The organism is Streptomyces sp. NPDC004629 (assembly GCF_042873595.1).
Classification (GTDB): domain Bacteria; phylum Actinomycetota; class Actinomycetes; order Streptomycetales; family Streptomycetaceae; genus Streptomyces.
The window spans coordinates 1-56,039 of the sequence record NZ_JBIALO010000018.1 but is presented as its reverse complement, the minus strand read 5'-3'; the positions used below and the strand labels follow the sequence as shown (position 1 = coordinate 56,039).

Annotated in this window: 46 protein-coding genes, 1 other RNA gene, 4 pseudogenes and 1 riboswitch (1 of these 52 running past the window's edge); of the genes and pseudogenes, 24 read left to right on the top strand and 27 right to left on the bottom strand. The window is 72.7% G+C overall.

What is annotated here, in order from left to right; translation table 11 throughout:
• Window positions 1-98, bottom strand: the 5' portion of a protein-coding gene (locus ACFYTE_RS26150; protein ID WP_388715021.1) for a BTAD domain-containing putative transcriptional regulator. Its footprint begins 3,271 nt before the window's first position; only the first 98 of its 3,369 coding nucleotides appear in the window; its start codon is at window positions 96-98; its stop codon lies off the left edge, out of view.
• A gap of 427 nt (window positions 99-525) precedes the next feature.
• On the opposite strand from ACFYTE_RS26150, the gene ACFYTE_RS26145 reads away from it, so the two are divergent.
• A complete protein-coding gene (locus tag ACFYTE_RS26145; protein ID WP_388715018.1) occupies window positions 526-1,326 on the top strand; it encodes a site-2 protease family protein in 801 nt (266 codons plus the stop codon).
• On the opposite strand, the gene ACFYTE_RS26140 is transcribed toward ACFYTE_RS26145, so the two are convergent.
• The 3 genes from ACFYTE_RS26140 to ACFYTE_RS26130 form a co-directional block, all read right to left on the bottom strand.
• A complete protein-coding gene (locus ACFYTE_RS26140) occupies window positions 1,316-1,528 on the bottom strand; it encodes a hypothetical protein (RefSeq protein WP_388715015.1) in 213 nt (70 codons plus the stop codon). The genes ACFYTE_RS26145 and ACFYTE_RS26140 overlap by 11 nt on opposite strands.
• 101 nt (window positions 1,529-1,629) lie before the next feature.
• Entirely contained in the window at window positions 1,630-2,355 is a 726-nt protein-coding gene (gene npdG, locus ACFYTE_RS26135; RefSeq protein ID WP_388715012.1) for an NADPH-dependent F420 reductase, read from the bottom strand.
• Window positions 2,356-2,394: 39 nt separating this feature from the next.
• A complete protein-coding gene (locus ACFYTE_RS26130) occupies window positions 2,395-3,468 on the bottom strand; it encodes an exo-alpha-sialidase (protein ID WP_388715009.1) in 1,074 nt (357 codons plus the stop codon).
• Window positions 3,469-3,574: 106 nt separating this feature from the next.
• Here ACFYTE_RS26130 and ACFYTE_RS26125 point away from each other — a divergent pair, with 106 nt between their 5' ends.
• Complete coding sequence (locus ACFYTE_RS26125; RefSeq protein WP_388715006.1) at window positions 3,575-4,174, top strand: hypothetical protein; 600 nt, start codon at window positions 3,575-3,577, stop codon at window positions 4,172-4,174.
• A 185-nt stretch (window positions 4,175-4,359) separates the two neighbouring features.
• Here the strand turns inward: ACFYTE_RS26125 and ACFYTE_RS26120 are convergent, their stop codons facing one another.
• A complete protein-coding gene (locus tag ACFYTE_RS26120; RefSeq protein ID WP_388715003.1) occupies window positions 4,360-4,590 on the bottom strand; it encodes a hypothetical protein in 231 nt (76 codons plus the stop codon).
• Between the two features lie 58 nt (window positions 4,591-4,648).
• On the opposite strand from ACFYTE_RS26120, the gene map reads away from it, so the two are divergent.
• Window positions 4,649-5,506, top strand: a complete 858-nt coding sequence (map, locus tag ACFYTE_RS26115; protein WP_388715000.1) for a type I methionyl aminopeptidase — start codon at window positions 4,649-4,651, stop codon at window positions 5,504-5,506.
• A gap of 126 nt (window positions 5,507-5,632) precedes the next feature.
• Window positions 5,633-6,280 (top strand): heme oxygenase (biliverdin-producing), encoded by a 648-nt coding sequence (locus tag ACFYTE_RS26110; RefSeq protein WP_388714998.1) that lies wholly within the window; start codon window positions 5,633-5,635, stop codon window positions 6,278-6,280.
• Between the two features lie 319 nt (window positions 6,281-6,599).
• Here the strand turns inward: ACFYTE_RS26110 and ACFYTE_RS26105 are convergent, their stop codons facing one another.
• From ACFYTE_RS26105 to ACFYTE_RS26095, 3 genes are all read right to left on the bottom strand, one after another.
• On the bottom strand, window positions 6,600-7,244 hold the full coding sequence (locus ACFYTE_RS26105; protein WP_388714995.1) for a PhzF family phenazine biosynthesis protein: 645 nt from the start codon (window positions 7,242-7,244) through the stop codon (window positions 6,600-6,602).
• An 18-nt stretch (window positions 7,245-7,262) separates the two neighbouring features.
• Window positions 7,263-8,786, bottom strand: a complete 1,524-nt coding sequence (locus ACFYTE_RS26100; RefSeq protein ID WP_388714992.1) for an HtaA domain-containing protein — start codon at window positions 8,784-8,786, stop codon at window positions 7,263-7,265.
• A 68-nt stretch (window positions 8,787-8,854) separates the two neighbouring features.
• Complete coding sequence (locus tag ACFYTE_RS26095) at window positions 8,855-10,258, bottom strand: HtaA domain-containing protein (RefSeq protein ID WP_388714989.1); 1,404 nt, start codon at window positions 10,256-10,258, stop codon at window positions 8,855-8,857.
• A 112-nt stretch (window positions 10,259-10,370) separates the two neighbouring features.
• Here ACFYTE_RS26095 and ACFYTE_RS26090 point away from each other — a divergent pair, with 112 nt between their 5' ends.
• The 7 genes from ACFYTE_RS26090 (at window position 10,371) to ACFYTE_RS26060 (ending at window position 17,896) form a co-directional block, all read left to right on the top strand.
• Window positions 10,371-11,393: a hemin ABC transporter substrate-binding protein gene (locus ACFYTE_RS26090; protein ID WP_388714986.1), complete on the top strand. Its 1,023-nt coding sequence runs from the start codon at window positions 10,371-10,373 to the stop codon at window positions 11,391-11,393.
• On the top strand, window positions 11,390-12,472 hold the full coding sequence (locus tag ACFYTE_RS26085; RefSeq protein WP_388714984.1) for a FecCD family ABC transporter permease: 1,083 nt from the start codon (window positions 11,390-11,392) through the stop codon (window positions 12,470-12,472). The genes ACFYTE_RS26090 and ACFYTE_RS26085 overlap by 4 nt, the downstream gene beginning before the upstream one ends.
• A 58-nt stretch (window positions 12,473-12,530) precedes the next feature.
• Entirely contained in the window at window positions 12,531-13,349 is an 819-nt protein-coding gene (locus tag ACFYTE_RS26080) for a heme ABC transporter ATP-binding protein (protein ID WP_388714982.1), read from the top strand.
• A gap of 163 nt (window positions 13,350-13,512) precedes the next feature.
• A complete protein-coding gene (gene efeO, locus ACFYTE_RS26075) occupies window positions 13,513-14,655 on the top strand; it encodes an iron uptake system protein EfeO (RefSeq protein ID WP_388714979.1) in 1,143 nt (380 codons plus the stop codon).
• A gap of 12 nt (window positions 14,656-14,667) precedes the next feature.
• Complete coding sequence (gene efeB / locus ACFYTE_RS26070) at window positions 14,668-15,921, top strand: iron uptake transporter deferrochelatase/peroxidase subunit (RefSeq protein ID WP_388714976.1); 1,254 nt, start codon at window positions 14,668-14,670, stop codon at window positions 15,919-15,921.
• 3 nt (window positions 15,922-15,924) lie between these two features.
• Window positions 15,925-16,782 (top strand): iron uptake transporter permease EfeU, encoded by an 858-nt coding sequence (gene efeU, locus ACFYTE_RS26065; protein WP_388714973.1) that lies wholly within the window; start codon window positions 15,925-15,927, stop codon window positions 16,780-16,782.
• Between the two features lie 106 nt (window positions 16,783-16,888).
• Window positions 16,889-17,896 carry a hypothetical protein gene (locus tag ACFYTE_RS26060; RefSeq protein WP_388714970.1) on the top strand — a complete coding sequence of 336 codons (1,008 nt, stop codon included), beginning with the start codon at window positions 16,889-16,891 and terminating at the stop codon, window positions 17,894-17,896.
• Between the two features lie 209 nt (window positions 17,897-18,105).
• Here the strand turns inward: ACFYTE_RS26060 and ACFYTE_RS26055 are convergent, their stop codons facing one another.
• The 4 genes from ACFYTE_RS26055 to ACFYTE_RS26040 all read right to left on the bottom strand — a co-directional run bounded on the left by ACFYTE_RS26055 (window position 18,106) and on the right by ACFYTE_RS26040 (window position 23,113).
• Window positions 18,106-18,843 (bottom strand): bifunctional DNA primase/polymerase, encoded by a 738-nt coding sequence (locus tag ACFYTE_RS26055; protein WP_388714967.1) that lies wholly within the window; start codon window positions 18,841-18,843, stop codon window positions 18,106-18,108.
• A gap of 94 nt (window positions 18,844-18,937) precedes the next feature.
• The gene (locus ACFYTE_RS26050; RefSeq protein WP_388714964.1) at window positions 18,938-19,552 is read right to left on the bottom strand and encodes a TetR/AcrR family transcriptional regulator; all 615 of its coding nucleotides are present in this window, start codon (window positions 19,550-19,552) and stop codon (window positions 18,938-18,940) included.
• Window positions 19,553-19,561: 9 nt separating this feature from the next.
• Window positions 19,562-20,557: a small ribosomal subunit Rsm22 family protein gene (locus tag ACFYTE_RS26045; protein WP_388714961.1), complete on the bottom strand. Its 996-nt coding sequence runs from the start codon at window positions 20,555-20,557 to the stop codon at window positions 19,562-19,564.
• Between the two features lie 318 nt (window positions 20,558-20,875).
• Window positions 20,876-23,113, bottom strand: coding sequence for a GDSL-type esterase/lipase family protein (locus ACFYTE_RS26040; RefSeq protein WP_388714958.1), 2,238 nt, complete (start codon window positions 23,111-23,113; stop codon window positions 20,876-20,878).
• 513 nt (window positions 23,114-23,626) lie between these two features.
• Here ACFYTE_RS26040 and ACFYTE_RS26035 point away from each other — a divergent pair.
• Together ACFYTE_RS26035 and ACFYTE_RS26030 are read left to right on the top strand one after the other, a co-directional pair.
• Window positions 23,627-24,646 carry a Gfo/Idh/MocA family protein gene (locus ACFYTE_RS26035; RefSeq protein WP_388715293.1) on the top strand — a complete coding sequence of 340 codons (1,020 nt, stop codon included), beginning with the start codon at window positions 23,627-23,629 and terminating at the stop codon, window positions 24,644-24,646.
• Window positions 24,647-24,780: 134 nt separating this feature from the next.
• A complete protein-coding gene (locus tag ACFYTE_RS26030; protein WP_388714956.1) occupies window positions 24,781-25,539 on the top strand; it encodes an SDR family oxidoreductase in 759 nt (252 codons plus the stop codon).
• A 362-nt stretch (window positions 25,540-25,901) separates the two neighbouring features.
• On the opposite strand, the gene ACFYTE_RS26025 is transcribed toward ACFYTE_RS26030, so the two are convergent.
• Both ACFYTE_RS26025 and ACFYTE_RS26020 read right to left on the bottom strand, forming a co-directional pair.
• A complete protein-coding gene (locus ACFYTE_RS26025) occupies window positions 25,902-27,116 on the bottom strand; it encodes a D-alanyl-D-alanine carboxypeptidase family protein (RefSeq protein ID WP_388714953.1) in 1,215 nt (404 codons plus the stop codon).
• Between the two features lie 578 nt (window positions 27,117-27,694).
• The gene (locus ACFYTE_RS26020; RefSeq protein ID WP_388714950.1) at window positions 27,695-28,021 is read right to left on the bottom strand and encodes a nuclear transport factor 2 family protein; all 327 of its coding nucleotides are present in this window, start codon (window positions 28,019-28,021) and stop codon (window positions 27,695-27,697) included.
• 142 nt (window positions 28,022-28,163) lie between these two features.
• Here ACFYTE_RS26020 and ACFYTE_RS26015 point away from each other — a divergent pair, with 142 nt between their 5' ends.
• The 6 genes and pseudogenes from ACFYTE_RS26015 (at window position 28,164) to metE (ending at window position 33,829) form a co-directional block, all read left to right on the top strand.
• A complete protein-coding gene (locus ACFYTE_RS26015) occupies window positions 28,164-28,718 on the top strand; it encodes a DoxX family membrane protein (protein WP_388714947.1) in 555 nt (184 codons plus the stop codon).
• Between the two features lie 24 nt (window positions 28,719-28,742).
• The gene (locus ACFYTE_RS26010; RefSeq protein WP_388714944.1) at window positions 28,743-29,123 is read left to right on the top strand and encodes a MazG-like family protein; all 381 of its coding nucleotides are present in this window, start codon (window positions 28,743-28,745) and stop codon (window positions 29,121-29,123) included.
• A gap of 279 nt (window positions 29,124-29,402) precedes the next feature.
• Window positions 29,403-30,341: an ATP-binding cassette domain-containing protein gene (locus tag ACFYTE_RS26005; RefSeq protein ID WP_388714941.1), complete on the top strand. Its 939-nt coding sequence runs from the start codon at window positions 29,403-29,405 to the stop codon at window positions 30,339-30,341.
• A pseudogene (locus ACFYTE_RS26000) lies at window positions 30,338-30,739 on the top strand (ABC transporter permease); the annotation flags it as partial. The gene ACFYTE_RS26005 and the pseudogene ACFYTE_RS26000, both read left to right, overlap by 4 nt.
• A pseudogene (locus ACFYTE_RS25995) lies at window positions 30,730-31,107 on the top strand (response regulator transcription factor); the annotation flags it as partial. The pseudogenes ACFYTE_RS26000 and ACFYTE_RS25995, both read left to right, overlap by 10 nt.
• A gap of 41 nt (window positions 31,108-31,148) precedes the next feature.
• Window positions 31,149-31,340: riboswitch (cobalamin riboswitch) on the top strand.
• A 170-nt stretch (window positions 31,341-31,510) separates the two neighbouring features.
• Complete coding sequence (gene metE, locus ACFYTE_RS25990) at window positions 31,511-33,829, top strand: 5-methyltetrahydropteroyltriglutamate--homocysteine S-methyltransferase (protein WP_388714937.1); 2,319 nt, start codon at window positions 31,511-31,513, stop codon at window positions 33,827-33,829.
• Between the two features lie 154 nt (window positions 33,830-33,983).
• Here the strand turns inward: metE and ACFYTE_RS25985 are convergent, their stop codons facing one another.
• Window positions 33,984-34,625 (bottom strand): superoxide dismutase, encoded by a 642-nt coding sequence (locus ACFYTE_RS25985; RefSeq protein ID WP_388714934.1) that lies wholly within the window; start codon window positions 34,623-34,625, stop codon window positions 33,984-33,986.
• 410 nt (window positions 34,626-35,035) lie between these two features.
• On the opposite strand from ACFYTE_RS25985, the gene ACFYTE_RS25980 reads away from it, so the two are divergent.
• Window positions 35,036-36,439, top strand: coding sequence for a lipase family protein (locus ACFYTE_RS25980; RefSeq protein ID WP_388714931.1), 1,404 nt, complete (start codon window positions 35,036-35,038; stop codon window positions 36,437-36,439).
• A 433-nt stretch (window positions 36,440-36,872) separates the two neighbouring features.
• Here the strand turns inward: ACFYTE_RS25980 and rnpB are convergent.
• From rnpB to ACFYTE_RS25965, 3 genes and pseudogenes are all read right to left on the bottom strand, one after another.
• An RNA gene (rnpB, locus tag ACFYTE_RS25975) (RNase P RNA component class A) lies at window positions 36,873-37,274 on the bottom strand.
• 115 nt (window positions 37,275-37,389) lie between these two features.
• Window positions 37,390-38,106, bottom strand: a pseudogene (locus ACFYTE_RS25970) (DMT family transporter); the annotation flags it as partial.
• Window positions 38,107-38,188: 82 nt separating this feature from the next.
• The gene (locus ACFYTE_RS25965; protein WP_388715290.1) at window positions 38,189-39,052 is read right to left on the bottom strand and encodes an AraC family ligand binding domain-containing protein; all 864 of its coding nucleotides are present in this window, start codon (window positions 39,050-39,052) and stop codon (window positions 38,189-38,191) included.
• Window positions 39,053-39,178: 126 nt separating this feature from the next.
• Here ACFYTE_RS25965 and yaaA point away from each other — a divergent pair, with 126 nt between their 5' ends.
• A complete protein-coding gene (yaaA, locus tag ACFYTE_RS25960) occupies window positions 39,179-39,961 on the top strand; it encodes a peroxide stress protein YaaA (RefSeq protein ID WP_388715287.1) in 783 nt (260 codons plus the stop codon).
• Window positions 39,962-40,033: 72 nt separating this feature from the next.
• Window positions 40,034-40,660, top strand: coding sequence for a bifunctional 4-hydroxy-2-oxoglutarate aldolase/2-dehydro-3-deoxy-phosphogluconate aldolase (eda, locus tag ACFYTE_RS25955; RefSeq protein WP_388714928.1), 627 nt, complete (start codon window positions 40,034-40,036; stop codon window positions 40,658-40,660).
• A 322-nt stretch (window positions 40,661-40,982) separates the two neighbouring features.
• Here the strand turns inward: eda and ACFYTE_RS25950 are convergent, their stop codons facing one another.
• The 3 genes from ACFYTE_RS25950 to ACFYTE_RS25940 are packed head-to-tail and all read right to left on the bottom strand — an operon-like array spanning window position 40,983 to window position 44,185.
• Window positions 40,983-42,503, bottom strand: a complete 1,521-nt coding sequence (locus ACFYTE_RS25950) for a bifunctional RNase H/acid phosphatase (RefSeq protein ID WP_388714925.1) — start codon at window positions 42,501-42,503, stop codon at window positions 40,983-40,985.
• 12 nt (window positions 42,504-42,515) lie between these two features.
• The gene (locus ACFYTE_RS25945) at window positions 42,516-43,259 is read right to left on the bottom strand and encodes a zinc ribbon domain-containing protein (RefSeq protein WP_388715284.1); all 744 of its coding nucleotides are present in this window, start codon (window positions 43,257-43,259) and stop codon (window positions 42,516-42,518) included.
• Entirely contained in the window at window positions 43,256-44,185 is a 930-nt protein-coding gene (locus tag ACFYTE_RS25940) for a Nif3-like dinuclear metal center hexameric protein (RefSeq protein WP_388714922.1), read from the bottom strand. The genes ACFYTE_RS25945 and ACFYTE_RS25940 overlap by 4 nt, the downstream gene beginning before the upstream one ends.
• A gap of 188 nt (window positions 44,186-44,373) precedes the next feature.
• On the opposite strand from ACFYTE_RS25940, the pseudogene ACFYTE_RS25935 reads away from it, so the two are divergent.
• A pseudogene (locus tag ACFYTE_RS25935) lies at window positions 44,374-45,382 on the top strand (hypothetical protein); the annotation flags it as partial.
• 1,606 nt (window positions 45,383-46,988) lie between these two features.
• Here the strand turns inward: ACFYTE_RS25935 and ACFYTE_RS25930 are convergent.
• From ACFYTE_RS25930 to ACFYTE_RS25905, 6 genes are all read right to left on the bottom strand, one after another.
• Window positions 46,989-47,966 (bottom strand): 3-oxoacyl-ACP reductase, encoded by a 978-nt coding sequence (locus ACFYTE_RS25930; protein ID WP_388714919.1) that lies wholly within the window; start codon window positions 47,964-47,966, stop codon window positions 46,989-46,991.
• An 11-nt stretch (window positions 47,967-47,977) separates the two neighbouring features.
• A complete protein-coding gene (locus tag ACFYTE_RS25925; protein ID WP_388714916.1) occupies window positions 47,978-49,054 on the bottom strand; it encodes a Zn-dependent alcohol dehydrogenase in 1,077 nt (358 codons plus the stop codon).
• A gap of 29 nt (window positions 49,055-49,083) precedes the next feature.
• Window positions 49,084-49,944 (bottom strand): MaoC/PaaZ C-terminal domain-containing protein, encoded by an 861-nt coding sequence (locus ACFYTE_RS25920; RefSeq protein WP_388714913.1) that lies wholly within the window; start codon window positions 49,942-49,944, stop codon window positions 49,084-49,086.
• 693 nt (window positions 49,945-50,637) lie between these two features.
• Window positions 50,638-51,105, bottom strand: coding sequence for a DUF1348 family protein (locus ACFYTE_RS25915; protein WP_388714910.1), 468 nt, complete (start codon window positions 51,103-51,105; stop codon window positions 50,638-50,640).
• Window positions 51,106-51,251: 146 nt separating this feature from the next.
• Window positions 51,252-52,688, bottom strand: a complete 1,437-nt coding sequence (locus ACFYTE_RS25910) for an MFS transporter (protein WP_388714907.1) — start codon at window positions 52,686-52,688, stop codon at window positions 51,252-51,254.
• Between the two features lie 93 nt (window positions 52,689-52,781).
• A complete protein-coding gene (locus ACFYTE_RS25905; RefSeq protein ID WP_388714904.1) occupies window positions 52,782-53,969 on the bottom strand; it encodes a lipid-transfer protein in 1,188 nt (395 codons plus the stop codon).
• 215 nt (window positions 53,970-54,184) lie between these two features.
• On the opposite strand from ACFYTE_RS25905, the gene ACFYTE_RS25900 reads away from it, so the two are divergent.
• Window positions 54,185-55,915, top strand: a complete 1,731-nt coding sequence (locus ACFYTE_RS25900; protein WP_388714901.1) for an MFS transporter — start codon at window positions 54,185-54,187, stop codon at window positions 55,913-55,915.
• The last annotated feature ends 124 nt before the right edge of the window (window positions 55,916-56,039 follow it).

Here is a 56,039-nt window from a genome sequence, read left to right as displayed (position 1 = left end):
AGCAGGGCACGCAGACGCGCCCCGCCGACCGGGACGGGGGTTCCGTCGGTGCGGAGCGCCTGAGTGGTGCCGAGAATGCGATAGCGCACGGAGCCCATTGTCCCCGGAGACGCCGACACCCCGCCCACGGGTTCCAGACCCGCCAATCGCCGGCCGCGGGCCGAACGCCTCGCCGATGTCCTTCGAAACCCCCAGCACCCCACCCACGAGTTTCCGACCCGCCGGTCGCCGGCCGCTCGCAGAACACCTCGCCGGTGTCCCCCGAAACGGCCAGGACCACGCCCGCGGGACGAGCGTTCGGGTCGGTGGGTGGTGTCTACCGGTGCCCGGGGTCCGGCCCGGCAGCCGGTCCTCGGGCTGGTTGGCGATCCGCCGAGCCCGGCGAGCGTCATGGCCGCCTCCTCGATCGGCTCGGTCGCCGCGTGACGGCTGTCAGGAACCCGTGACGGGCCGTGGGGCGTTCGTCTGGCATCACCGGTACGGTCGACCCCGGCCCGTCCGACACGCCTGCCAGGAGCCCGCCGTATGACCACCGCCACCACCCGCCGCAGCGACCGGAGGATCAGCCCCGTCTTCCTCGGGCTGCTGGCCGTCACCGCGGTCACCGGCTGGGCCACCTGGACCGGGTTCGCCCACCAGCCGGGCGTCGCCGTGTTCCTGTTCGTGACGGCGGCCTGGATCGTCTCCCTGTGCCTGCACGAGTACGCGCACGCGCGCACCGCGCTGCACAGCGGCGACATCACGGTGGGCGCCAAGGGCTATCTGACGCTGAACCCGCTGAAGTACACGCATGCGCTGCTGAGCATCGTGCTGCCGGTGGTCTTCCTGATCATGGGCGGGATCGGGCTGCCGGGCGGTGCCGTGTTCATCGAACGCGGCCGGATCCGGGGCCGCTGGCGGCACAGCCTGGTCTCGGCGGCGGGCCCGCTGACGAACGTGCTGTTCGCGGCGGTGTGCACGGCGCCGTTCTGGCTGGACGCGCTGGACGGGGTGCCCCGGGACTTCCGGTACGCGCTGGCCTTCCTTGCGCTGCTCCAGGTCACGGCCGCGATCCTGAACTTCCTGCCGGTGCCGGGACTGGACGGCTACGGCGTGATCGAGCCGTGGCTGTCGTCCGGCGTCAAGCGCCAGGTGGAGCCGTTCGCGCCGTTCGGGCTGCTGTTCGTGTTCGCGCTGCTGTGGATCCCGTCGCTCAACGGCGCGTTCTTCGACCTGGTCGACGCGATCCTGCGCGGCCTCGGGATCGACGACGTCGATCAGTACTGCGGCCACGAGCTGTACCGGTTCTGGCGGGAGGGCAACCCGTACTGCGCCGTCAGCCCGTGACGGACGGCCGACGACCGGCCCTGCCCCGCTTCATGTAGTACCAGCACATGTTGCTGGACAGCCCGGCCAGCAGCACCCAGACGATGCCCAGCCAGCTGCCCTGGACGAACGAGACGACGGCCGCGGCCACGGCGAGGACGCAGACGACGAGGGTGTAGAGGGCGAGGCGCCGGGTCGGGCCGGGCGGGAGCAGGGCGGGCATCGGATCGGCTCCTGTCGGGGGACACTGCTGGACCGGGTCGGACCTGCCGGACCCGGTGGACCTGTCGGACGCCACCAGTGTCCCCCATGGGCCGGCATGTCTCACACGTCGGTGACGCGGAGCCCCGCGTGCGCCTTGTACCGGCGGTTGACGGAGATCAGGTTCGCGACCAGGGACTCCACCTGGTGGGCGTTGCGCAGCCGGCCCGCGAAGATGCCGCGCATGCCCGGGATCCGCCCGGCCAGCGCCTGCACGATCTCCACGTCGGCCCGCTCCTCGCCGAGGACCATCACATCGGTGTCGATCTCGGCGATCTCCGGGTCCTGGAGCAGCACGGCGGACAGGTGGTGGAAGGCGGCGGCGACCCTGGAGTCCGGCAGCAGGGCGGCGGCCTGCTCGGCGGCGCTGCCCTCCTCGGGCCTGATCGCGTAGGCGCCCTTCTTGTCGAAGCCGAGCGGGTTGACGCAGTCCACGACCAGCTTGCCGGCCAGTTCCGCGCGCAGTGCCTCCAGTGTCTTGCCGTGGCCGTCCCAGGGCACGGCGACGATCACCACATCGCTGCGGCGGGCGGCCTCGGCGTTGTCGAAGCCCTCGACGCCGTGCCCGAGTTCGGCGGCGGCGGCCTGTGCGCGTTCGGCGGCCCGGGAACCGATGATCACCTTCTGGCCGGCCCGGGCGAGCCGGTAGGCGAGGCCCTTGCCCTGCGGTCCGGTGCCGCCGAGCACGCCGACGACGAGACCGGAGACGTCCGGCAGGTCCCAGGGGTCCTTGGCGGGCTTTGCGGCGGGGGTTCCGGTGGGCTGCTGTGCACTGTCGGTAGAGGTCATGCGGCCGACTCTACGTCCGCGGCCCGCCGCCCGGCCCGGTCAGGTGAGCGCCGTGATGGGCACCCGGCGGAAGGTGATCGTCTCGTAGGCGCCGCGGTCGCCGGTCTCGTAGAGGAGTCCGACGGTCGCGGTGTCGATCCGGGCCAGGTCGGAGTAGGCGGCGGGCAGCCCGTCGACCGTGTGCGCGGGGCGCCAGGTGGTGCCGCCGTCGGTCGAGACGCGCAGGGTCATCAGGGCGCGGGCGCCGGGGGCGGCGGGGCCGGAGCAGAGCAGCAGGTCGGGGTCGCGCAGCTGGAGGACGGCGGCCTGGCAGACGGGCCCGGTCAGGCCCGCCTGCGGGCGGAACGGCTTGGTCAGCGTGCGGCCGCCGTCGGCGGAGTGGGCGTCGGCGCGGGTGCCGGGCGAGCGGGAGGCGGTGCGGGTGTTGAAGTAGACGCGGCCGTCGGGGAGTTCGGCGGCGCTGGTCTCGTTGGCGTTGACGTAGCCGCCGGTGTCGTCGTCGACGTAGCCGAGGTACCAGCTCGCGCCGTCGTCGTCGCTGAGCAGGCAGTGGCCGCCGTAGTAGTGGGGCTCCGTACCGGTGTCGTCGCCGGCGGGCGGCAGGGAGTGGTTGGCGGGGACGACGATCCGGCCGGTGCTCAGCCGGAGGGCGTGGCCGGGGGTGGTGGCGTACCAGCGCCAGCCGGGCGGCTTCACCGACGCGGTGATCTCCGTGGGCTCGGACCAGGTCGCGCCGTCGTCGTCGCTGTGCCGCACCCAGACCCGGCGGGCGTCGGCGTCCGTGACCTCGCCGCGCCGCACGGCGTCCTCGGTGGCGTGCGCGGCGGCACGGACGTGGACGAGCAGGATCCGGCCGGTGCCGAGGACGACGGGGGCGGGGTTGCCGGCCAGGTCGCCGCCGCCCGGTGCGGCGACCTGGAGCGGGCCCCAGGTGCAGCCGCCGTCCGTGGAGCGTTTCAGCACGATGTCGATGCGGCCGTGGTCGTGCGCGAAGTCGCGGCGGCCCTCGCAGAAGGCCAGCACGGTGCCGGGGCGGGTGACGACCACGGCCGGGATCCGGTAGCTGGCGTACCCTTCGTGGCCCGCGCGGAAGGGGACACTGACGTCGGTCATGGGCCGGCTCCTCATCGGTCTCGGGGACTGGGCACCTTCCCCGGGTCGGGCGAATTCGGGGTGAACTCCACGTCACGAGTGACCGGTTGCGGCAGGATGCGGTGCCATGGATGCCGTACGGGTGGCGCTGTTGCGCGAAGTGCTCGCCGGGACCGAGTGGTTGGGGGCCACGCGGCGGTTCGCCGGGGTGCTGCGCGGCTCGGTGGTGGCGCACGGCGGCGGACTGCTGCTGGTGGGCACGCCGGAGTACGAGCCGTGGCATCTGGCGGCGCATCTGGTGGACGAGGCCGCCTGGTCGGGCACGCCGGAGCTGGTGCCGACGCTGGTACGGCACGACGCGCGGCCCACGGATCCCGCGCATCTGGCCGTCGGTCCCGGGCGGATCGCGGCGGCCCGGCGGGGCGAGACGCTGCTCGTCGTGGCGCCCGGTGAGCCCGCGCCGCTGCTGGAGCGGGTGCACGACGCGCGGCGGGCCGGGGTGACGGTGCTGGCCCTGGGCTCGGGCGCGGGCGAGCTGGCCGGGATGGCGCACGAGACGCTGACGGTGCCCGAGGACGGCGAGCTGGACCTGGACACGGTGCAGCACCTGGTGAGCGCGGCGGCCGGCGAGAACGCGGTCCCCTCCGCACGGGGCCGCCGCACGCTCCGCGACCGCCTGACAAGCCTGACAGAAGCCCTGACAGCCCCACCCCCCGCCCCCTGGTGACCACCCACCCCGCCGGACGCCCGGTCCGCGAGCCCACCACGCCCCGGCCCGGCGGCACTCCGACGACCGGCCGCAGCATCTACCACGCTCCGTGCACCCCGGCGCCCGGCCCACCGCCCCCTGGCGACGCCCCGACCGGGCGGGCCTCACCCGGGCCGCGGCCCGGCGGGACAGAGGTGGTTTCGTCAGTCGTCGTCGGTGGAGCGGCCAGCGGTGTCGTGCCAGCGTGGGTCGTTCTCCCACTCGACGTTGCGCTCCCGGGCGGTGGCCATCGCGTGCTCGGCCTCCGTGCGGCTGGGATACGGGCCGAAGCGGTCCTTGGCCGGGCACTCCGGCCCCTCCTCGACCTTCTTGTGTTCGAGGCAGTAGTACCACTCCCCCGGCTTTCCGACCGTCCGCTTCTTGAACAGGGCCATGACCGGCTCCTTTCGCCAGGGACATGGTCCCCCATGCCCGCTGGTTAGACTCGCTGGCATGTCTGGCCAGTCGCTGCTCGTACCAGGGGAGCTGTCTCCCACCCGTTCGGTACCCGGAAACATCCGCCGCCCCGAGTACGTCGGCAAGCCCGCGCCGACGCCGTACACCGGGTCGGAGGTGCAGACCTCCGAGACCATCGAAGCGATGCGCGTCGCGGGCCGGATCGCCGCACAGGCGATGGCGGAGGCCGCGAAGATCATCGCGCCGGGCGTGACCACGGACGAGTTGGACGCGGTGGCGCACGCGTACATGTGCGACCACGGCGCCTACCCGTCGACGCTCGGCTACCGCGGCTTCCCCAAGTCGCTGTGCACCAGCGTCAACGAGGTCATCTGCCACGGCATTCCGGACTCGACGGTGCTGCGCGACGGCGACATCGTCAACCTGGATGTGACGGCGTACATCGGCGGGGTGCACGGCGACAACAACGCGACGTATCTCGTCGGGGACGTCGACGAGGAGTCGCGGCTGCTGGTGGAGCGGACCCGGGAAGCCCTCGACCGCGCGATCAGGGCGGTCCGGCCGGGCCGGCAGCTCAATGTCATCGGCCGGGTCATCGAGTCCTACGCCAAGCGCTTCGGGTACGGGGTGGTGCGGGACTTCACCGGCCACGGCATCAACTCGTCCTTCCACTCCGGGCTGATCGTCCCGCACTACGACAGTCCGCACGCGACGACGGTCATCCGGCCGGGGATGACGTTCACCATCGAGCCGATGCTGACGCTGGGCACGTACGAGTACGACATGTGGGACGACGGCTGGACGGTGGTCACGAAGGACCGCAGGCGGACCGCGCAGTTCGAGCACACGCTGGTGGTCACGGACTCGGGGGCGGAGATCCTCACCCTGCCGTAGCGGCCGGGGAGCAGAGAGTCCCGAGAGGCCCGCCCTGCTGGGGCGGGCTCTTTCTTGTACGCTTTTACCGACAGGGTGTCGGGAAAGCATTGACTTAGGTAAGGCTAACCTTAGATGATTCGATCCATGGAGTCCTTCTCGACAGTCATCCGCACCGCGTCCCGTGCCCAGCACCTGGAGGCGGAGACCTCGACGTTCATGAGCGCGCTGCTCGGCGGCAGGCTCGGCGTCGACGCGTACGCCCGCTACACCGAGCAGCTGTGGTTCGTGTACGACGCCCTGGAGTCCGGGGCGGAGCGGCTGGCGTCCGACGCCCTGGTCGGCCCCTTCATCCGCCCGGAGCTGTTCAGGCTGCCCGCGTTGGAGCGCGACCTGGCCCATCTGCGCGGGCCCGCATGGCGCGCGGGGCTCTCCGCGCTGCCCGCGACACGGGCGTACGCGGAGCGGGTGCGGGAGTGCGCCGAGCAGTGGCCCGGCGGGTACATCGCCCACCACTACACCCGTTACCTCGGCGACCTCTCCGGCGGTCAGATCATCCGCGACAAGGCGGAGCGGACGTGGGGGTTCGCGAAGAAGGGCGACGGGGTGCGGTTCTATGTCTTCGAAGGCATCGACAACCCGGCCGCCTTCAAGCGTGGCTACCGGGAGTTGCTGGACGCGGTGCGCGTTGATGAGCTGGAGAAGCAGCGGGTTGTTGCCGAATGCCGGGGCGCTTTCGCTTTGAATAGTGCGGTGTTCGGGGCGTTGGGGGCGGAGTTCTCCCTTAGCGCGTGAGGTTCGCTGGGGGCGCGGTGGGCGTCTGGCATTGGGGGGTTCGTTGTTGGGTGCGGGTGCGTTGTGGCTTTTCGCGCAGTTCCCCGCGCCCCTGGGGGGAGCGCGTCCGTCGTACGGTGCGGGTGCGATGGCATCTCGCGCAGTTCCCCGCGCCCCTTAGGGGGCTCGCGTCCGTCGTACGGTGCGGGTGCGATGTGGCATCTCGCGCAGTTCCCCGCGCCCCTGGGGGGAGCGCGTCCGTCGTACGGTGCGGGTGCGTTGGGGCTTTTTGCGCTCGCGCGGCGGAGCCGCGTGTTCGATGCAGGGCCGCGCACCTGGGTTAGATTTCTAGGTTTACTCGGCCTCCTAGTTCTATCCAGCCTTGGGGTTGGGGGGCTGTCAGGAGTTGGGAGCCTTTGCCCTGGGTTATGTTGAGGGCTCGGTTCAGCTGGGCTGTGAGGAGGAGGGCCGCCGCGCCGGTCGCCTCGTCCTCCTCGATGCTGTCGTCCCGGCCAGGGAAGCCGCGGGCGCGGATGCGGCCCGCCGCCTCGTCCTCCCAGGCCCAGGCGTAGATCCAGGTGCCCGGCTCGGGCACCGGCAGGGCGTCGACCTCGGCGGCCGTGGCGTACTGGCGCAGGGTGCGCGGCGGCGCCCACTCCGGGCGGGCCTCGATCCAGCTGAACTCGCCGTCCAGCCGGACGCCCACCACCCCCGCGGGCGTGACCAGTTCGGGCACGTCCAGCAGCCAGGCCGTGCCGACGCAGGGGTGGCCCGCGAAGGGCAGGCGCAGGGTGGGAGTGTAGATGTCGACGACGCCGCGCTCCGGGTCGTCCACGAACACGGTCTCGCTGAAGCCGAGTTTGGCGGCGAACGCCTGCCGGTCGGTCCGCTCGGGCAGTACCGAGCCGTCGCGGACCACGCCGAGTTCGTTGCCGTAGCCGCCGTTCGGCGCGCAGAAGACGCGCAGCACGTCGTAGTCAGTCACCCGGGCATTCAAGCATCGTCACGGGCGGGCGTCCCCGGGGGCTGCCGCTTGGCGCCTGCGGAGCGCAAGGACGGTGCCGGTTCCGGCGGCCACCGCCAGCGCGGCAGCGGCGCCCAGCGCGCCCGCCGGCACGTCCGAGCCGGTCGTGGCGAGGCTGCCGGTCGCGCCGCCGGTCGTGGCGCCGGTCACGCCGCCACTCGCCGTGCCCGTGCCGCCGGAGGCGCCCGTGCCGCCGGAGGCGCCCGTGCCGCCGGAGGTGCCCGTGCCGCCGGAGGTGCCCGTGCCGCCGTCGCCGGAGGGGAGTTCGGCGCCGTCGCTCAGGGCCACGGACAGATCGACCGGGTCGAGCACGGTGCCCGCCCGGTAGAAGCCGCCGAATGCCTTCGCGCCGGCCTCGGTGAGCGTCGCGGTGACGTCCTTCACGGTGATGACGTCCTCCTTCGCGGTGAGGTCCGCCGTGGGCGCCTTCAGGTCGGCCAGGACCACGTCCGCGGTCCGCTCGCCGAGGCTCGTGACATCGGCGGTCAGCTCGCCCGAGCCGCCGTCGAGCCGTGCCCGGATGCCGTCGAGGGTCAGGTCCAGGCCGTAACTCCCGTTGCTCTCATGGCCTTTGAAGGTGACCGCGCCGTCGAAGGCGGCGTCGAGGGTGCCGGCGTCGGTGTCGTAGGCGCCGGTCGCGTCGGGGAAGGTGAACGCCCCGTTGCCGGTGGCCTGGGTGGCGCCGTCGGACACCGTGATGGCGCCCTGGGCCGCCCCGTCGACGACGTAGCCACGGAAGGACTCCTTCACGCCCCAGGTGAGCGTGCCGTCGGCTATCTCGCCCTGGGCGGGGGCCGGTTCGGAGGCGGACGCGTCGGGCGTGACCGTCGGGGAGGGCGCACCGCTCGCGGTCGCCGACGGGGAGGACGGCGTGGGGCTCTCGGTCGCGGTGGGCGGCGGAGTGGGTGTCGGTGAGGTCGTCTCCGGCGCCGACGGGGACGGGGACGGCGAGGTCGTCTGGACCACCGTCAGCGGGTCGCCGGCCGCGCCCTCGTAGCCCGCGCTGCCGAAGACGTCCGCGGCCTCCTTGGTGAGCGTGGTCGCCATGTCCGTCATCTGGCGGGTGACCGCGACCGTCGCGAGCGGTACGTCCTGCGTGGTGCTGCCCGCGCGGGTGACGTCCGCGGTGATCTCCGCTTCCTTGCTGTCGAACCTGACGTCGTTGAGGGCCAGTTCAAAGCCGTGCAGCTCGGACTGGATCTTCAGGCTGCCCTCGAAGCCGAGGGACACGGTGTGCGCGTCGGAGTCGTAGCCGCCCGTGCCCCGGACGAAGGTGAACGCGCCGTTGCCGGGCGCCTGGGACGCGCCGTCGGCGGGCGTGAAGGTGCCGGCCGCGAATCCGGTCACGTATGTGCGGTAGGACTGCTTGATGCCCCAGGTCAACTCGTAGCCGGTGAGCGGGACTTCGGCGGCGGAGGCGCTGGTCGCGGGGAACGCGCCGATGCCGAGGGCGACCGCGACGGCGGCGGCGAGGGCGAGGCGTCTGGGGGTGGTGGCAGGCATGGGTGGTTCCGTCTCCTTGGTCGGGGTGCGGGTCAGGTCAGGTTGGGTTGGGGTGGAGTGGGGTGGGTTCAGTCCTCGTCGGCTGTCGGGCGGGTGCGGCGCCTGTGGACGGCGACCGCCACGCCCGCGCCGGCCAGCAGCAGGCCGGCCGCCGCGAGGGTGAGCGGCAGGACGGGGGTGCCGTCGTCCGCGGAGTCGGCCACGGCCGGCTCCGCCGCGGTCTCCCGGGCCGGGGCCGGCGTGGCCGACGGTGTCGGGCCGGCCGCGCTGCCCAGGTCGGGCAGCGCGGGCAGCGTGGCGTCGTCGGTGAGGGCGACGGCCAGCGAGACCGGGTCCATCGCGGTGCCCTTCGGGTACCGCCCGCCGAAGGCCCGCGCGCCCTCGGCGGTGAGCTTCGCCGGGGCCTCGGCGAGCGAGGCCAGTCCGTCGCGGGCGGTGAAGTCCGCTGCGGCGAAGGTCACCAAGGGGACCTTCTTCCCGGCGAAGTCGTCGCCGCCGACGTCGGCGTAGAGGGTGCCCCGGCCGTCCGCGACGGTGACCCGGACGCCGCTCAGCCGCAGGTCGAGGCCGTGGTCGCCGGTGAAGCCGACCGCGCCGTCGAAGCTCGCGGTCAGCTCGCCGTCGCGGTAGGTGCCCTCGCCCGCCGGAAAGCGGAAGAGGGCCCCGCCGTCGCGGGCGCCGTCGCTCAGGGTCCATTTGCCGCGGGCGATGTCGCCGGTGACGTACTCCCGGAAGGTGCGGCGTACGCCCCAGTCGACGGCGCCGTCCACGATCGCGCCGCCCTTCGACGGCGCCTTCTTCCCGGCTGGTTCGCTCGCGGTGGGGGTCGGTGTGGGGGTGGGCCGTGCGGCCGCCTTGACGTCGGCGGCCAGGCTGACCGGGTCCAGGGGGGTGCCGGCCGCGTAGTACCCGGCGAAGGACGTGGCGCCCTGGGCGGTCAGCGTGGCGGGCACGTTGTTCAGGACGACGGCCGTGCCACCGCCGCGCATGTCGATGCCGCCCAGGGCGAGTGAGGCGAAGGGCACCTGTGCGGACGTCGTGACCTTCCCGGTGTCCTTCGCCTTGCCGGTGACGTCCAGATAGAGGGTGCCGGTGGCGCCGGAGATCCGGACGGTGGGGCGGCTGAGCGTGAGGTCGAGCTGGTACGAGCCGTCGCTCTTGCGGTGTCCGACGAAGTGCACGCCGCCCGCGAAGGACGCGGCGAACGCCCCGGTGGCCCCGTCGTAGGTGCCGGTCGCCGAGGGGAAGCGGAACTGGCTGCCGCCCACGGTGGCCGCGCCGCCGGTGAGCGAGTAACCGCCCTGGGCGACCGGCCCGGTGACATAGCTCTGGAACGACGACTTGACGCCCCAGTCGAGGCGGCCGCCCTGGACGGTGCGGCTCTCGGCGTGCGCGGCGGTGACCGGGAGCAGCAGTGCGCCCAGAAGGGCCGCGCACAGCACGGCGATCGGGTGCCGCAGGGGCGTGGGCATGGGTGGTCCTCCGGATACGACGACCGGTAGCGAACAAAGGTAAGGCTAACCTAAGCTCAATCTGGCAGTCTCTGGAAGCAACCGAAGGGAACGGGACAGGACCGTGCGACGCTTGCGCACCCGACTGGCGGGAGCACTGGTCTCCGTGCTCGCCCTCGCCGTGGCCACGACCGGCTGCGGCAGCTCCCCCGAAGCCGCGGGAGGGACCGGGAAACCGGGAAGAACCGGGGGCACCTCGACGAGCACCACGGCCGACCGCGTCGAGCCGCTGCCCGCCACCCCCGCACCCGAGCTGCCCGCCACCGTCGCCTCGGCCGACGGCGGCACGGTGACGGTGCGCCAGGCGCGGCACATCGTGCCGCTCTCCGGCAGCCTCAGCGAGATCGTGTTCACCCTCGGGCTCGGCGACCGGGTCGTCGCCCGCGACGTCACCGCCACCTTCGCGCAGGCGGCGCGGCTCCCGGTGGTGACCCGCAACCACGATGTGTCCGCGGAGAGCGTGCTCTCCCTGCGGCCCGATCTGGTCCTCGCCGAGGAGACCACAGGCCCCGAGGAGGCCATGGACCAGATCCGCGCGGCCGGGGTGCCGGTCCTCGTGGTCGCCGCGGCCCGGGGCCTTGACGACGTGGGCCCGCGCATCCGGGCGGTGGCCGGCGCGCTCGGCGTCCCCGCCGCCGGCACGGAGCTGACCCGGCGCACGGAGCAGCGGATCGCCGCCGTACGCAAGACGATTCCGGAGCACGCCGAGCGGCCCCGGGTCGCCTTCCTCTATCTGCGCGGCTCCGCCTCCGTCTATCTCATCGGCGGCCGGGGCTCGGGCGCGACCTCCCTGCTGGAGGCCGCCGGGGCGGTCGACGCCGGGGCCGAGTCGGGCCTGACGAAGGACTTCACCGCGATCACCACCGAGGCGCTCGCCGAGGCCGCGCCCGACGCGATCCTGGTGATGGCCAAGGGACTTGAGTCGGTCGGCGGAACCGACGGACTGGTGAAGATCCCCGGTGTGGCGCAGACCCCGGCCGGGATGAACCGGCGGATCGTGTCCGTCGAGGACGGGGTGCTGCTGAACTACGGGGCGCGCACCGACCAGGTGCTCGCCACGGTGGTGGCGCAGCTGTACCGGGACGGTGCCGAGTGACCGTGCTCGACGAACCGGCCGAGCGGACCGCCGAGACCCCCGAGCGCCGCGGGCACTCCACCGCCTGGCTGCTCACCGCCGGACTGCTCGCCGCGCTGCTGGTGCTCGTCCCGGTGGCCGCGGGCCTCGGCGCCTATCCGATCCCGACCGGCGATGTGCTCGGCTCCGTGCTGCACCGGACGGGCCTCGGCGGCTCCGCGCTGGACCGGGTGGCCGAGTCGGTCCTGTGGAACGTCCGCTTTCCGCGCATCGTGCTGGCGCTGCTCGTCGGCGCCTCGCTCGGCTGCGCCGGGGCGCTGATGCAGGGCGTCTTCGGCAATCCGCTCGCCGAGCCCGGCGTCATCGGCGTCTCCTCGGGCGCGGCGGTCGGCGCGGTCGCGGCGATCGCGTTCGGCCTGGATTTCCTCGGCGACTGGACGGTGTCGGCGTTCGCGTTCGCGGCGGGCCTCGGCACGGTCCTGCTGGTGTACGGGATGTCGCGCTCCGGCGGCCGCACCGAGGTGGTGACGCTGATCCTCACCGGGATCGCGGTGAACGCCTTCGCCGGCGCGTTGATCGGGCTGTTCCTGTTCTTCGCGGACACCGCCGCCGTCAACCAGATCACCTTCTGGCAGCTCGGCTCGCTGTCGCAGGCGACCTGGCCCAAGGTGCTGGCCGTGCTGCCCTGTGCGGTGCTGGGGCTCGCGCTGGCCCCGGGGCACGCCCGCCGGCTCGATCTGCTGGCGCTGGGTGAGCGGCCCGCGCGGCACCTGGGCGTGGACGTGGAGCGGCTGCGGCTGGTGCTGGTGCTGGTCATCGCCCTGCTGACCGCGGCGGCGGTGAGCGTCGCCGGGATCATCTCCTTCGTCGGCCTCGTCGTACCGCATCTGCTGCGGATGGCGGCAGGACCGGGGCACCGCTTCCTCATCCCGGCGAGCGCGCTGCTCGGCGCGCTGGTGCTGCTGGGCGCGGATCTGACGGCCCGTACGGTCGCCGCGCCCGCCGAACTCCCGCTCGGCGTGCTGACCGCACTGCTCGGCAGCCCGTTCTTCTTCTGGCTGCTGCGCAGAACCCGCCGCAGACAAGGAGGTTGGGCATGACACCGCCCACCCGCACCGCAGAAACGACCCGCTGGTGTCCTGTCGAAAGGGTTCGCTCGTGAGACTGCTGCGCGGCAGGCCCATCGCTCCCGTGCCGGCCGGTAACGGGACCGTGCTCGCCGAGGCCGAGGGGCTGTGTGTCCGCCTGGGTGGCCGTACCGTGCTGGACGGTGTCGACGTGTCCGCCCGCGCCGGTGAACTCCTCGCCCTCGTCGGCCCCAACGGCGCCGGAAAGTCGACCCTGTTGAGCGCCCTCGCGGCCGACCTCGCACCGGCCGCCGGCGTCGTACGCATCCACGGCCGGCCCGCCCCGCAGTGGTCCGCGGCCGAACTCGCCCTGCGCCGGGCCGTGCTCCCCCAGTCGTCGACGCTGTCCTTCCCCTTCACGGTGGAGGAGGTGGTCCGGATGGGCCGCGCGCCGCACGCCTCCTCCCCCGCGGAGGACGACCTGGCGGTGGCCCGTGCGATGGCGGCGACGGAGGTCACCGGTTTCGCGCTGCGGCCGTTCTCCGCGCTCAGCGGCGGGGAGCGGGCCCGGGTCGCGCTCGCCCGGGTGCTCGCCCAGCACGCGCCGCTGCTGCTGCTCGACGAGCCGACCGCCGCGCTCGACCTGAAGCACCAGGAGTCGGTGCTGCGGCTGTGCCGGGAGAGGGCGCGCGCCGGTGACGCGGTGGTCGTGGTGCTGCACGACCTGGCCCTGGCGGCGGCCTACGCGCACCGGGTCGCGATCCTGTGCGCGGGGCGCGTCGCGGCCGAGGGACCACCGGCGCAGGTGTTCGACGAGCGGCTGCTGTCGGACGTCTACGAGCAGCCGGTCGAGGTGTTCCCGCACCCCCGCACCGGAGCCGTCCTGATCACTCCACGGCGCACCGTTTGACCTCCCCATTACCGTCCCTTGACGTCACTTTTGAGCCGTCGAGATCAAGTCGTGTCTGTGATCTTTCAATGAGAGCTGAATCACCATCCGGACGGGTATGGGTGAGGGAAGCCTCAGATAAGTTAGGCCAGCCTCACCAGACTGCTTCCCGCTTGGAGCCCGCATGCGTGCCGCCCGCCTCACCGTCACCGCGGCCACGGCCGTGGCCGCCCTGACCGCCCTCTCGGCCTGCACCGCGAAGAGCGACGCGAAGGACGGCAACGCGATCCAGGTGACCGCCGCCGACACCACGTGCGACACCTCGGCCACCTCGATCCCGGCCGGCCAGGTCACCCTCCAGATAGAGAACAAGGGCTCCCGGGCCACCGAGGTCGAAATCCTCTTCCCTGACGACCGGATCGTCTCCGAGAAGGAGAATATCGGCCCCGGTACCAAGTACACGCTGACCGCCGAGGTGAAGGCGGGCTCGTACGAGATCGCCTGCCGGCCGGGCATGAAGGGCCACGGCGTACGCCAGAAGCTGACGGTCACCGGCGGCAGCACCGCCAAGCGGGACCCCAAGCTGGACAAGGCGGTCGCCGACTACCGCCAGTACGCGCAGGACCAGGCCGACGAGACACTGCCGCGGGTCGAGACCTTCGTACAGGCGATCAAGGACGGCGACCTGGAGGCCGCCAAGAAGGCCTACGCACCCTCCCGCCTCGGCTGGGAGCGCACCGAACCGGTCGCCGAGTCCTTCGGCGACATCGACCCCAAGGTCGACGTCCGCGAGGACGGGCTCGAAGAGGGCCAGAAGTGGACCGGCTGGCACCGCCTGGAGAAGTCCCTCTGGCACGACAAGAAGATCGGCGCCGAGGAGAAGACCCTCGCCGACCAGCTGGTCACCGATCTGAAGGACTGGCAGAAGCGGGTCGGCACCGCGGAGATCACCCCGACCTCCATGGCCAACGGCGCCAAGGAACTGCTCGACGAGGTCGCCACCGGCAAGGTCACCGGCGAGGAGGACCGCTACGCGCACACCGACCTCGTCGACTTCAAGGGCAACGTCGAGGGCGCGCAGAAGGCGTACGAACTGCTCAAGCCGGTCGCCTCGACGAACGACGCGGCCCTGACCGGGGAGTTGGACAAGCAGTTCGCGGCGCTCGACGCCCAGCTCGACAAGTACCGCTCCGACAGCTCCGACAAGACCTCCTACGCGTTCGTCTCGTACGACAAGGTCACCGAGGAACAGCGCAAGGAGCTGTCGGACGCGGTGAACGCGCTCGCCGAGCCGCTGTCCAAGCTCGCCGCCGCGGTCGTGAAGTAGGCGGGGACGACGATGACACAGACCCAGCGGGGCGGCAGCCCCTCAAGGCGCGCGCTGATCGGCTGGGGCGGTGCCGGGCTCGCGCTCGGCGCCGCCACGGCCGGCGGCGCCGTCGCGATGACCCGCACCGGCCAGGACGCCGACCCGGCCGCCGCCGAGGCGGGCACCGCGATCGCCTTCCACGGCGACCACCAGGCGGGCATCGCCACGCCCGTGCAGGACCGGCTGCACTTCGCCGCGTTCGACGTGAAGACCGACGACCGCGCCGCGTTCGTCCGGCTCCTCAAGGACTGGACGGCCGCCGCCCGCCGGATGACCGCGGGCCGCACGGTCGGCGAGGGCGCCTACGGCGGGCTGGCCGAGGCGCCGCCCGACGACACCGGCGAGGCGCTGGGACTGAAGCCGTCCCGGCTGACGCTCACCCTCGGGTTCGGGCCGTCCCTGTTCGACCGGTTCGGGCTCGCGGACCGGCGGCCCACGGCCCTCGTCGACCTGCCCAAGTTCCCCGGCGACAACCTCGACGCGGCGCGCACCGGCGGCGACCTGTGCATCCAGGCCTGCGCCGACGATCCGCAGGTCGCCGTGCACGCCATCCGCAACCTGGCCCGCATCGGCTTCGGCACGGTCGCCGTCCGCTGGTCGCAGCTCGGCTTCGGCAAGACGTCGTCGACGACCCCGGACGCCCAGACCCCGCGCAACCTCTTCGGGTTCAAGGACGGCACCCGCAACATCGCGGGCACCGAGAAGGACCGGCTGGACAAGTTCGTCTGGGCCGGCGACGGGGACGGACCGGCGTGGATGACCGGCGGGTCGTACCTCGTCGCACGGCGCATCCGCATGAACATCGAGACCTGGGACCGGACGTCGCTCCAGGAACAGGAGGACGTCTTCGGCCGCGACAAGGGCGAGGGCGCCCCGGCCGGCAAACCGAAGGAGCACGACGAGCCGTTCCTGAAGGCGATGAAGCCCACCGCGCACGTCCGGCTCGCCCACCCCGACGCCAACGGCGGGATCACGATCCTGCGCCGGGGCTACTCCTTCACCGACGGCACCGACGGGCTCGGCCGGCTGGACGCGGGCCTGTTCTTCCTGGCCTACCAGCGCGACCCCCGCACGGGATTCATTCCGCTCCAGCGCCGGCTGGCGGCGTCGGACGCGCTCAACGAGTACATCCAGCACGTGGGTTCTGCTGTCTTCGCGATCCCGCCCGGCGTCCGCGACGCGGACGACTGGTGGGGCCGGACGCTGCTGACCGAGGAGGCGTAGCCCGTGTTCTCCAACTATCTGATCGGTCTGCGCGAGGGGCTGGAGGCCAGCCTCGTCGTCTGCATCCTGATCGCCTATCTGGTCAAGACCGGGCGCCGGGACGCGCTGAAACCGATCTGGATCGGCATCGGCATCGCGGTCGCCATCGCCATGGGCTTCGGGTGCGCGCTCGAATTCGGCTCCCAGGAGCTGACGTTCGAGGCCCAGGAAGCGCTCGGCGGCTCACTGTCGATCGTCGCGGTGGCACTGGTGACCTGGATGGTCTTCTGGATGCGGCGCACCGCCCGGCATCTGCGGTCCGAGCTGCACGGCAGGCTGGACGCGGCGCTGGCCATGGGCACGGGGGCGCTGGTCGCCACGGCGTTCCTCGCGGTGGGCCGCGAAGGCCTGGAGACCGCGCTGTTCGTGTGGGCGTCCGTGCACGCGGCGAGCGACGGCACCCCGCGCCCGCTGATCGGCGTCGCCCTGGGCCTGGCCACCGCGGTGCTGCTGGGCTGGCTGTTCTACCGGGGCGCGCTGAAGATCAACCTGGCCAAGTTCTTCACCTGGACCGGCGGCATGCTCGTGGTGGTCGCGGCGGGCGTGCTCGCGTACGGCGTCCACGACCTCCAGGAGGCCGACTGGATCCCGGGCATCCGGGACCTGGCCTTCGACATCAGCGGCACGATCCCGCCGGACAGCTGGTACGGCACGCTCCTGAAGGGCGTCCTCAACTTCCAGCCCGACCCGACCGTCGTCCAGGTCACGGTGTGGCTGCTCTATCTGATCCCCACACTGGCCCTGTTCCTCGTGCCGTACCGCCCGGGTAGCGGCGGCAGGCAACCACAGCCGACGCCGGCGACGGTGCGTGACAAGGCCTGACGCCGTCCGCCGGTCACGGTGCGGGCGCGGTGGGAGAACCCGGCGTTCGAACGGCCTTCGCTCCCGGTAGGGTTCGGCTCCGGGAAGAGGAAGGTGACGGGACCTCATGACCAGGGATCGCAGTCCGCGCGGGCTCCGCGGGCGTGGCCGGAAGGCACTCATAGCGGCCTCGCTGACCGCTTTGTCGCTGACCGCGAGCGGATGCGTGGTGGTGCACGGGGAGCGCGAGGTGCTCCCGGCCACCACCAAGGCCGAGGCGGCGAAGGCGCTGGAGGAGTTCACGGACGCCTACAACGCGGCGGACAAGGCGTTCGACAGCTCCCTGGACGCCGGCCACGTCACGGGCGCGCTCGCCGACATCGACGGGGCCCGGCTGAAGGCGGGCCACGCGAACAGTCCGGGCGGCAATCCAGGTCACCAGCCGCTGAAACTGTCGGACGCCGAGTTCACCATCCCCAAGAAGGCGGGCTGGCCGCGCTGGTTCGTCGCCGACGCCACCGCCAACAAGGGCGGCAGCGCCCGCTGGCTGTTCGTGTTCACCCGCGACGCCCTGAGCGAGCCGTTCCAGGTGGCGTACCTCACGCTGGTCGCCCCGGACAAGCTGCCCGAGTTCAAGCTCGACGCGAACGGCTGGGCCGAGGCCGTCCCGGCCGGATCGGCGGACCTGTCCGTCGCGCCGCAGGAACTGAGCGAAAAGTACGCGACGTACCTGACGAGCGGCGGCAGCGTCTTCGCGGACGGCGCGCACACCAGCGACTGGCGCGCCACGCGTACGCGGCAGGCCAGCAAGCCGGGGCTGGCCCGGCAGTACATCGACGAGCCGCTGACCGGCGGTGACTACGCGCCGCTCGCGCTGCGCACGGCCGACGGCGGGGCGCTGGTGTTCTTCACCACACGCCACTTCGAGAAGCAGACCGCCGCCGCGGGCGCCTCCGTGCCGGCCCCGGACGAGGATGTGCAGGCCCTGACGAAGGGCGAGATCAAGCAGTCGCTGACCCTGGAGTTCGTCTCCAACGAGGTCGCCCTCGACCCGAAGCGTGGTTCCGGTTCCGGGGGCGGGCAGGTGTCGCTGCTGGGGCGGATTCAGGGGCTGACGGGGGCGCAGGGCGACTGAGCGCTCCGCTGGGTTTGGCCGTGTTTTGTCGTTGGCGTGCGGCGTCGTTGTTGGGTGCGGGTGCGTTGTTGTTGTGTGCGGCTGCGTTGTTGTCTGCGGGTGCGTTGTGGCTGGGCGCGCAGTTCCCCGCGCCCCTTTGGGGCGTTGCCCGGCCCGGCGGATCGGGTCCAGGTTCCCCTTTGGGGCGCTGGCCTGGCCGGGGGAACGGGCTAGTGGCGTAGGGGCCAGGTTGGGGGGGTGTGGTTGGGTTGTTCGTCTGCGTGGCGGGCGCAGGCGTCCGTGAGGGCTTCCAGGAGGCTCAGCGGATCGGGCAGCGCATGCTCAGGGCCGCGCACCCAGCGCACCTGCTGGTCGTCGTCGCCGGGCAGCCGGGCGGGCGGCACCAGCACGTACGAGCCGCGGCAGTGCCAGCGCAGCCCGGGGTGCTCGTCCATGGTCTCGGGGTGGCAGTCCAGCTCGCACGGCCACCACTCGTCCTCGTCCTCGGGGGTACCGCGGGTGAGAGTGAAGAACAGCATGCGGCCGTCGTCGCTCTCGGCGACCGGGCCGACCTCGACGCCGGAGTCGAGCAGCCGCCGCAGCGCCTGCCGGCCGGCCTCCAGGGGCACGTCGAGGACGTCGTGCACCATGCCGGTCGCGGTGATGAAGTTGGCCTGCTGCTGGTGCCGGGCCCAGCGCTCGATCTGGGCGCGGTCGGTGGTGGACTGCGTCTGCCAGGCGAACGACACCGGGTGCCGGGCGGGGGTGGGACAGCCGACGCGATCGCAGGAACAGCGGTAGCCGGGGGCGGGGTGCGCGGCGGGCGCGAGGGGCAGTCCGGCTGCGGCGGCGGCGAGCAGCAGTTCCTCACGGCCGCCGGTGTCGGCGGTCGGTGACGTGCGGCGGCCCCGCAGCCACTGGGAGAGTTTGCCCTGCCGACCGGACCGGTCGCCGAACGTCGCGCTCATCAATCCCCTCGCCTCGCTGGTGTGCGGACAACATGCCCCATGGTCCCACCATCCGGCGCCTCGGGGCACCGCGGGCCCCGTCCGGGGGGTGCGGTCAGCGCGGGGCCAGGCCGTTGAGGGCGTAGTCGACCAGGGTGTCCGTGTACGCGTACGAGATCGGTCCGGTGTGCTGCAGCCAGCGCTGGGCCAGCGGCGATACGAACAGTTCCAGGGCGATGCGCGGGTCCACGTCCGCCCGTACCTGCCCCGCGTCCTGGGCGGAACGGAGCCGGTCGACATACAGCTGTAGCTGTGGTCCGAGCAGTTTGCCGACCAACTCGCGGCTCAGCTGCTCGTTGACGAGGCCCTCGGCGGCGAGGGCGCGGGAGGGTGCCTCGAACCGGGGATCGAGCAGTTCGTCCACCGTGGCCCGCAGCACCGCCTTGAGGTCGGCGGCGACGTCCCCGGTGTCGGGGATCCGGTACGGTTCCTGGCCCAGCTCCCGGGCCGACTGCTCGGCCAGGTCCAGGAACGCCTCCAGCAGGACGTCCGCCTTGGCCGGCCACCACCGGTAGATGGTCTGCTTGCCGACCCCGGCCCGCGCGGCGATCGCCTCGACGGTGGTCTTCGGGTACCCGACCTCGACGACGAGGGCGAGGGCGGCGGCGTAGATGGCGCGGCGCGACGTCTCGCTGCGGCGGCTGGCGTCCGGGGCGGGCTTCTTGACCATGGGGTGAAGCTAACCCATGGGATCCGGTGCGGCGGGCGGCCAGGGGTCGCCCCAGTCCGCGTCCCGGGCCGCCTTGTACAGGTCGCCGTGGCGTTTGGTGACCGTCGCACGGTGCAGCCGTTCGCCGGCCTCGCACAGGTCGAGCAGGACCTGTCCCTTGCGCAGCTGCGGGCGGCGGACGATCCGGGCGGGTACCGGTACCGCCGGGAGGCGGGTGGCGGCGACGTAGCTGAACTTCTCGTCCTCGTACGGCAGCGAGCCGCCCTTGACCTGCCGGTGCAGGGAGGAGCGGCTGACCCGGGCCGAGAAGTGGCACCAGTCGGCGCCGGGCACGAGCGGGCAGCCGGCGCTGTGCGGGCAGGGCGCGGCGATCCGGAACCCGGCGTCGATCAGCCGGTTCCGGGCCTCGATGACGCGGGCGTGACCGTCGGGGGTGCCGGCCTCGACGATCACGACGGCCCGTGCGGCGGCCGCGGCGGCGTCGACGAGGGCGGCGCGGTCGGCCGCGGACAGCTCGTTGAGGACGTAGGAGACGGTGACGAGGTCCACGGCGTCGAGGGTCAGGCCGGCGCCGATCCGTTCCCGCCGCCAGCGGGTCTCGCGCAGCGTCGGCTGGGCGGCGGCGATCTCCCGGCCCAGCGCGAGCGCGGGCTCGGCCCAGTCCAGCACGGTCACCGGCCGGGTGCCCGCCCAGGTGGCGCTGACCGCCCAGGTCGCGGCGCCGGTCCCGCCGCCGATGTCCGTGTGGCCGGCCGGTGCCCAGCCGGGGACGGCGTCCGCGAACGCGGCGAACGCGCTGCGCGCCGCCTCGAAGGTCGCGGGCATCCGGTACGCGGCGTACGCGGCGACGTCGGCGCGGTGCCGCAGGATCGGCGCGTCGGTGGGGGTGGCGCCCCGGTAGGCGGCGATCAGCCGCTCCACGGCCGAGGCGGCCTGCGACGGCGGCAGCCCGTCGAGCAGACCGGCCAGCGCGGCGCGGAGTCGTTCGGCCGGACGTTCGTTCACGGGGCGATTGTAGGAGCCGTACCGTCCCGGGGGTGCGGGGGCCTGCGCCGTCGGGGTGCGGTGTGGGGGGCCTGTGCGGGTGCGTTGTGGCTGAGCGCGCCGTTCCCCGTGTACCTGGGTGGGCTGCAGTCGGCGCGTGAGCGCAGACGGACCCCGGGGGATGAGGGTCTGTGCGGGTGCGTTGTGGCTGGGCGCGCCGTTCCCCGTGTCCCTGGGTGGGCTGCAGTCGGTGCAGGATCGAGGTGATGGTGACGGTGGCCTGGCAGGCGATCGGCCCGGTCACCGTGGGGTGACCGGGCCGAACTGGAGGCCGGGGGCCTACGAGCAGGCGCCGCAGCCGCCCACGCCCGAGCCGCCGGTGCCGCCGGGGCTGCCCCCGACGCCGGAGCTGCCGGGGCTGCTTCCGATGCCGGACCCGCCGGTGCTGCCTCCGATGCCCGAACCGCTGGGGTTGCCGGAGCCGAAGCCACCGCCGTAGGCGCCGGGGTTGACGGTGCCGTAGCCACCGCCGATGCCGCTGCTGCCGGGAGAGCTGGTTCCCACGTTGGGCATGTTGCCCGGGATGTTGCTCCAGGCGCCGGAACTCCCGATGATGCCACTCCCGGTGCTGCTGGGGGAGCCGGTGCCGGGCATGTTGCCGGGGATGGTGCTCCAGGCGGCGGGGGCTGGTTGCGGGGCCGGCGCCGGGTTGATGGTGCTGCCAACCGAGGGCAGCCCTGCGGTCGGGTCGAGGCCGGGTATCGGGCCCGGCGTGTTCGCGGGCTGCGTGGCGGCCGAAGAGCCGCCGTCGGCCGCGCCGGTGGCCGCCTGGCGGCTCGGAAGCGTACCGGGAGCCGAGGCACCACTGCCCGTACCCGGAGCGGTGCCGGTGGCTGCGCCCCTACCCGGAAGCGAGCCACTGCCCGTGCCAGGAGCCGAACCAGTGCCGGCGCCCCTGCCGGGAGCCGAGCCACTGCCCGTACCAGTGCCAGTGCCCGTGCCCGTGCCGGGAGCCGAGCCACTGCCCGAACCAGTGCCAGTGCCCGTGCCCGTGCCGGGAGCCGTGCCACTGCCCGTACCAGTGCCGGTGCCGGTGTCCGTGCCGGTGTCCTTGCCCGTACCGGTACCGGTGCCCGTGCCGGGATTCGAGCCCGAACCCTTACCCGGAGTCGAACCCGAGCCCTTACCCGGAGTCGAGCCCCTACCGGGAGCCGAACCCGAGCCGGTGCCGGTGCCGCTGCCCGTGCCGGGAGCCGTGCCCGTGCCCTTGCCCGTACCGGTGCCGGGATTCGAGCCCGTGCCCTTACCCGGAGTCGAGCCCCCACCGGAAGCCGAACCCGAGCCCTTACCCGGAGCCGAGCCCTTACCCGGAGAACCCGTGTCCTTGCCCGTGCCCTTCCCCGGAGCCGAACCCGTGCCCGTGCCCGTGCCCTTGCCCTTGCTCTTGCCCGGAGTCGTGTCGGGTGTTGGGGGCTGGCTCGTGCCAATGGGTAGCGTGCCAAGAGGGTTGGGCCGGAACTTCTTGGGCTTCTTGTGGGTCCGGACGGCGCGGTCGTCGATACCGTCACCATTGACGTCCGGCACCAACTCGCGCAGTTTGCCGAACGGCGTCAGCTTGTCGCCAAGTGCCGGTGGCGACTTCAGTCCCAGCGCCTTGGCCAGCGCCTTGGCGATGGCGTCGGCCATCAACGCTCCACCGTGGGTGTTCGGGTGGAACGGCTCGTGCTTGCTCCATTGACCGACGCTGCCGGTGAAGATCACGCCCAGATCGGTGAGCCCCGGATTGTCGGTGTATACCTCCCGCCCGCCCATCGACTTGGAGACATCGGCCAGTTCGGCGCAACCGCACACCTCTACCGCCTTGGCGATCGCGGCGTTGAGCTGCTTCCCGAACTCCTGGACCCGTTCCAGTTCGTACTTGCTGAAACCGCTGTAATAAGGCGCTTTGACCTTCGGGTCGATGGCCAGCGGATAGTTCGGCACCACCAGCTTGGCTCCCGGAGCCCGCTTCTGTAACGCCTGGTAGACCTGCAGCAGTCGCGCGGTCACCGTGGGCGCCTGGCCCGGCGCCGAGTTCGCCGCCTGATTCCGGTACTCCTCCGCGCTCAGCTCCGAGTTGAGCATGGGTTTGAGGTCTTTGAGCACCTTCTCGAATGCCTTACCGGTGCCCGAGGTGATGGCATCGGTCAGCACTTCGGCGAAGTGGGCGTCGTTGCCGCCGAAACCGACGATCACAGCGTCCGCGTCGGGCCTGACCAGGTCCCGCTGCGGTGTGTTGACCACCGGATCCCCGGACGACTCGGGCGCTTGAGGCGCGAAGAAGTCCTTGGAGACGGCACCCGAGGACGCACCCGTGGCGCCGTCCAGATTCACATCCGGATTGGCGTCCTCGACCCGCTGCATCGCCTGCGCTCCGGCCGCGTAGGGAGACCGGTGCCGGGGATCTTCGGCATTGAAGTAGGTGCCGGCCATCCCCTCACCCGCGGAGTAGGAGTCACCGACAATGTCTACTTTGATACCTCTTGAGTCAGCCGCGACGGCCGGAGCCGAGCCGAGGCCGGCCAGACCCGTCACCATGACGGCTCCGGACGAAACCAGCGCGAGGGCCCGACTGATCTTTAACGTCAAGGAGCACCTTCCTTCCAGAAAATATGACGTGGACCTGACGAATCCACGCGCGTAGCTTCGGGCCCCAAGGCGCCGTCCACAATGGTTCCCACCCACACAACAGGCGAGCATGGTGTGAAAGTCCTGAAGTCGACGGCGGATGCGAGGGGATCGAACTCACCGGCGTGCGGCGGGACTTCGTGCCGGGCAGCTTGGCGGCCGACTGGAACGAGTCCGGGCCACCGGCGGCTCTCCCCCGCGAGTCGGTACGGCGTGCCGTGCGGCGCGCGGGTTCGCCGCCCGCGGACGGTTCCGCCGTCTCGGATGCCGGTTCCGCCGTCTCGGATGCCGGTTCCGCCGCGCGTTCGGGCCTGGGTCCCCTCCCCTTGCGGCCCGTGCGGCCGGCCCGTGTGGTGGAACAGGCACCTATGCTCTCGGTTCGTACACAGTGCCGAGGTATTCATGAGCGAGGGCGGGGCCGGAATGGCGGAGCAGAGCGTGCGGTGGGGCATCCTGGCGACGGGCGGCATCGCGGCCGCGTTCGCGGCGGACCTGGTGGATCTGCCGGACGCCGAGATCGTGGCGGTGGCCTCGCGCACGGAGGACTCGGCGCGGGCGTTCGCCGAGCGGTTCGGCATCTCCCGGGCCTACGGCACCTGGGAGGCACTGGCCCAGGACGAGGGCATCGACGTCGTGTACGTCGCCACCCCGCACTCGGCGCACCGCGCGGCGGCCGGGCTGTGCCTGGAGGCCGGGCGCAACGTGCTGTGCGAGAAGGCGTTCACGTTGAACGCACGGGAGGCGGAGGAGCTGGTCGCGCTGGCCCGCGATGGCGGCCGCTTCCTGATGGAGGCGATGTGGATGTACTGCAATCCGCTGGTGCGCCGGCTGAAGGCGCTGGTCGACTCCGGGGCGATCGGCGAAATCCGCACCGTGCAGGCCGACTTCGGGCTCGCGGGCCCCTTCCCACCCGCGCACCGGCTGCGCGACCCGGCGCTGGGCGGCGGCGCGCTGCTCGACCTCGGCGTCTACCCGGTGTCGTTCGCGCACCTGCTGCTCGGCGAGCCGGACGCGGTCGAGGCCCGCTCGGTGCTGTCCGCGGAGGGCGTCGACCTCCAGACGGGCGCGCTGCTGTCCTGGGACGGCGGGGCACTGGCCTCGGTGCACTGCTCGATCGTCGGCGGTACGGCGGTCACCGCGTCGGTGACCGGATCGCTCGGCCGGATCGACGTACCGGGCGGCTTCTTCCACCCGGACCGGTTCGTGCTGCACCGCGACGGCCGTGACCCCGAGGAGTTCGTCCTCGAACCGTCCGAAGGGCCGCCGCACACCCTGCGGCACGAGGCAGCGGAGGTCATGCGCGCGCTGCGGGCCGGCGAGCCGGAGTCCCCGCTCGTGCCGCTGTCGGGCACGCTCGCCGTGATGCGGACGCTGGACGCGATCCGGGAGCGGGTCGGGGTGCGGTACCCGGGCGATGCCGTGCCCGTCCCGGCGTCCGCCTGAGCCGGTCGTCCGCTGCGACAGCGGCGACGCGTACGACGGCGACCCGCACAACGGCTACGACGGCGACGCTGCCGCCAGTCGTATGGCGGACACCGGATTCCGCATGACGGAGTCGGCGCCTACGCTGCGGTGCCATGACCGACAGGGAATCGAAGATCGCGGTGGTGACCGGCGCCGGGTCCGGTATCGGGCGGGCGGTCGCCGTGGAGTTGTTGCACGCGGGCTGGGCGGTGGCGCTGGCCGGGCGGCGGGCCGAGCGGCTCGCCGGGACGGCGGCGCTGGCACCCGAGGGCGACGCGCTGCTCGTACGCGCGGACGTGGCACGGCCGGACGACGTCGCGGAACTGTTCGCCGCGGCCGTGGACCGCTTCGGCCGGGTCGACCTGCTGTTCAACAACGCGGGCACGTTCGGGCCGGGCGGTGTCCCGGTCGAGGACCTGCCCTACGAGGCCTGGCGGCACGTGGTGGACACCAACCTCAACGGGGCGTTCCTGTGCGCGCAGGCGGCGTACCGGCAGATGAAGGAGCAGGATCCCCGGGGCGGCCGGATCATCAACAACGGCTCGGTCTCGGCGCACACGCCCCGGCCGCGGTCGGTCGCCTACACCGCGACCAAGCATGCGCTCACCGGCCTGACCAAGTCCCTGTCGCTGGACGGGCGGCCGTACGGCATCGCGGTCGGCCAGATCGACATCGGCAACGCGGCCACCGACATGACGGCCGGCATGGGGACGGGGGCGTTGCAAGCCAACGGGGAGGTAGCCCCGGAACCGGTGATGGACGTCGCCGACGTGGCCCGTACCGTACGGCACATGGCGGAGCTGCCCCTGGAGGCGAACGTGCAGTTCGCGACGGTGCTGGCGACGGCGATGCCGTACGTGGGCCGCGGCTGAGCGAGCCCCCCTACTCCGTCAACTCCGATCTGCACAAACGGAATTCCAACATCCGTGCTATTGCGGCCGGTCGGGGGCTTATGCTCAACTTTCCTCCACCGGAGCTTCACAGTTGGAGCACCGGGGTTCCGCGAACCACACCGAGGGGGGAAGCGGCAGCCGTTCCACCACGCCCCGGAGGGGGGTGGACCTCGCGCAAGCCCGCGGGGTACGCACCGGGAGTGGAACGGCTGCCGCTCAATTCCCGCCCCGGCCCGCTCAGTTACGGCGCCGACCCCACGCCGGCCGTCCCGCATCGGCGGCCGGGTCCCGCCCCAACTGCCAGGTGATCCGTCCGTTCCCGGGGTGAGCGTCGGGGGTGTTCAGGTGCGGTGTCGGCCCCTGCGGCGGCGGTTCGGGATCGCGTCCGGCGTCTTCCCCGGCTGCGCCGCCTCCGTTGCCTCCGCCGCCTGGGCCACTTTGCGGCGGCGCAGGGCCCAGGTACCCGTGCCCAGCAGCGCGACCGTGCCCGCCGCGCCCTCCAGCAGGCGCCAGGGGGAGGTCTCCTTCGGCGCCGCCGGTCCCGCGGCGGCCCGCGCCGACCGCCGCGTCGGCTCCGGGCTCGCGCTCGCTCCGCCCTCACTGAGCGGATCGACCAGCGTGCCCACCGCCCGTGCCGAACTCCCCTTCCCGAAACCCCAGTCGAGCAGCGCGGCCGTCTCCTCGTAGACGGCGTTGCCGCCGTTGTCCGGGTGCATCACCGTGACCAGCAGGGTGCGCCCGTCCCGGGTGGCGGCACCGGTGAAGGTGTTGCCGGCCTTGCTGGTGTAGCCGTTCTTCACCCCGATCAGACCCTCGTACCGGTCCAGGCCCCAGGTCCCCGTCAGCAGCCGGTCGGTGTTCTGGATCTGGAACGTCTTCTTACCGCCCGCCGGGAAGTCGGCGGTCCCGGTGGCGCAGTACCCCCGGAAGTCGGCGTCCTTGAGACCGTGCCACGCGAAGAGCGTCAGGTCGTACGCCGACGACAGCTGCCCCGGGTGGTCATAGCCGTCCGGGCTGACCACCCGGGTGTCCAGGGCCTGGAAGTCCGCCGCCCTGGCCTGCATCTCGGCGACCGTCTTCGCGACCCCGCCGTTCATATGGGCCAGCACATGCACCGCGTCGTTGCCCGAGCGCAGGAACACGCCCTGCCACAACTGCTCGACGGTGTAGGTGATCCCCGGCTTGATGCCGACGAGGCTGGAGCCCGCCGGTATCCCGGCCAGTTCGGCCTCGGTCACCCTGTGCCGCTCGGTGCGGTCGAACTTGCGGAGCAGGGTGTCCGCGAACAGCATCTTCAGCGTGGAGGCGGGCGCCAGCCGCCGGTGCGCGTCGCACGCGGCGAGCACCTCCCCGCTCCCGCCGTCGGCGACCAGCCAGGAGCGGGCCGTGAGCCGCGCGGGCAGCCCGCCCGCCCCGCGGACCTGGACGCCCGGTCGGGCCAGCAGCTCACCGCCGACCTCAGCCGAGGCGGCCGACGCGGGGGCGGCGGACAGGGGAAGCGCGGCGACGGCCAGACCGAGGGCGGCACGCCGCGTGAGCCGGGAACATTCACGCATCCCGCGAACCGTACACGCCCCCTCCGGGGCCCCCGTGCGGCTGGGCCCAGAAGTGAGCGGGTACGGCGGGGGTCACACCCGACCGAAGGCCTCCGGTCCACACGACGCGCACCGCCGGGCAGCGCAGCCCGCCCGCTTGCCGCCCCAGGGAACGACGGGGCGCGCGTAAACGGCCGGATCGTCGGCAGCCCGAACCACCCCCGCCATGCGAGCCGCCGCGCGAGCCGACCCGCCCCGCCACGCGAGCCACGCCACCCGCGCGAGCCATACCGGGCACACCCGCCGCACCCACCGCACCGGCCACACCAGCCGCACTGCCACACCTGCCACACCGGCCACATCGGCCTGCACCCGCCGCACCTGCCACACCGGCCGCACCAGCGGCACCAGCGGCACCCGCCGCACCTGCACCGCACCTGCCGCAACGGCCACACCATCCGCACCGGCCGCACCGCCCGCACCCGCCGCACCCGCCGCACCTGCCGCACCTGCCGCACCTGCAATACGGAATCCCCCGCCACCCGCGCCGCACAGCCGCGTGGACCGTACCGGCCCCAGCCGCCGGGCCGGCGGAGCCGTTACGCCTGGCCCGTGTCGAAGTGGGAGATCCGGCCGTCGTCCTCGATCGTGAAGCTCCACCTCGTCCGCATCTCGCCCCACGCGTCGTTGCGGTAGCGGGCGACCAGCGAACGGCCGCCCTGGGACTCGTTGTCGACCTCCATGTGCCCGTGGGAGGAGAAGATCTCCCGGTCGATCCAGTCCGCGAGGTCCCGGTCGGAGCCGTCGTCGGACATGGTCGCGTCGGGGGTGAGGGTGTCCAGGAAGGCCTGGCGGTCATGGGCGTTGACGGCGCTGACGAAGGCCCGTACCGCGGGGTCGCTGAGTTTCGATGTCTGGATCGTCATGGCTGTCACCCTCACACCGCGCCAGGGGCCCCGCCACCCGAACGGCGCCCCGGACGGGCTGCCCGGCGGTCCCGGATGCGACGGTGGACACCCGGGCAGGAGCCTGTTCCGGCCGTCGACCCGAACCGCATGGGGAGTCACCGTGAGCTGTTACGACCGACGTGATCTGGGCCTGCTGCTGCTCCGGCTGGGCACCGGCGGGGTGCTGGCCGCACACGGCACGCAGAAGCTGTTCGGCTGGTTCGGCGGGCACGGCATCGAGGGCACCGGCCGCTTCATGGAGTCCGTCGGCTATGCCCCGGGCCGGGCGAGTGCGACGGCGGCGGGCCTCGCCGAGACGGGCGGCGGGGCGCTGCTGGCGCTCGGCCTCGGCACGCCCGCCGCGGGTGCGGCGGCGGTCGGCGCGATGGCGGGCGCCGCGGCGGTCCACGTACCCAACGGCTTCTTCGCCCAGGAGGGCGGCTACGAGTACGCGGCGACGCTGGGCCTGGCCGCGGCCGGACTCGCCGTCGCGGGCCCCGGCCGGCTCTCCCTCGACCATGCCCTCGGCCATGTCTTCGACCGCGGCTGGATGGTCCCGGCGGCGCTCGGGGTGACCGCGGCGGTCACCGCGGCCGTGGTGGGCGCCCGGAACTGCCGGGTGCGGCGGACGGCCGAGGAGGCGGCGGGCGCGCAGGATGCGCTGTTCGAGCAGTAGCCGTGGTCGTGGCAGGCTGCGTCCATGACCGATGGGGAGATGCGCGCACCGGCGCCCGCGGACCTGTGGACCGCTGTCGAGGAGCTGTGGGCCTGGCTGGAAGCGCACGATGGGCAGGATGGGCACGACCGGTCGCGGACCGTGCTGCTGCGGGTGCTCAAGCTGTCGGAGGAGGTCGGCGAGGTCGCCCAGGCGGTGATCGGCGCGACCGGGCAGAACCCGCGCAAGGGCGTCTCGCACACCTGGGAGGACGTCCGGGCCGAACTCTGCGACGTCGTCATCACCGCGCTGGTCGCGCTGCGCACCCTGACCCCGGACGCCCGGGAGAAGTTCACCCGTCATCTCACCCGGGTCACCACCCGCTCACTCACCCCGCCCCCACCCGCTCAACGGCACAACGCATAGCCACCGGCAAGCAGGGCCCCGCCCCAAAGGGGCGCGGGGAACTGCGCGCCCAGCCACAACGACGCCGCACCCGCCGAACAACCCACCGAGGCACCCCCACCGCGCCCCCGGCCCCAACACAGCCGCAGCCAAAAGACGGCCGGTCCGGTCGTAGTACCGCGGTATGACGGCACGGCCCCGATTCCGCCCCCGGTACGACCAGTTCACCGCTGGCTCGTTCTTAGCGTTGTTCCGGTGGCACCGGCAACCGGCGCCCGGCGCCCGAGCGAGGGAGTGCGCATGATAGAGGCAGAGCAGCTGACCAAGCGGTACGGCGAGAAGACGGCCGTGGACCGGCTGGATTTCGTCGTCAAGCCGGGCACCGTGACCGGCTTCCTCGGCCCCAACGGCGCGGGCAAGTCGACCACGATGCGCATGATCGTCGGGCTGGACGCGCCGACCGGCGGCTCCGTGACGGTGAACGGCCGTCACTACGCCCGGCACCGGGCGCCGCTCCAGGAGGTCGGCGCGCTGCTGGAGGCGAAGTCGATCCACCCGGGCCGTTCGGCGTACAACCATCTGAAGGCGCTCGCGCTGACGCACGGGATCCCGCTCGGCCGGGTGGACGAGGTCATCGACCTCGCCGGGCTCGGCGGTGTGGCGAAGAAGCGGGCGGGCGCCTTCTCGCTCGGCATGGGCCAGCGGCTCGGCATCGCGGCGGCCCTGCTGGGCGATCCGCAGACGGTAATGCTGGACGAGCCGGTCAACGGGCTCGACCCGGAGGGCGTGCTGTGGATCCGCACCCTGCTGACGTCGCTCGCCGCCGATGGCCGCACCGTGTTCGTCTCGTCGCACCTGATGAGCGAGGTGGCGCTGGTGGCGGACCATCTGATCATCGTGGGCCGGGGGCGGCTGCTGGCCGACACGACCGTGCGGGACCTGGTCCGCGAGGCGGGCGGGGACACGGTGCATGTGGCGACGCAGGACCCGGCGCGGCTGCGTGAGGTGCTGGCCGGGCCGGGCGTCGAGGTCACCGGCCGGATCGGCTCCGAGGAACTTGAGGTGACCGGCCTGACCGCCCGGGAGATCGGGCTCAGGGCCGCCGAGCACGGGATCGCGCTGTTCGAGCTGAGCGCGCGCACGGTGTCGCTGGAGGAGGCGTTCATGGAACTGACCCGGGATGCCGTGGAGTACCACGGCTCGACCGCCGGCCCCGAGGCCCTGGGGAGGGCGGCATGAGCGCCCCGGCCGCGACCGCCGGGTCGCCCCGGAGCCTCGGCGTGCGTCCCGCGTACCGGGTGACCGGGCCGCGGGTGCTGCGTTCGGAGTGGGCCAAGCTGTGGTCGCTGCGCTCGACGTGGATCACGCTGGCCCTGGGCCTGGTGTTCCTGGTGGGCTTCGGACTGATCGCCGCGTCGCGCTACCGCTCCGGGTACGATTCCGGCCACCTCGACGGGGACTTCGCCGACGCGAGCGCGGTGAGCCTGTCCCTGTTCGGCACGAGCTTCGCCCAACTCGCCCTCGGCGTGCTCGGGGTGCTGGTGACGGCCGGGGAGTACTCGACCGGCATGATCCGCTCGACGCTGGCGGCGGTGCCGCGGCGGCTGCCCGTGCTGTGGTCGAAGGCGGCGGTGTTCTCAAGGACGCGCGGCCCGATGAACTCCTCGCCGGGATCCGGGCGGTGGCGGCGGGCGACGCGATCATCGCCCCCGTCCTCACCCGCCGCCTCCTGGACGAGTTCACCCGTCACCCCCCGGTGTACGGCACGGGCGGCCCCGGGGCCGCGGACCCGAGGCTCGGCTCCCTGACCGGCCGCGAGCGGGAGATCCTCGTCGCCATCGGCAAGGGGTGGACCAACGGAGAGATCGCCGCGCACTTCGTCGTGGCCGAGTCCACCGTCAAGACCCACGTCGGCCGCGTCCTCGCCAAGATCGGCGCCCGCGACCGCGTCCAGGCGGTGATCTTCGCCTACGACCACGGCTTGGCCCGCCCGAACGCGGACTGAACGGGCGCGGCACACGGGGCACGTAGGCTGGCCGGTGCAGCTGGTTCGCCCTGTCCGCCAGGCAGGCGCGTCGCAAGAGGGAACCCGGTGGGAATCCGGGACTGCCCCGCAGCGGTGAGCGGGAACGACCGCCGTCCTACGCACTGGGCCCGGAAGTGACGGGCCTGGGAAGCAACGGCCAGTAGATGTCTCGTACGAGAACGAGGCGTGCCCGCGAGTCCGAAGACCTGCCACTGCCCGCGCGCGGACCGCCGCGCGCGGAGATCCCGGTGACCCCGAGGGCGGGTCGGTGTGCATATCAGGCGGGCACGGATGTCGTGGCCCGTCCGTTCTGTCATCCCTTCGCGCTCTCGCTCCGCGTCTTCGGGGTCGCTCTCGTCCCAAGCTCGCGAAGGAGAGTTTCGTGACAGCGAATTCCGCGGCCCCGGCGGTGCGGGCCACCGTCTACGGCTACCCCCGCCAGGGCCCGAACCGGGAACTGAAGAAGGCGATCGAGGGCTACTGGAAGGGCCGCGTCACCGCGGACGCCCTCCGGAAGACGGCCGCGGGCATCCGCCGCGCCAACTGGCGGCAGCTGGCCGACGCCGGTCTCCATGAAGTCCCGACCGGTGACTTCTCGTACTACGACCATGTCCTGGACACCACCGTCATGGTGGGTGCGATCCCCGAGCGTCACCGCGCCGCGGTCGAGGCGGACGGGTTGGACGGGTACTTCGCGATGGCGCGCGGCACCCAGGACGTGGCACCACTGGAGATGACCAAGTGGTTCGACACCAACTACCACTATCTGGTGCCAGAGTTGGGCCCCGAGACGGTGTTCGAAGCCCATGCGGCGAAGCAGGTCGGGGAACTCCGCGAAGCCCTCGCTCTCGGTCTCCGCGCTCGTCCGGTGCTTCTCGGTCCCCTCACCTATCTGCTGCTCGCCAAGCCCGCCCCCGGTGTCCCGGCCGGCTTCGCGCCCCTCACGCTCCTCGACCGGCTGCTGCCCGTGTACGCACGGGTTCTCGCCGAGCTGCGTGCGGCCGGCGCCGAGTGGGTGCAGTTGGACGAGCCCGCCCTGGTGCAGGACCGCACCCCGGCCGAGCTGAACGCGGCCGCCCGCGCCTACCGCGACCTGGGCGTACTCAGCGACCGTCCCAAGCTCCTGGTCGCGTCGTACTTCGACCGGCTCGGCGAGGCCCTGCCCGTGCTCGCCGAGGCACCCGTGGACGGACTCGCCCTGGACTTCACCGGTCCCGCGGCGGCGAACCTCGACGGCCTCGCGGCGACCGGGGGCCTGCCGGGCAAGCGGCTCGTGGCGGGCATCGTCGACGGCCGCAATGTGTGGATCAACGACCTGGGCAGGTCGCTGTCCACCCTGGCCACGCTCCTCGGCCTCGCCGACCGCGTGGACGTGGCCGCCTCCTGCTCCCTCCTGCACGTACCGCTGGACGCCGCCGTCGAACGGGACATCGAGCCGCAGATCGCCCGCTGGCTTGCCTTCGCCCGGCAGAAGACCGCCGAAGTCGTCACCCTCGCCCGCGGCCTGGCCCACGGCCCCGACACCATCGCCGCCGAACTGGCCGCCAACCGCGCCGATCTCACCTCCCGCGCGGCCTCCCCCGTCACCCGGGACCCGGCCGTCCGGGCCCGCTCGGCCGCCGTCACCGCGGCCGACGCCCGCCGTTCCCAGCCGTACACCGAACGGGTCGCCGCCCAACGGGCCCACCTGAGGCTGCCGTTGCTGCCGACCACGACCATCGGTTCCTTCCCGCAGACCGGCGACCAGCGCACCGCCCGTGCAGCCCTGCGAGCAGGGAAGATCGACACGGCAACCTACGAGCAGCGCATCGAGGCCGAGATCCGGGAGGTGATCGCATTCCAGGAGAAGACCGGCATCGACGTCCTGGTGCACGGCGAGCCGGAACGCAACGACATGGTCCAGTACTTCGCGGAACAGCTCACCGGGTATCTGGCGACACGGCACGGCTGGGTCCAGTCGTACGGCACCCGCTACGTCCGTCCGCCGATCCTGGCCGGCGACATCTCCCGGCCCAAGCCGATGACGGTGCGCTGGACGACGTACGCCCAGTCGCTCACCGTACGTCCGGTCAAGGGCATGCTCACCGGTCCGGTCACCATGCTCGCCTGGTCGTTCGTCCGCGACGACCAGCCCCTCGCCGAGACCGTCCGGCAGGTCGCCCTCGCCCTGCGCGACGAGGTCGACGACCTGGAGGCGGCCGGCACGTCGGTGATCCAGGTGGACGAGCCCGCGCTGCGTGAGACCCTGCCGCTGCGTGCCGCCGACCGCCCGGACTACCTGTCCTGGGCCACCGAGGCATTCCGTCTCACGACCGGTGGAGTGCGGCCGGACACCCAGGTCCATACGCACATGTGCTACGCCGAGTTCGGCGACATCGTCCAGGCCATCGATGACCTCGACGCCGATGTCATCAGCCTGGAGGCGGCCCGCTCCCATATGCAGGTCGCCCGGGAACTGGCGGCGCACGGCTATCCACGCGAGGCCGGACCGGGCGTGTACGACATCCACTCCCCGCGGGTGCCGAGCGCGCGGGAAGCGGCCGGCCTGCTGCGCGCCGGCCTGCGGGCCATCCCGGTGGAACGCCTGTGGGTCAACCCGGACTGCGGTCTGAAGACCCGCGGCTGGCCGGAGGTCCGGGCCTCCCTGGAGAACCTGGTCTCGGCGGCCCGGGAGGTGCGCGCGGACCTGTCCGCGGACTGACGGCAGGCGACGGCCCGCCGATCGCCGGGTCCGTGCCGGAAGGGGAAAGCTCCCGCAGCCATTCGGTTCGCGGGAGCTTTCCGTCGGGATGCCTGCTGGTGAGGGGTGAGAAGACGGTCACCGGCAGGACGCCTGTGCGGCGGACGCTACGGCGTCACGGCGCGAGCAGCAGGCTGTTGCCGCGCTCCTTGGCGGCGGCGTAACGCCTGGCCACGTCCTGCCAGTTGACGACCTTCCACATGGCCTCGATGAAGTCGACCTTCTGGTTCTTGTACTGGAGGTAGAAGGCGTGCTCCCAGGCGTCGAAGACCAGGACGGGGGTGGCGCCCTGGCCGACGTTGCCCTGGTGGTCGTAGACCTGCTCGACGATCAGCCGGCCGCTCAGCGGCTCGTAGGCGAGGACGCCCCAGCCGGAACCCTGTGTCGTGGCGGACGCCTTGGACAGCTGGGCCTTGAGGTTCTGGAACGAGCCGAACGACTCCGCGATGGCGTCCGCGAGTTCGCCGACGCCGTCCTTCTCCAGCGGTTCGCCGCCGCCGTCGCCGGTCATGTTCTGCCAGTAGATGGAGTGCAGGATGTGCCCGGAGAGATGGAAGGCCAGGTTCTTCTCCAGGCCGTTGATCGAGCCCCACGACTCCTTGTCCCGCGCCTCGGCGAGCTGTTCCAGGGTGTCGTTGGCGCCCTTCACATAGGCGGCGTGGTGCTTGTCGTGGTGCAGCTCGATGATCTCGGGGCTGATGACCGGAGCGAGCGCCGCGTAGTCGTACGGAAGCTCCGGGAGCGTGTAGACCGGCATGTCCAACATCCTCCATCGTAATTGCGAACCATGCGCAACTGCACGCTAGCAGCAGGAAGCGGGAGGGTCGATGAGGCGCGGGACCTGCCAGTGGCACATCCGCTCGATCGCCATGTCCAAGCCGGCGCCGAGCAACGGGCGGACGCGGCTCTCCTGACGACACATGCAGACACCTTGCCGCTCAGTGACACACGGCTCTATGCTCCCGAACTGACTCGCCAGTAACTAAGGTGCGATCCACATCAGTTCGGCGTACCACCTGCCCGGCGGCCCGCTGAAGACGCCCGTCGTCACCAACCGGGGACGTCCCCTTCACGGCACCCTCATCCGCGCCCGGCAAGGCTCAGCACGCCCACCCGCAAGGAGCTTGACGCAGCAGAGAGCTTGACGCAGCAGAGAGTGAGAGCCGCATGAACCGGCCCGAACCCCACCCCGAACCCGGCACCACAACCGCCGTACCACGCGGTGGCATCTCCCCCGCCGGCCCGCTACGCGCTCGTCGCGTCGCCCTGTCCCTGGCCGCACTTGTGTGCCTGGGCGTGACGGGCGGCGCCCCCGCCACAGCCGCGCCGCAGAGCGAGGTCGTCTCGCGGGGAGTCACCATTCCGGCCTTCTACACCCCGCCCGACTCCCTCCCCAAGGCCAACGGCGCACTCGTCCGCACCGCTCCCCTCCCCCTGGCGCTGAGCCTGCCCGGCCTCGACGGAAGGCCCCTGCCCGGCACCGCGACCCGCCTCATGTACAAGTCCACCGACGCGTCGGGACAACCGGTCGCCGTGACCGGCGCCTACCTCGAACCGTCAGCGGCCTGGAGGCACGGCGGCCCGCGCCCGCTGGTGGCCCTCGCCCCGGGCACCATGGGACAGGGCGACCAGTGCGCGGCCTCCCTCGGGCTCGAACACCCGATCACCTTCAACGGCCGAACCGTGTCCGTCGGATACGAGAACCTGGCCGTCTACCGCCTGCTGTCCACCGGAGTGGCGGTCGTCGTCACCGACTACGTCGGGCTCGGCGCGACAGACCGGCTCCACACGTACGTCAACCGCCTCGACGCCGGACACGCCGTACTCGACGCCGTACGTGCCGCCCGCAACCTGCCGGACGCATCGATCAGTTCGGCCTCGCCCACCGGCCTGTACGGCTACAGCCAGGGCGGCGGAGCCAGCGCGGCAGCCGCCGAACTCCAGCCCGTCTACGCCCCCGACATCACCCTGGCCGGCACCTACGCCGGTGCCCCGCCCGCGGACCTGGCCGCGGTGGTCAAGGGCATCGACGGCAGTGCCCTGGCGGGCGCTCTGGGCTGGTCGGTCAACGGCTTCCTGCAGAGCGACCCCGCGCTCGGGGCCGTCGCCGACCGGCACCTCAACACCGTTGGGAAGAACGCGCTGCACGACCTGTCGACCATGTGCGTCGGTGACGCCGTCCTCACCTACGCCTTCACCAAGAGCACGACCTGGACCCGCAGTGGGGAGTCCCTGACCGATGTGGTCAACAGCGAGCCCCTGCTGCGCGCCACCCTCGACGCCCAGCGCATCGGCACACTGACGCCGACCAGCCCCGTACGCCTGGTGACCGGCGTCCAGGACGACATCGTCCCGCACGCCCAGGCCCGCCGGCTCGCCCTCGACTGGTGCGCCAAGGGAGCCGACGTCACCTACAAGGCGGTCACCCTGCCCAACCTGGGCGACAAACTACTCACCAACCACCTCGCCCCCCTACTGACCGACCAGACAGCAGCCATCACCTGGCTCACCACCCGCCTCTCCGGCACCCCAACCCCTTCCAACTGCACCACGCTCCCCTCCCAGCCGTGACGACACGGACTTCAGCGGCACCACGCCCCTGAACAGGTCCCCCGACATCGACCGCGACATCACCGCCGACCAGGTGGCCGGCATGCCCCCCGGCTTCAGATTTGCTCTCAGACATGACCCGGAGGGTGATCAAGCTGTCGCACGGCGCATGACTTCGGAAGAGATGTCAATGAAGGCGTGGACAACAGGATGGCGAGGTTCTAAGTGGCTGGACAGCCGGCCGAGCTTCGCGCCGATGCACCCCGGCCCACCGCAGCCCGCGCCGATTGGCCGCGCTGACCGACGCGACGGCAACGCCGAGGCCGCGTAGTCCCGCCACCTCAAGAATCACCAGGGGACTTTCCGTCGCCCAGCACGGCAAGCCGCCGAAAGACCGGAAAGCGCCTCCGTACCAGGTCAGAGGCTCTTTCTCAGGCAAAGCCGACAGGGGCGGCAGACGAGTCGGGCTGTACGCCGGGTTCTGTTCCCCGGCTCCTTGCGGAGGTCGGGGTGACGGCCATCCATCTAGGGCCGGTGTTGCCACCGGCCTCGTGCGGTCTACCCGCGGACTCGGGCGGGCAGCCCTCGAACGTCCGCGCAGGAACACCAGGGTGCTCCCTCTTGACCTTGCTCCGGGTGGGGTTTACCTAGCTGCCCAGGTCACCCTGGGCACTGGTGGTCTCTTACACCGCCGTTTCACCCTTACCCGGCACCGAAGCGCCGGGCGGTCTGCTTTCTGTGGCACTGTCCCGCGGGTCACCCCGGGTGGCCGTTAGCCACCACCCTGCCCTGTGGAGCCCGGACGTTCCTCGGGAAGCCCCCTACGGGGACTCCACGCGGCCGTCCGCCCGGCTCGTCTGCCGTGTCGACCATGTTACCGGGCGTGCGGGGCGCCGCGGACCGGCGGCCGTGGCCAGCACCGAACCGGCCAGGATCAGGGCGAACGCCGCGCCGACACCGGCCGTCAGCGGCTCGTCCAGGAACAGCGCGCCCGCCGCGACGGCGACCGCCGGGTTGACGTACGTGATGATGGTGGCCCGGGTGGGGCCCGCCTCCTTGATCAGTTCCAGGAAGGCGACGAAGGCCACCGCCGTGCAGATCACACCCAGGCCGGCCAGCGCGGCCAGCACCTGCGCGGAGGGCACGGCGGACGGCCGGGTCACGGCGGCGGCCGGCGCGTAGACCAGGGCGGCCAGGGTCAGGCAGAGCGCCGTGAGGTGCAGGGACGGTACGTCCTTGAGCCGGCGGGCGGCTATCAAGGGGGCCGTGGCGTAGCCGAGCACCGTCACCAGCACCTCGCCGAGGGAGCGGGCGTCGCCGCCGGTCAGATGAGGGACGGTGAGTACCACTACACCGCCGAGGCCGAGCGCGAGGCCCGTCAGACGCCGGGCGCCCAGGTGTTCCGTGTCCCCCAAGAACCTGGCCAGGACCACGCCCACGATCGGGACGCCCGCGATCAGCAGGCCGGCGGTGGAGCTGGACAGGTGCCGTTCGGCGTCGGTCAGGGTGAACCAGGGGCCGATGATCTCGATGCACGCGAAGGCCAGCATGGGCCGCCAGTGCGCCCGTACGGTCCCGGTCAGGCCGCCCTGGCGGAGCGCGAACGGAAGCAGGAGGAGCGCGCCGAGGGCGCAGCGCGTGAACACCACCATCGACGGGGACACCGCGTCCACCGCCACCTTGATCATCAGATAGGGGATGCCCCAGACGACTCCCATCAGGGAGAACAGGAACCAGCCGCGTGCAGTCATGCGGTGAGTCTCGGGGCGCTCACCGGCGGGCGTCTTGAACGCTGTTGCGGTACGCCGCCGGGGTCACCCCGAGCACCCGGCGGAACCAGCGCGTGAGGTGCGCCTGGTCGGCGAAGCCGACGAGGGCGGCGACCTCGGCGGGCCGCAGGCCGGCCTCCAGCAGGCCGCGTGCCCGGGTCACCCGGTACTGGGCGAGCCAGGCGTAGGGCGGTATCCCCATGGTCGTACGGAACGCCCGCAGGAGTTGGTAGCGGGACAGGCCGAGGTCGGTCGCAAGGGCGGCGAGGCCGGGCGGGGCGGTCAGTTCGTCGGCGAGCCGGTCGCGGACCGCGCGGGCGATCGCCGAGGCGCCCGGTACGTGGTCGGGGGCCGGGCGCGCGGTGGAGTGCCGGCGGGCCAGCGCGGTGAGCAGCCAGGGCAGCCGGGACTCGGCCTCCAGCGGGTCGGGGCAGGCGCTCAGGTCGGTGTGCGCGAGCCGGAACGCGGCGGCGAGTTCCGGGTCGGCGAGGAGGGGCTCGCGAAAGTGCGGTACGCCGCCGAGGGTGCCGTCGGCGAGCAGGGCCGGGTCGGCGTACAGGGCGCGGTAGGCGTAGCCGTCGGTGCTGGTGGCGGGGCCGCCGGTGTGCATCTCGCCGGGGGCGAGCACGACGACGGAGCCGGGGCCGGTGCGGATGCGGCCGCCGCGGTAGTCGATGACCTCGGCGCCGCCGACGCACACGCCGATGGTGAACTCCTCGTGCGCGTGCGGGGCGTAGACGTGCCGCTGGAAGCGGGCGGTCAGCAGGTCGAGCGGCGGGCCGCAGTCGCCCAGGCGCGCCCTCGTCCACAGTGCCTGCTCGGTCACCGGCCCCACACCCCTTCGTGTTCTCCCGCCCGGAATCATGGGGTGCAACGCCTTCCGGCCCGGTTCCATGCCGCCGGGATGCCGGGGCGCCGCCGGGTCGGCTGCGGTGCGGTCGTACGCCGTACGCTGGCGCGGAGGTCGAGAGAAGGAGTCCTTGCTGTCATGGTGCTTGTCCTGCTGCCGCCGTCCGAAGGCAAGGCCGCGTCCGGCCGGGGCGCCCCGCTGAAGCCGGAGTCGCTGTCCCTGCCGGGGCTGGCCGCCGCCCGTGCGGCCGTCCTCGACGAGCTGGTCGACCTGTGCGCGGGGGACGAGGTCAAGGCGCGCGAGGTGCTGGGGCTCAGCGAGGGCCTGCGCGGCGAGGTCGCGAAGAACGCCGCGCTGCGTACGGCCGGGGCGCGGCCCGCCGGTGAGGTCTACACGGGTGTGCTGTACGACGCCCTCGACCTGGCCTCCCTGGATCCGGCCGCCAAGCGGCGCGCCGCGCGGTCGCTGCTGGTCTTCTCGGGGCTGTGGGGTGCGCTCCGGGTGACGGACCGCATCCCGTCGTACCGCTGCTCGATGGGGGTGCGGCTGCCGGGGCTCGGGGCGCTGGGCGCGCACTGGCGCGGGCCGTTGGCCGACGTGCTGCCCGCGGCGGCCGGGGCCGGGCTGGTGCTCGATCTGCGTTCCGCCGCGTATGCGGCCGCGTGGCAGCCGAAGGGCGAGGTGGCGGGGCGTACGGCCACCGTGCGGGTGCTGCACGCGCCGACCCGGAAGGTCGTCAGCCACTTCAACAAGGCGACGAAGGGGCGGATCGTGCGCAGTCTGCTGTCGTCCGGTGCCGCGCCGAAGCATCCGGGCGAGCTGGTGACGGCGCTCCGGGATCTCGGGTACGTGGTGGAGGCGCAGGCGCCCGCGCGGGCGGGCCGGGCGTGGGCGCTGGACGTGCTGGTCGACGACGTGCACTGAAGCGCCCTGGGTGCGTTGCACCATACGCAACGGTCTTTGCGCATGATGCTCGGCGCGGGCAGGATGAGCGGCATGTCCTCATCACCGCTGGATCTCGCGCCCGTCATGCCCGTGGTCGTGCTGGCGGACGCCGCCGACGCCGTACCGCTCGCGAGGGCGCTGGTCGCGGGCGGGCTGCCCGCGATCGAGGTGACGCTGCGGACGCCCGCCGCGCCGGCGGCGATCCGGGCGATCGCCGCCGAGGTGCCCGACGCGGTGGTCGGCGCCGGTACGGTCCTCGGCCGCGAGCAGGTGGCGGACGCGTGCGCGGCCGGGGCGCGGTTCCTGGTCAGCCCCGGCTGGACGGATGCGCTGCTGGCGGCGATGGCCGGGTCCGGGGTGCCGTTCCTGCCGGGGGTGTCGACCACGTCGGAGGTGGTGGCGCTGCTCGAACGCGGGGTGCGGGAGATGAAGTTCTTCCCGGCGCAGGCGGCCGGCGGCACGGCGTATCTGAAGTCGCTGGCCGGTCCGCTGCCGCAGGCCCGCTTCTGCCCGACCGGGGGGATCGGGCCGGCGAACGCCGCGGAGTATCTGGCCCTGCCCAACGTCGGCTGCGTCGGCGGCACCTGGATGGTACCGACGGACGCGGTGGCGGCCCGCGACTGGCCCCGAATAGAAACCCTGGCCCGCCAGGCAGCAAACCTCCGCACAACCGCATGACGTCCAACTCGGCGCGAAACTCCGGCTCGCAGATGTGACGCCCGCGGCGCGGGGCTCCGCACGACCGCCTGACACTCAACGCGGCGCAGCGCTCCGGTTCGGAGGGACGTCCCACTCGGCACGGAACTCCAGTTCGCCCACGTGACACCTACCGCGACGCAGGGCCCTGGCCGACCGCCTGCTCCTCAACGCACCGCGAGGCTCCCGCATCGCCTCGTCGTGCCCAGGGTGGGGCGGAACTCCGGGCGACCCCGCAACGCTCAGTTCCGGGCGGGGCTCCGCCCGGTTCGGTGCGTCTCGGCGCGGCTCAACCCTGCGAAGCTCACCGCAGGTGGGACGTGTCGTTGAACAGGCGGACGCTGGCGTTGCCGTCCGTGTAGTACGCCACCGCCGACAGGGACGCCGCCGAGAGTTCCATGCGGAACAGGGACTCGGGCGGGGCGCCCAGGGCCAGGCGTACGAAGGTCTTGATCGGGGTCACGTGGGTGACCAGCAGCACGGTGCGGCGGGCGTACGCGGCGACCAGTTCGTCTCGGGTGGCGGCGATCCGCGCGGCGGTCGCCGCGAAGCTCTCGCCGCCGCCGGTCGGGCGCGCCCCGGGGTCGGTCAGCCAGGCGTTCAGGTCGTCCGGGTGGCGCTCACGCACCTCGCCGAAGGTGAGCCCTTCCCAGGCGCCGAAGTCCGTCTCGCGCAGCCCGTCCGCCACGGCGACCTCAAGGCCGAGCCGGGCGGCGACGATCGCGGCGGTCTCCCGGGTACGGGCCAGCGGTGACGACACGATCGCCTGGACGGTGCCGCGCCGGGCGAGGGCCGCGGCGACCCGCTGCGCCTGCTCCCGGCCGACGTCCGACAGGGACGGATCGCTGCCGCCGCTCCCGGAGAACCGCTTCTGCGGGGTGAGCGGGGTCTCCCCGTGCCGCAGCAGCACGAAGGTGGCCGGAGCCCCGAGGTCGGCGGGCGCCCAGCCGGCGCTCGGCGTTGCCACGGCCCGCGCCGCCCGCACATCGGCGCCCGCCTTGGCCGCGCCGCCGGTGCCCCGGAGTTCGGTGACCGGGGGTTCCAGGACCGCGCCCGTGCCGGCGCGCGCGGCCGAGGGGGCCGACGGGGCCGCCCCCGTGTCCAGGGACCTGGCCGTATCGCCGACCCCGGCGGTATCACGGGTCCCGGCCGTATCAGCGGCCCCGGGAGTATCTCCGACGCCGGCAGTATCAGGGGCCCCGGCCGTATCGCCGACCCCGGCAGTGGCCCCGGCCGTATCGCCGACCCCGGCAGTGGCCCCGGCTGTATCAGGGGCCCCGGCGGCATCACCGGCCCCGACGGTATCGCCGACCCCGACAGTATCAGGGGCCCCGGCGGGTTCGCCGGTCCCGGCCGGGGTCCGGGTCCCGGTCGTGTCCAGGGCCGCCGTCGAGTCCGCCGGGGACCACTGTTCGCCGCGGCGGCCCGCGTCCATCGCCTCGTTGGCCAGGCGGTCGGCGTGCTTGTTGCGCTCCCGGGGGATCCACTCGTAGGTGACGCGGTCGGGCGGCAGTACCCGGGCCGCCTCCGCGGCGAGCGGCTTCAGGTCGGGGTGTTTGATCTTCCAGCGGCCCGACATCTGCTCGACGACCAGCTTGGAGTCCATGCGGACGTGGACGGCGGCGCCGGGATCGAGGTCACGCGCGGCCCGCAGTCCGGCCAGCAGCCCCCGGTACTCGGCGACGTTGTTGGTGGCGATGCCGATGTACTCGGCGGCCTCCAGCAGCGCCTGGCCGGTCACGGCGTCGAGCAGGACGGCGCCGTAGCCGGCCGGACCCGGATTGCCGCGCGACCCACCGTCCGCCTCGACGATGAACTCCCGCACGCCCACGGCTCCTTACAGACCTGACTCGGCCGTACGCACCAGGATGCGGCGGCAGTTCTCGCAGCGTACGACCGTGTCCGGCGCGGCGCTTCGGATCTCGCTCAGCTCGGTGATGGCCAGCTCCTGGCGGCACCCCTGGCAGGTGCGCTGGTACAGCCTGGCCGCGCCGATGCCGCCCTGCTGCTCGCGCAGCTTGTCGTACAGCTTGAGCAGGTCGGCGGGGACGGAACCGGCGATGACCTCGCGCTCCTTGGTCACCGTCGCCACCTCGCCGTCGATCTCCTCGAACGCGGCGTCCCGGCGGCCGTTCGCGTCGTCGATCTTCGCCTGTACGGAGGCCACCCGCTCGGTCAGCTCGCCCACCCGCTCCTGCGCACCCTCGCGCCGTTCCATGACCTCAAGGACGACGTCCTCCAGGTCGCCCTGCCGCTTGGCGAGGGAGGCGATCTCCTTCTGGAGGTTCTCCAGGTCCTTCGGGGAGGTGACCGCGCCGGAGTCGAGGCGCTGCTGGTCGCGGGCGGCGCGCTGACGCACCTGGTCCACGTCCTGCTCGGCCTTGGTCTGCTCGCGGGCGCAGTCGCTCTCCTCGGTCTGCGCGGCCACGAGCAGGTCGCGCAGCTGGGTGTGGTCCTTGGCCAGCGAGTCGATCTCGGCGTGCTCGGGCAGCGACTTCCGCCGGTGCGCCAGCTGCTGGAGGCGTACGTCGAGGGCCTGGACGTCGAGGAGTCGGATCTGGTCGGCGGGGGCGGCGTTCAGTTGGGGGCTCCCGGTGCGTGAGAAGAGGGGGCGCGCGTGGCGCCCGGTGGAGAGGAGGTGGCGCTCGATGGAGGGGCGGTGGCGCCCCGTGGAAGGGCGGTGGCGGACGCCGCGTGGGCGGTCCAGGGGTCGGTGACCGTCTTGGAGACGTGGACGCGCAGGTCCCATCCGTGCCGGTCGGAGATCTCGTCGAGCTGGGCGGCGGCCAGCTCGCACCAGGGCCACTCGGTGGCCCAGTGCGCCGCGTCGAGCAGGGCGAGCGGGGTCTGCGCGACGGCCTCGGAGGCCGGGTGGTGGCGCAGGTCCGCGGTGAGGAAGGCGTCCACTCCGGCCGCCCGGACCTGGTCGAACAGGCTGTCGCCGGAGCCGCCGCTGACCGCGACCGTGCGGACGACTGCCTCGGGGTCGCCGGCCACCCGGATGCCCTGCGCGGTGGCGGGCAGCCGCTCGGCGGCGCGGGCGGCGAGTTCGCGCACGGTGAGGGGGTGGTCGAGTTCGCAGACCCGGCCGAGGCCGCGGCGGCCCGCCGGGTCGGTGGCGTCCGGCACGAGGGGGCGTACGACGCGCAGGTCCAGCGCCCCGGCGAGCGCGTCGGAGACGCCCGGATCGGCGGTGTCGGCGTTGGTGTGGGCGACGTGCAGGGCGATGTCGTTCTTGATCAGCGTGTGCACGACCCGGCCCTTGAAGGTGCCGGCCGAGACCGTCGTCGTACCGCGCAGATACAGCGGGTGGTGGGTGACGAGCAGGTCGGCGCCGAGTTGCACCGCCTCCGCCACGACGTCCCGGACCGGGTCGACCGCGAACAGCACCCGGCGGACGTCCTGGTCGGGGTCGCCCACGACCGTGCCGACCGCGTCCCAGGACTCGGCCCGCTCGGCGGGCCACAGGTTCTCCAGCGCGGCGATGACTTCAGACAGACGGGGCACGGGAGAAAGGCTACCCGCCTGTTCCGCGGGGACGTACCGGCCGCGGACGCGAGGGGCCCGCGCAGCACATGGATCCCTGTTCCCTCAGGAGAATCGTTACGCGGCCACCCTTATGTGTGAAGAGGCTGCTCGTCGGTCTCACGGCTGTGCGTGCGAAAACTACGTTCGTCGCCGGAGGTGAGCCAACGATGACGGCGTGTGCGATCGAACCCTCGGCGGCCGGCGCGGACGACGGCGTACCGGAGACGGGCTGCACCATCACGGCGGACGGCGCCTACGCCGCCCGGCTCGCGCTGGACGGCGGCTCCCGCTACCCGGAGCGCTGGACGCTGGACGGCCCCGAGCCGTACGCCGTGCCGCTGCCCGGCAACCAGCCGGAGGAGCCCGGCACCGAGGTGCAGCCGATGGGCGACGGGCGGGTGCTGATCCGCCGGCCGGTGGCGGGGCGGCACGTGTTCTCGCTGCTGTACCCGACCGGGCCGGGCACCGGGGAACAGCCGCTGGGCGCGGTGGAGTGCGCGGACGCGGGCACCCGGCTGCGGCTGCTGCCGCCGGCCCCGGGCGGGGCGTACGCGTACGCCCTCGCGGTCGGCCGGCGTTCCACGGCGGTGTGGCTGGTCGCGGGCGGCGCCTTCGGGCCGGAGCGGCTGGCCGAGGTGCCGGGGCGCTGCACGGGCGGGGTCTGGCTGGACGGCACGGGGCGGCTGCTGGCCCTGGACCGGGAGGCCGGCGGGCGCACCAAGGCGATCGTGGTGGACCTGGAGCGGGGCGGCGAGGTGTCGCCGCTGCTGCAGATCGCGGCCGGCAGCGACGACCGGCTGCTGCTCGCCGACCCGGACAGCGGGCTGCTGCTCATCGCCTCGGACGCGCCCTCGCCGGGCCGGGAGCGGCTGGGCTGGGGCGTGCTGGGCAGCACACTGCCGGTGCGCTTCCCGGACAGCCTGCGGATGCCGGACTGCGTGGTGACGCCGTTCGCGATCCAGCCGGGGCAGGCGCTGACGCCGGAGCGCTGCGCGGTGGCGCTGCGCGTGGACGGCCCGTTGGGCTGCTGGATCGGGGTGTGGCGGCCCGCGGAGCGGCAGCTGTGCCATCTCCCGGCGCCCGCGGGGTGGTTGGCGGGGGCGGGACGGTGGACCGAGGACGGGGTACTGCTGCTGCCGTACGCCACCACGGAGACCCCGTGCGGCCTGGCCCGCCTGACCCCACCCACCACCACACCCCCCAGACGAACACTCCCCACCCCACCACCGACGGCACCCGGCGACGCGACGGCGCCCAAGGGGTTGGCAGTCCGCAACGACCCGGCGACGCCCGGCCGGCCTGCGGCACGTGGGTGGGGGGCGCCCGAGGACTGGGGGACACCCGGCAACACAAGGACGTCCGGCGCCGCAACGCCACCCGGCCGTCCAGCGGCACCCGGCTGGGCGACAGTCGGCGGCTGGCCAGCACCCGGCGACGCGAGGGCACTCAGCGACTCGGCGGCGCCCGGCGACTCGGCGGCGCCCGGCCGGCCTGCGGCACGTGAGTGGGGGGTGCCCGAGGACTGGGGGGCACCCGGCAACACAAGGACATCCGACGACGCGACGGCACCCGGCCGACCTGCGGCACCCGGCTGGGCGGCACCCGGCGGCTGGCCAGCACCCGGCGACACGAGGGCACCCGGCGACGCGACGGCGCCCAAAGAGTTGGCGGTCTGCGACGACCCGGCTGCGCCCGGCTGGGGGGCATCTGGCGGGTGGGGGGTGTACGGGGGCTTGGACGGGGCACACGGTTCGGCGGTGGCCGGGGGGTCCGTGGCCGTCCCAGGGGCGGTGGAATCGGAGCCTCCGCGACCGGTTGCGCTGCGTCCCGTGCCCCTGCAACAGGCTCCCCTGGGGCGTCTTGTAACGAAGTAGTGCCGGTCGGCGTGACCGCCTGGATCAGGGCCGAGGCGGGCCGGTTAGACTCGCTCGGCTGTACGAAAGATGATGTTGACGGGGTGAATTCTTCCGATGAGCGACACCAGCACGACGCAGCCGCTGTCTGCCGGCTCTCAGGAGACTGACGGACACGGCAAGCACCGGGGGCCGGTCTCGGCCCAGGACGGCGAAACGGCCCCGAGCGGCCGTCACCGCAAGCCGGAGCCGACCGAGTCGGCGGCCTGACGGTACCCACGGCGGGAGGGGACCGCCCGATCAACCGACACCCGGCCCCCTCCCCCGCGCCCCCAACGCCGTCACCCGCCCCCACTGCCGCCAACGCACGAACAGCAGCCCCCCATGACCCGCGCGGCGGGCGGAACCACACGCCGGGACGCCGAGGAATCAAAAACCGTCCGCGCGGAGGCGACGAACCCAGCGAAAGCGACGGCCGACCTCCTTGGCGTCGCCGCCACCCACCCGCCGACCCCGCCCACGCACGAAGCAGCCCCCCACGACCCGCGAGCGGAACCACAGGCTCGGGCGCCAGGGAATCAAAGCCCCTCCCCGCCGGAGGCGGCGAAACCAGCAAGAGGACGACCGCCCCCCTCCGCGTCGCCGCCACCCACCCGCCGACCCCGCCCACGCACGAAGCAGCCCCCCACGACCCGCGAGCAGAGCCACAGGCTCGGGCGCCAGGGAATCAAAGCCCCTCCCCGCCGGAGGCGACGAAACCAGCAAGAGGACGACCGCCCCCTCCCCGTCGCCGCCACCCACCCGCCGACCCCGCCCACGCACGAAGCAGCCGCCCACGACCCGCGAGCAGAGCCACAGGCTCGGGCGTCAGGGGATCGGGATTCCTTCGCGTCGGCGGCACCCCTCGCTGACGCCAACGTACCTGCGCGTCAGTCGTGTTTGAGGGTGAGTACTTCTGTTGCCGCGAATGTCTCCCCCGGTGGACGGGACGCGTAGTGCGGGGTGAGGATCGCATCGAGTTCGGCGTAGCTGAAGGCGTCCTGCTTGCTGTCGAACTTCGCCTGGACCCGCGGTCGTTCGACGATCGCGACCATGCCGCCGTGGACCACGAACAACTGCCCGTTGACCCGCGCGGCAGCGGGCGCGGCCAGATAGCCGACCAGCGGAGCCACATGCTCGGGCGCCAGCGGGTCAAGGCCCTCGTCGGGGACGGCGATGCCGGCGAAGACGTCCTCGGTCATCCGGGTCCGGGCGCGCGGACAGATCACGTTGGCGGTCACGCCGTACTTGGCGAGGGCCAGCGCCGTGGAGGTGGTGAGGCCGACGATTCCGCCCTTGGCGGCGGCGTAGTTGGGCTGGCCCGCCGAGCCGGCCAGGAACGCCTCCGAGGAGGTGTTCACGATCCGCCCGTAGACCGGCCCCGCGGACGCCTTGGACCGCTCCCGCCAGTGCGCGGCGGCGAAGCGGATGGTGTTGAAGTGGCCTTTGAGATGGACCCGGATCACCGAGTCCCACTCGTCCTCGGACATGGAGAAGACCATGCGGTCGCGAAGGATGCCGGCGTTGTTGACCAGGATGTCCAGGCTCCCGAACGCGTCGACCGCGAGCGCGACCAGTTCCCGGGCGCGGGCGAAGTCGGCGACGTCCCCGGTGTGGGCGACGGCCCGGCCGCCGGCCGCCCGGATCTCGGCGGCGACCTGTTCGGCGGGCGCGGCGGAGCCGGCCCCCGAGCCTCCCCCAAGCCCTCGGCTTCGCTCGGGCAGGGGGGACCCCCAGCCGGCCGACTGCCCGTAGTCGTTGACGACGACGGCCGCGCCGAGCCGGGCGAGTTCCAGCGCCTCGGCCCGGCCCAGTCCGCGTCCGGCGCCGGTGACGATGGCGGACCGGCCTTCGAGTGGCAGTGACATACGGCTCCCCGTCAGATCTCGATGCAGGTGCGCAGGGCCGTCCCCGTACGCATCTGGTCCAGCGCCTCGTTGATCTCGGCCAGCGGCACCCGGTGGGTGATCAGACCCTCCAGGTCGACGCGGCCGGCCCGCCACAGAGCGATGGTGCGGTTGTAGGAGCGCAGCACGTCGCCGCCGCCGTACATGGACGGCAGGATCCGCTTCTCGTCGAAGAACAGCTCGAACATGTTGAGTTGGAGGAAGTCGTCCATGGCGCCCGCGCCGACCACGACGAGCGTGCCGCCGCGCCGGGTGTTCTCGTAGGCGGTGCGTGCGGTGACCGAGCGGCCGACGACCTCGAAGACGTAGTCGAAGCCCTCGCCGCCGGTGACCTGTTGTTTGGCGTCGGCCAGCGCCTCGGGCGGGACGGCCCGGGTGGCGCCGAAGCGCAGTGCGGACTCGCGGCGCGAGGCGACCGGGTCGACGGCGACGATCTCCGCGGCGCCCTTGAGGCGGGCGCCCTGCACGGCCGAGATGCCGACGCCACCGCAGCCGATGACGGCGACCGACGAACCGGCCTCCACGTCCGCGGTGTTGAGGGCGGCACCGAGTCCGGTGGTGACACCGCAGCCGATGAGCGCGGCGATGTCGAAGGGCACGTCGTCCGGGATCGGCACGGCGCAGCCCGCGTCGACGACGACCTCCTCGGCGAAGGTGCCGGTGCCCGCGAAGCCGAAGAGGTCCGCGCCGGAGCGTTTGAAGTTGGGGGTGCCCGCGTTCATGAATCCGGCCAGGCACAGCTCGGTCTGGCCGCGCCCGCAGGCGGGACAGGCGCCGCAGGCGGGCAGCCAGCAGATCACCACCCGGTCGCCGGGCTTCAGGGCGGTGACGTGCTCGCCCACCTCCAGGATCTCGCCCGCGCCCTCGTGACCGGGCACGAACGGCGCCGGCTGGGGCAGCACCCCGCTCATGGCGGACAGGTCGGAGTGGCACAGCCCCGTGGCGCGCACCCGGATCCTCACCTTGCCGGGGCCGAACCCCGTCGCCTCGATGTCGTCGAGGACCTCCAGCTTGTCCTGGCCGATCTCGTGCAGTACGGCTGCGCGCATGGTACGGCTCCCCTCAACAGCGGTCTGACTCAGGCGTGTTCGACGATCGTGTCGGTGAGGACGGGTGCCTCGTCCGGTTCCCGTACGGCGCTCACGGCGATCCGGACCGCGCCCGGCTGCCGCCACATGCGCAGGCGCAGTGTCTCGCCGGGGTACACGACTCCGGCGAAACGCGTGGTGTAGGCGCGGACCCGGGTCACATCGCCGTCGAGCAGTGTGTCGACGACGGCCTTGAGCGTCATGCCGTAGGTGCACAGCCCGTGCAGGATGGGCCGGTCGAACCCGGCCAGCTTGGCGAAATCGGGGTCGGCGTGCAGCGGGTTCCAGTCGCCGCAGAGCCGGTAGAGCAGGGCCTGGTCCTCGCGGGTGGGGCGCTCCAGGGTCAGGTCGGGCTCGCCGGTGGGCGGTTCCAGGGTGGTGGCGGGGCCGCGGTCACCGCCCCAGCCGCCCTCGCCGCGTACGAAGATCTGCGCGTCGCTGGTCCACAACGGGCCGTCGGCGTCGGCGACTTCGGTGCGCATGACGAGGACGGCGGCCTTGACCTTGTCGTATACGGCGGCGATCCGGCCGGTGGCGGTGGCGGTGCCCTCGGCCGGGATGGGGCGGTGCAGGGTGAGGGACTGGCCGCCGTGCAGGACGCGGGCGAGGTCGACCTCGATGCCGGGCATGGACAGGCCGCTGATCACGCCGGGCGAGCCGCTGCCCGCGACGGTGGCGAAGCCGGGCAGGACGTGCAGCCGGGACTCCAGGGTGTAGCGCAGTTCGCCGGGGTCGGTGGCGGGCCGGCCGGCGCCGATGCCGAGGTGGTAGAGCTGGACGTCCTTGTGGTCCCAGGCGATCTCCCGGGAGCGGGGTTCGGCGGCGAGGGCCTTGGCTGCGTCGATGGGCATACGGCTCCTGACACGGGCGGCGGCCGGCGGGGGCGGCCGGGCGGGCGGGGTACAGCGGCTCTCCGCGGTCTCAAGACCCCGGCGCGGCCGTCCGCACCGTCGGCCGCACCGAGGTCGTCACGGGCCGACCTAGAACGCGTTCCAGTCCGGCGCCCCTTGTATAGCCGAGCCCACGATACTTGTGAACCCTCCTGACACCCCATCAGCTCACCCCAGCCAACGACCACCGCGCCCTACCGGCCCCCGCAGCCCAGCACCCGCTACGGCACGACGGCCCGCGCAGCGCGACGCCCCGTGCAACGGAGCAGACCGCGTGGCAGTCCTTGCGGATTGGTGGTCGCGGGGTGGGCAGTTCCCCGCGTGGCGCTCCGCGGGTACGGCCGGGCCGCGCCGTCGCCCGGCTGCCGCGTCGTCGTGGCTTGTCGCGCAGTTCCCCGCGTGGCGCTCCGCGGGTACGGCCGGGCCGCGCCGTCGCCCGGCTGCCGCGTCGTTGTGGCTTGTCGCGCAGTTCCCCGCGTGGCGCTCCGCGGGTACGGCCGGATCACGCCGTCGTGCGGCTGCCGCGTCGTCGTGGCTTGTCGCGCAGTTCCCCGCGCCCCTTCGGGGGCGCGGCCGGGACCACGCCGTCGTGCGGCTGCGGCGTCGTCGTGGCTTGTCGCGCAGTTCCCCGCGCCCCTTTGGGGGGCCGGGCCTCTATAGGCCCAGGTCGGTCAGGGTTGGGTGGGTTGTGGGGCGGGGGCCCAGGGGCCAGTGGTATTTGCGGTTTTGCTCCTTGATGGGGAGGTCGTTGATGGATGCGAGGCGGACCCGCATCAGGCCCTCGTCGTCGAACTCCCAGTTCTCGTTGCCGTAGGAGCGGTACCAGTTGCCCGAGTCGTCGTGGCACTCGTAGGCGAAGCGTACGGCGATGCGGTTCCCGTCGAATGCCCACAGTTCCTTGATGAGCCGGTAGTCCTGCTCCCTGGTCCACTTCCGGGTGAGGAAGGCGACGATCTCCTCGCGGCCGTTGACGAACTCGCCGCGATTGCGCCAGCGGCTGTCGGGCGTGTAGGCGAGGGCCACCCGCTCGGGGTCCCGGGTGTTCCACGCGTCCTCGGCCAGGCGGACCTTCTCGGTCGCGCTCTCCCGGGTGAAGGGGGGCACGGGCGGCTTCGCTGCCATGGTTTCTCCCAGCGCGTCACGGTTTCGGCATCCGGTGTCCGCCGAGGTCGGTCCGGCTGCCGGACACCCCCGTGCCGGCCCGGTGCGTTCCGCCGTTCATTCCATACCGCCCACCCACCGATCGCAACAGCCCCGTGCCGATCGGCTCAGCGCATGGCCCGCTCCGTGTTTCTCCGGGGGAGCCACAGCAGCATCAGGCCCGCGCCCGCGAGCAGCATCACCGTGCTCACCCGGAAGGCCAGCGCGTAGCCGTCGGTGAGGGCCGAGGGGGTCGGGGAGCCTGCGGTGCGGGCCGCCGCGATCGTCGACATGACGGCGAGCCCCAGCGAACCGCCCATCGTGCGTGAGGTGTTGACCAGGCCGGAGACCAGTCCGGCCTCGCCCGGCGCCGCCCCCGAGGTGGCCAGCGAGGCGAGCGGTGTCGCGGCCAGGCCGGCGCCGAGCATCATCAGGACGCCGGGCAGCATGATCTCCGTCGGATACGCCCCGTGCGGGGTCATCGTCGACTGCCAGCCGAATCCGGCCGCGGCCACCAGCGTTCCCACCACCGCCACGTTCCGCGGCCCGAGCACGGGCATGAAGCGTGGCGCGAGCTTCGAGCCGGCCACCACGGCCAGCGAGCTGGGCACCAGCGCGAGCCCGGCCTCCAGCGGCGAGTAACCGAGCACGTTCTGCGCGTACAGGGTCATGAAGTACCACATGGAGAACATCGCGGAACCGGACACGAGCATCGCCGCGTTCGCCGAGGCCACGGGCCGCTGCCGCAGCAGCCGCAGCGGCATGAGCGGGGTGGTCGCCCGTGCCTCGACCAGCAGGAAAAGCCCGAGCAGCGCGAGCCCGGCGGCCAGCGGCAGCAGCGTGGCCGCGGCGGTCCAGCCCTCGGCCTCGGTCTGCACGATCCCGTATGCGAGCGTCGCGAGGCCCGCCGTGACCAGCAGCGCGCCCGGCAGGTCGAGCCGCCGCCGCTGCCCCGCCCGGCTCTCCGTCAGCCAGGCCACGGAGCCCGCCAGTACGACGGCGCCGACGGGCACGTTGATGAGCAGCACCCAGCGCCAGGACAGCATGTCGACCAGCACCCCGCCGACCAGGCCGCCGGCGGCGCCGCCGCCGGCGCCCACCGCGGTCCAGGTGGCGATGGCCCGTGCCCGTGCGGGGCCTTCCGGGACGGCCGCGGTCAGCAGGGTCAGTGTCGAGGGCGCGAGCACGGCCGCGCCCAGTCCCTGTACGGCGCGTGCGAGCAGCAGTTGCCAGCCTTCCTGGGCGAGCCCGCCGCCCAGCGAGGCCAGCGTGAACAGCCCGAGCCCGACGAGGAACATCCGCTTGCGCCCGTACAGGTCGCCGGCCCGCCCGCCGAGCAGCATGAACCCGGCGAAGGCGATCGCGTACGCGTTCACGACCCATTGGAGTCCCGATCCGCTCAGCCCGAGGTCGGTACGCATGGACGGCAGGGCCACGTTGACCACGGACACGTCCAGCACGACGAGGAACTGTCCGGCGCAGGCGAGGGCGACCACCAGCCAGGTGGGGGGCGCGGTCCTGCTGCGTATCGGGGTGGTGTCGGCGGCTTCGAGCATGGCTGTCATGTTCTCAAGCCGGTTACGGTCCCTGCATCGGGATTTCGGCCCACGTATGCCTGGGTCGGCCGACCTACGCCGTCCACCGTACGGCCGTCGGTCCTAGGCCGCCCGTACGAGGGTCACGACCGCGGCGCCGCCCAGGCCGATGTTGTGGGCGAGCCCGACCCGTGCCCCGGCCACCTGCCGCTCTCCTGCCCGGCCGCGCAGTTGCCACACCAGCTCGGCGACCTGGGCGAGGCCGGTGGCGCCCAGCGGGTGCCCCTTGGAGATCAGCCCGCCGGACGGGTTGACCACCCACCGCCCGCCGTATGTGGTCGCCCCGGACTCGACGAGCTTGCCGGACTCCCCCGGTCCGCACATGCCGAGCGCTTCGTAGGTCAGCAGTTCGTTGATGGAGAAACAGTCGTGCAGTTCGACCACGTCGACGTCCTCGATGCCGAGCCCGGCCCGCTCGTACGCCTGCCGGGCCGCCGCGCGGGACATCGGCTGTCCGACGACGTCGATGCAGGAGCCGGCGGCGAAGGACTCCTCGGTGTCGGTGGTCATGGCCTGACCGGCGATCTCGACCAGCCCGGTCGACCCGTGCCGCTCGGCGAACCGTTCGGACACCACCACGGCCGCCGCCGCGCCGTCCGAGGTCGGCGAGCACTGGAGCTTGGTGAGCGGCCGGTGCACGGTGCGGGAGGCGAGCACGTCGGCGATGTCGTACACGTCGCGGAACTGGGCGTACGGGTTGTGCGCGGAGTGCCGGTGGTTCTTGGCGGCGACGGCGGCGAGCTGTGCCTCGGTCGTGCCGTAGCGGTCCATGTGCTCGCGGGCCGCGGCGCCGAAGATCTGCGCGGTCGGCGGGGTCGCCTCGACGCCGTGCCGGGCGGCCATCACGCCGTAGTGCCGGGCGACCGGGGAGGTGCCGAGGTCCGCGCCGTCGGCGCCGGTGCCGAGCGCGCCCCGCCGCATCTTCTCGAAGCCGAGTGCCAGCACGCAGTCGCAGCCGCCGCCCTCGACGAGGTGACGTGCCAGCATCAGCGCGGTGGATCCGGTGGCGCAGTTGTTGTTCAGGTTGTAGACGGGGACCCCGGTCAGGCCGAGTTCGTAGGCGGCGCGCTGACCGGCCGTGGAGGGCTGGAAGCAGTAGCCGACGGGAACCTGTTCCACTTCGGTGTAGGCGATCCCGGCGTCGGCGAGGGCGGCGCCGCCCGCTTCCCGCGCCATGTCCCAGTACTGCCATGTACGGGTCTCGGGCTTCTCGAACCTGGTCATCCCGACCCCGGCTACATATGCCTTCATAGCCCGTCAGATTAGAACCTGTTCTACAAAGAAGCCAGCCTTCAGGCGACCCCAGTCGGTTTTCTGACGCCGCATCACATCACCATGAGAGGGTCAAGGATTTGTGAGGTCCCCGAAGCGACGGAATAGTTGCCCGTGCATACGAGGTTCCCCGAACACCCATCCCGCGCGGTTCACCGACCACTTCTCCACTTCCGGCCCGGAGGCCTCAGTCCATGACGCACACGACCGACCAGCCCACCCGGAGCGCGCGCGGGACCGTGGTCCCGGTGCTCGCCTTCGCGGGCATCGTGGTCGCGGTGATGCAGACCCTGCTCGTCCCCGTCATCAAGGACCTGCCGCAGCTGCTGGCCACCTCGCCCAGCAACGCCACCTGGGTCCTCACCTCGACGCTCCTGTCCGGCGCCGTGGCCACCCCGATCATGGGCCGCCTCGGCGACCTGTACGGCAAACGGCGCATGCTTATATCCAGCCTCGCGGTGATGGTGGCCGGAGCACTGATCAGCGCGGTCACCAGCCAACTGCTCATGATGATCGTGGGCCGCACGCTCCAGGGCTTCGCGATGGGCGCGATCCCGCTCGGCATCGGCCTGATGCGTGACATGCTGCCGCGCGAACGGCTCGGCTCGGCGATGGCCCTGATGAGTTCGTCCATCGGTGTCGGCGGCGGCCTCGCGCTGCCCGCCGCGGCCCTGGTCGCCCAGCACACGGACTGGCACGCCCTGTTCTACGGCGCCGCCGCGCTCGGCGTGCTCGCCATCGCCCTCACCCTGTTCGTCGTCCCCGAGTCCCCGATGCGCGCCCCGGGCTCCTTCGACCTGCCCGGCGCGCTCGGTCTGTGCGCGGGTCTGGTCCTGCTGCTCCTGCCGGTCACCAAGGGCAGCGACTGGGGCTGGTCGTCCGGCACCACGCTCGGCCTGTTCGGCGCGGCCGTCGTCGTGCTCGTGCTGTGGGGCCTGATGGAGCTGCGCGTCAAGGCGCCCCTCGTCGACCTGCGCACCACCGTCCGCCGCGAGGTCCTGCTGACCAACCTCGCCTCGATCATGGTCGGCGTCTCCTTCTACGTCGTCTCGCTCGTCCTGCCCCAGCTGCTCCAGCTGCCGAAGTCCACCGGATACGGCCTCGGCCAGTCGATGGTCGCCGCGGGTCTGCTCGTCGCGCCGCTCGGCCTGACGATGATGTTCACGGCGCCCGTCTACGCCCGGCTGTCCGCCAAGTACGGCCCCAAGGTCACCCTGATCCTCGGCATGCTGATCATCGCGATCGGCTACGGCGCCGGCCTGGGCCTGATGAGCGCTCCCTGGCAGAGCCTGGTCATCGCGGTGATCCTCGGCGCGGGCATCGGCCTCGCGTACTCCTCACTGCCCGCGCTGATCGTCGGCGCGGTCCCGGCGTCGGAGACGGGCGCGGCCAACGGCCTCAACACCCTGATGCGTTCCATCGGTACGTCCGTGTCGAGCGCCGTGATCGGCATGGTGCTCGCCAACACGGCACACACCGTGGGCGGCGTCGCGGTCCCGACCATGCACGGCTTCCGCGTCTCCTTCCTGATCGCGACGGCCGCGGTGGCGGTGGGCCTCGCCCTGGCACTGTTCCTGCCGAAGCCCGACCGCGCCCCGCGGCTGCGCGCGAGCAGCGAGGAGGAGGCCAACCTGGAGCGCGCCGAGCGGGCGCTGCGCGGCTTCAGCGGCCGGGTCCTGGACGCGGACGGCGCCCCGGTCGCCCGCGCCAAGGTCACCCTGATCGACCGCAGGGGCCGGCAGGCGGGCGCCACCCTCTCCGCGGAGGACGGCAGCTACGCCCTGTCCGTGCCCGCCGGGGGCTCCTACGTGGTGGCGGCCAGGGCCACAGGCCACGGCCCACACGCCTCCTCCGCAACCCACACGGGCGACAACCGCCCAATCCCCCTGGACCTGCCCCTACCGGCCGAAACGGTAACCGCCTGACCCCAGGAACGCCGGCCCCGCGCCCCAACGGGGCGCGGGGAACTGCTTGGGTTCTAGGAGTCGTTGCAACACCCCAGTTCAAGGGGTGCGATGGACTTCGAGATCCGTAAGGACCGGACAAGGC

Excerpts from the sequence above, each read along its gene's own strand:
- ACFYTE_RS26120 (WP_388715003.1), bottom strand. The coding sequence starts at position 4,590 with ATGGCCCTGTTCAAGAAGCGGACGGTCGGAAAGCCGGGGGAGTGGTAC.
- ACFYTE_RS26005 (WP_388714941.1), top strand. The coding sequence starts at position 29,403 with ATGATAGAGGCAGAGCAGCTGACCAAGCGGTACGGCGAGAAGACGGCC.
- ACFYTE_RS26055 (WP_388714967.1), bottom strand. The coding sequence starts at position 18,843 with ATGAGCGCGACGTTCGGCGACCGGTCCGGTCGGCAGGGCAAACTCTCC.
- ACFYTE_RS26145 (WP_388715018.1), top strand. The coding sequence starts at position 526 with ATGACCACCGCCACCACCCGCCGCAGCGACCGGAGGATCAGCCCCGTC.
- ACFYTE_RS25900 (WP_388714901.1), top strand. The coding sequence starts at position 54,185 with ATGACGCACACGACCGACCAGCCCACCCGGAGCGCGCGCGGGACCGTG.
- ACFYTE_RS26050 (WP_388714964.1), bottom strand. The coding sequence starts at position 19,552 with ATGGTCAAGAAGCCCGCCCCGGACGCCAGCCGCCGCAGCGAGACGTCG.
- ACFYTE_RS26025 (WP_388714953.1), bottom strand. The coding sequence starts at position 27,116 with ATGCGTGAATGTTCCCGGCTCACGCGGCGTGCCGCCCTCGGTCTGGCC.
- npdG (WP_388715012.1), bottom strand. The coding sequence starts at position 2,355 with ATGACCTCTACCGACAGTGCACAGCAGCCCACCGGAACCCCCGCCGCA.
- ACFYTE_RS25920 (WP_388714913.1), bottom strand. The coding sequence starts at position 49,944 with ATGCCCATCGACGCAGCCAAGGCCCTCGCCGCCGAACCCCGCTCCCGG.
- ACFYTE_RS26110 (WP_388714998.1), top strand. The coding sequence starts at position 5,633 with ATGGAGTCCTTCTCGACAGTCATCCGCACCGCGTCCCGTGCCCAGCAC.
- ACFYTE_RS26030 (WP_388714956.1), top strand. The coding sequence starts at position 24,781 with ATGACCGACAGGGAATCGAAGATCGCGGTGGTGACCGGCGCCGGGTCC.
- efeB (WP_388714976.1), top strand. The coding sequence starts at position 14,668 with ATGACACAGACCCAGCGGGGCGGCAGCCCCTCAAGGCGCGCGCTGATC.
- ACFYTE_RS26010 (WP_388714944.1), top strand. The coding sequence starts at position 28,743 with ATGACCGATGGGGAGATGCGCGCACCGGCGCCCGCGGACCTGTGGACC.
- ACFYTE_RS25965 (WP_388715290.1), bottom strand. The coding sequence starts at position 39,052 with ATGATTCCGGGCGGGAGAACACGAAGGGGTGTGGGGCCGGTGACCGAG.
- ACFYTE_RS26140 (WP_388715015.1), bottom strand. The coding sequence starts at position 1,528 with ATGCCCGCCCTGCTCCCGCCCGGCCCGACCCGGCGCCTCGCCCTCTAC.
- eda (WP_388714928.1), top strand. The coding sequence starts at position 40,034 with ATGTCCTCATCACCGCTGGATCTCGCGCCCGTCATGCCCGTGGTCGTG.
- map (WP_388715000.1), top strand. The coding sequence starts at position 4,649 with ATGTCTGGCCAGTCGCTGCTCGTACCAGGGGAGCTGTCTCCCACCCGT.
- ACFYTE_RS25925 (WP_388714916.1), bottom strand. The coding sequence starts at position 49,054 with ATGCGCGCAGCCGTACTGCACGAGATCGGCCAGGACAAGCTGGAGGTC.
- efeO (WP_388714979.1), top strand. The coding sequence starts at position 13,513 with ATGCGTGCCGCCCGCCTCACCGTCACCGCGGCCACGGCCGTGGCCGCC.
- ACFYTE_RS26100 (WP_388714992.1), bottom strand. The coding sequence starts at position 8,786 with ATGCCTGCCACCACCCCCAGACGCCTCGCCCTCGCCGCCGCCGTCGCG.
- ACFYTE_RS26130 (WP_388715009.1), bottom strand. The coding sequence starts at position 3,468 with ATGACCGACGTCAGTGTCCCCTTCCGCGCGGGCCACGAAGGGTACGCC.
- ACFYTE_RS25980 (WP_388714931.1), top strand. The coding sequence starts at position 35,036 with ATGAACCGGCCCGAACCCCACCCCGAACCCGGCACCACAACCGCCGTA.
- ACFYTE_RS25910 (WP_388714907.1), bottom strand. The coding sequence starts at position 52,688 with ATGACAGCCATGCTCGAAGCCGCCGACACCACCCCGATACGCAGCAGG.
- ACFYTE_RS26020 (WP_388714950.1), bottom strand. The coding sequence starts at position 28,021 with ATGACGATCCAGACATCGAAACTCAGCGACCCCGCGGTACGGGCCTTC.
- ACFYTE_RS25915 (WP_388714910.1), bottom strand. The coding sequence starts at position 51,105 with ATGGCAGCGAAGCCGCCCGTGCCCCCCTTCACCCGGGAGAGCGCGACC.
- ACFYTE_RS26040 (WP_388714958.1), bottom strand. The coding sequence starts at position 23,113 with ATGGTGACGGGTCTGGCCGGCCTCGGCTCGGCTCCGGCCGTCGCGGCT.
- ACFYTE_RS26125 (WP_388715006.1), top strand. The coding sequence starts at position 3,575 with ATGGATGCCGTACGGGTGGCGCTGTTGCGCGAAGTGCTCGCCGGGACC.
- ACFYTE_RS25905 (WP_388714904.1), bottom strand. The coding sequence starts at position 53,969 with ATGAAGGCATATGTAGCCGGGGTCGGGATGACCAGGTTCGAGAAGCCC.
- ACFYTE_RS26095 (WP_388714989.1), bottom strand. The coding sequence starts at position 10,258 with ATGCCCACGCCCCTGCGGCACCCGATCGCCGTGCTGTGCGCGGCCCTT.
- ACFYTE_RS26035 (WP_388715293.1), top strand. The coding sequence starts at position 23,627 with ATGGCGGAGCAGAGCGTGCGGTGGGGCATCCTGGCGACGGGCGGCATC.
- ACFYTE_RS25985 (WP_388714934.1), bottom strand. The coding sequence starts at position 34,625 with ATGCCGGTCTACACGCTCCCGGAGCTTCCGTACGACTACGCGGCGCTC.
- ACFYTE_RS25930 (WP_388714919.1), bottom strand. The coding sequence starts at position 47,966 with ATGTCACTGCCACTCGAAGGCCGGTCCGCCATCGTCACCGGCGCCGGA.
- ACFYTE_RS26060 (WP_388714970.1), top strand. The coding sequence starts at position 16,889 with ATGACCAGGGATCGCAGTCCGCGCGGGCTCCGCGGGCGTGGCCGGAAG.